Source organism: Reella acinonychis (assembly GCF_052828705.1).
The window spans coordinates 57672-115342 of record NZ_CM128256.1 but is presented as its reverse complement, the minus strand read 5'-3'; the positions used below and the strand labels follow the sequence as shown (position 1 = coordinate 115342).

Genomic DNA, 57671 nt, shown 5'->3' with positions numbered 1-57671 from the left:
ACCTTAAAACGATTAGATAACGGTAAACTCTATGCAGATAATACCGATGGCGTAGGCTTGGTTACCGATTTAACGAGATTAGGTTGGTTGAAACCTAATAATAAAATCTTAATTTTAGGCGCGGGTGGTGCGACAAAAGGTGTTTTACTGCCTTTATTACAAGCGCAGCAAAACATCCTCATTTCTAACCGCACTTTAGCCAAGGCACAAGGGTTAGCAGATAAATTCGCGGCTTATGGCAATATTCAAGCTGTCGAATTAAGCCAAATTCCAATGCAGCATTTTGATCTCGTGATCAACGCTACTTCATTAGGTTTACAAGGCGCAACTGTCGATATTCAACCTGAACTGTTGCGTCATGCGGGCGCGGTTTATGATATGCAATACGCCAAAGATACCGATACGCCTTTTATTGCTTGGGCGAAATCTTTAGGGGTAAAAACAATGAGTGATGGTTTTGGTATGCTCGTGGGGCAAGCGGCTCATTCCTTTAAATTATGGCGTGGTGTGATGCCAGAAGTGGATTATTTAATAAAAAGTGCGGTAATAAAATGATAAATTTTCAAACATTAGTTGATTCGGCAATTCATTCTTCTCATTTTCTTATTCTTGCGAAGATCTGCGTTGCTATGTGCCTTGGTGGCATTATTGGTTTAGAACGGGAGCTAAAGCGTAAACCTGTTGGGGTAAAAACCTGCGTTATTATTGCGATTACCACCTGTATTCTTACCATTGTATCTATTCAATCAGCAGAATATTATGCAGAAGTGTCGGAGAATATTCGTACGGACCCAATGCGTTTAGCTGCACAGGTTATCAGCGGTATTGGTTTCTTGGGCGCTGGTGTGATTCTACGTAAAAGTAATGATGCTATTTCTGGTTTAACAACTGCGGCAATTATTTGGTCTGCCGCAGGGATTGGTATTGCTTCTGGCGCAGGTTTCTTCTTTGATGCCATTATTGCGACTATGATGATCTTTGTAGCGATCCGTTTGAGCCCGATTGTGCAACGCTATGTTCAGCGTCGTCGCCCAAAAGAAAATATCAAAGCAACGATGAATATTCATTTGAATGATGTGCAAGGCATTAGTCAAGTACAGACGTTATTTGAACAATTTGATAGTGATATTTTAAATACCAATATTAAAGATTTGTCACAAGGCGAAATCAAGCTTATTTTGCGGGTGGAGTTAGCGAATCAAGATGTGTTGCAGCAGCTCTATACGCATATTAGAGCGTTGCCAGAAGTTTTAGCAGTGGATTTAGAAAGTAAATAAAGTGCGGTGATTTCTTTTGTAGATTTTGCGTAACTCATTTACAATGTCGATATCTTGAACTCAATCAGGAAATATTATGAAAAAAATTCTTTTTAGCACCGCACTTTTAAGTACCGTTGTGCTTACAGGTTGCAGTAGCACACTTGACCCAGTAACTGGGGAACGAAATGATCCCTTACAAAGTTTCAACCGTACCATGTGGGATTTCAACTACAAAGTGTTAGACCCTTATGTGTTAAAACCATTAGCAAAAGGCTGGGATGCTTTACCAACGCCATTAACTAAAGGTTTATCAAATGTGGCGAATAACTTAGATGAGCCAGTCAGTATGATTAACCGCTTACTAGAGGGCGAGGGTAAAAAAGCGATGACGCATTTTAATCGCTTCTTTATTAACTCGACCTTTGGTTTAGGCGGATTAATTGATTTAGCAAGCCATAGCGAACCGCTTAAAGTGGATTATCCACGTACATTTGGTGAAACCTTGGGGAGTTATGGCGTAGATCCAGGTGCTTATATCGTATTGCCGGTTTATAATGCCACCACACCAAGAGAAATCACAGGGGCGGTTGTTGACACTGCTTACACCTATCCATTCTGGAATTGGGTGGGTGGCCCTTGGTCTTTAGTGAAAATGGGCGTACAAAAAGTGGATCAGCGTGCGAAAGCAATGGATAAGGAAGCTTTTTTGGAGCAATCACATGATCCATATATTACGTTCCGCGAAGCCTATTACCAGCATCTTGAATTCCGTACCAAAGATGGTAATGTGCAGCCGAAAGAAACTGGACTTTCAGCAGATGATTTAAAAAGTATTGATTAAGGGATAATATTATGGAAATGACATCAACTCAGCGTTTGATTTTAACAAACCAATATAAATTAATGGGGTTATTAGACCCTGCGAATGCGGCAACATACGCGCGTTTGGAAGCCATTGTCAAAGGTGGATTTGCACTTGAATTAAGAGAACTGGATCGTGAATTTACTGATATCAAAGTGGAAGAATGTCAAACGATCTTAGATACGTTAGAAATGTATAAAGCTCTTCATGTTTCATACAATAATTTAGCGGATAAATCAGGCGTAACTCCACATCGTTTACAATTTGTTGGCTATTGTGCGGTGCGTGAGAAGAAATATTTAAGCTATCTGCGTTTTATTACGGGCGTAGAGGGCAAATATCAAGAATTTATGAAATGCGAACATGGCTGTGATTCGCAAACACCAATGTGGGATAAATACAGTAAAATGCTTGATGTTTGGCGTGCTTGCCCACATGGTTATCATTTAAGTATGCAAGAGATCTTGAACATCTTAAACGCATAATAAAACCTTATAAAAATCAACCGCACTTTTAAAGTGCGGTTTGTTTTTCGCCTATTCTAACGGAAATCTGTTACACTATGGCACCTGATTAATTTAATGAAATGAGCACTATGAGTTTATTAAATGTTTTAATTTATCCTGACGAGCAATTGCGTACCATTGCTCAACCTGTTACTGAATTTAACCCAGAATTACAAGATTTTATTGATAATATGTTTGAAACCATGTACGAAAATGAAGGCATTGGTTTAGCCGCCACTCAAGTGAATGTACACAAACGTGTTATTACCATGGATATTGAAGGTAACAAAGAAAATCAAATCGTATTGATTAACCCTGAAATTATTGAAAGTTCAGGTGAAACAGGGATTGAAGAGGGTTGTTTGTCTGTGCCTGGTTTTCGTGGTTTAGTGCCACGTAAAGAAAAAGTAACGGTAAAAGCACTTAATCGTCAGGGCGAAGAATTTACTTTATCAGCAGATGGTTTATTGGCAATTTGTATTCAACATGAAATTGATCACTTGAACGGTGTGATGTTTGTTGATTATTTATCGCCATTAAAACGCAACCGTATTAAAGAGAAATTAGTGAAATTACAAAAACAAATTGCGCGCAGCAAATAAGTTGAGAACAGCTTTCTCTTTTTCTATTTATGATTATCCGTAGCACTTTATGATGAAAAAACTCAATATTATTTTTGCGGGAACGCCTGATTTCGCCGCTCAACATTTACAAGCATTATTGAATTCACAACACAATGTTATTGCTGTTTATACCCAGCCTGATAAGCCTGCTGGTCGTGGAAAAAAATTACAAGCCAGTCCAGTAAAACAATTGGCAGAGCAGCATAATATTCCTGTTTATCAACCTAAATCCTTACGTAAACCTGAAGCTCAGCAAGAATTAGCAGCATTGCAAGCGGATGTTATGGTTGTGGTGGCTTATGGTTTAATTTTGCCTCAAGCGGTATTAGATGCACCTCGTTTAGGCTGTTTAAATGTGCATGGCTCAATTTTACCACGTTGGCGTGGGGCAGCACCGATTCAACGTGCAATTTGGGCAGGCGATAAACAAACTGGCGTGACCATTATGCAAATGAATGCAGGGTTGGATACGGGCGATATGTTGCATAAAGTCTATTGTGATATTGAAGAGAAAGAAACGTCTGCAACGCTATATCATAAGCTTGCGCAGCTTGCACCACCGGCCTTGATTGAGGTGTTGGATCATTTGGATGAAGGCCGTTTTATCCCTGAAGCGCAAGAGGATAGTCAAAGTAATTACGCAGATAAACTAAGTAAAGAAGAAGCACTATTGGATTGGAATTTGTCCGCAGTTCAATTGGAACGTAATATTCGTGCTTTTAATCCTGCGCCTATTGCATTTTTGACCTTGTGTGTTGATGGTAACGAAGAACGAGTTAAAGTGTACCAAGCAGATGTATTGCCTCATCAAAATAAACTGCAAGGGACAATTTTAGCTTGTGATAAAACAGGATTAAAAATTGCTACAGCGGATGGCGTGCTGAATATTACACAATTACAACCTGCAGGCAAGAAGCCAATGTCTATTCAAGATTTCCTTAATGGACGTGCAGATTGGTTTATGGTAGGAACCCAGCTATGAGAACGGAAAAAACAGCACAAAAAAAGACCGCACTTAAGCATAAGTCTGAATCCGTACGCGTTGTAGCTGCACAAGTTATTTTACAGGTGTTAGATCAGGGAAAATCGCTATCCAGTTTAATCCCTGAATTTCAGTCTCAAGTCAAAGCACAGGACCTTCCCTTATTACAAGAAATCTGTTTTGGTGTGTGCCGCGTATTACCAAGGCTTGAATGGATTATTCGTTTGTTAGTTGATAAACCTTTAAAAGGCAAAACACGAATTGTGCATTGCTTATTATTGGTGGGGTTGTATCAACTTCTTTATACGCGCGTACCTGAACATGCTGCCATTAATGAAGCAGTGAATGCGACAAAATCCCTGAAAGTCGAGCAATTTCGGGGCTTAGTCAATGGTGTATTACGTCGCTTTTTACGTGAGCAAGCAGAAATATTGGCAGTGGTGGATAAACATTGGCAAACCTATCATCCTGAATGGCTTGTGAATAAATTGAAAAAAGCCTATCCCAATTGGCGTGAGGTCATTGAAGCGAATAATCAGAAACCACCAATGTGGTTGCGTGTGAATGTTCGTCATTCCAGCAAAGATGATTACCAACAATTATTAGCACAGCAAGAATTAGTGTCTCATTCAACAGAACATCCTCAAGCATTGCGCTTAGCAGCGGCAACAGCGGTGCAAAATTTACCTTATTTTGCGCAAGGTTGGAGTTCGGTGCAAGATATCAGTGCACAATGGGCAGCGTTACTACTAGAAGCAAAAAATGGTGAATTAATCCTCGATGCTTGTGCGGCACCAGGGGGAAAAACCACGCATATTTTAGAACTTGCACCGCAAGCTAAAGTGGTTGCGCTAGACATTGAAGAGGGGAGATTAAAGCGCGTCAGTGAAAATCTTGCTCGGTTACAGCAGAAAGCAACGGTTATTTGTGGTGACGCTTCTCAACCGCAACAATGGCTTCCTCAAGCTGCGGAAGCTATTGTGGGCAAAAAAAGTGCGGTGCAATTTGACAGAATTTTATTAGATGCACCTTGTTCAGCAACAGGCGTGATTCGCCGTCATCCTGATATTAAATGGTTGCGTCAAGAAAGTGATATTCAGCCTTTAGTGAAATTACAGCGAGAAATTCTTGATGCCCTTTGGGCAACATTAAAGCCGAATGGTATTTTGGTTTATGCGACTTGTTCATTGTTACCTGAAGAAAATTGCGAGCAAATCCGCCAATTCTTAGCCGATACACCAAATGCACAATTAGAAAGATTATCTTTTGCGCAGGATGAAAGTGCAGTGGGTTTTCAATTTATTCCACAAACAGAAGGTGGTGATGGTTTTTACTACGCCAAATTAAAGAAATTGGCTTAATACCGATAATAAAAAACGCCATGTGGAATACATGGCGTTTTTTTATGTAATTGAATGGGATTATTTTTTCAATAAATCACGAATTTCAGATAATAATTCTTCTGAAGTTGGACCTTTTGGTGCTTCTTCAACTGGTTTTTTCATTTTGTTAATGCCTTTTACCATTAAGAAAATAGCAAATGCAATAATGATGAAGTCAAAAATATTTTGAATAAATACACCGTAGTTTAAGGTTACTGCAGGTGTTTCACCTACTTTTTCTGCTAGAACGATTTTTAAATCTTTAAAGTCAACGCCGCCAGTTAAAATACCTAATACAGGCATAACTACATCAGCAACGAGTGAACTAACGATTTTACCAAATGCACCACCGATGATCACACCGACTGCCATATCAACAACATTGCCGCGCATTGCAAATTCGCGAAATTCTTTCATAAAGCTCATAATTTTTTCCTTTTATATAAATGGAAGTTAGGGAGTGCGTATTATATAAATTTTGTTCAATTTGTATAGCTTTTTTATTCCTTTTAGATAAAAAAGACGTTTGGTTGAAACAATTTCTCTATTTCAGGGACGTATTTTTTATCGGCTAAGTAAATAATGACATGATCTTCTTCTTGTAGTACCACATCTTTTTTAGCAATGAGCACCTCATTATCACGTAAAATAGCACCAATTAATGCTGTATTTGGCAATTTTAATTCGCTTACTTTGCGTCCAATAACATTTGAATTAGTTGGATCTCCATGTAAAACGATTTCTAAAGCTTCCGCTATACCATGACGTAGTGAGGCCACATTGGTGATATCGCCTTTACGAACATGGCTTAATAATGCAGAAATCGTGGCCTGTTGTGGTGAAATAGCAATATCAATAGATCCACCTTGCAATAGATTAATGTATGCCATACGTTGAATCAACACCATCACTTTTTTTGCACCAGATCGTTTTGCTAACATCGCTGACATAATGTTGGCTTCATCATCACTTGTTAAAGAAATAAACAAATCAATACTTTCAATTTGCTCTTCAAATAAGAAGTTTTGATCTGAAGCATCAGCATTAAATACCAAGGTTTTTGATAGTTTTTCTGCTAATTTGGTAGCGCGCGATGCATCTCGTTCGACTAATTTAATGGTGCAACTATTTTCTAAATAGCGGGCAACATTTGCACCAATATTACCACCACCAACAATCATAATGCGTTTATAAGGACGTTCTAAACGTTGTAGCTCTGACATGACTGCACGAATATGCTCAGTTGCACAGATAAATGTGACTTCATCTCCCGCTTCAATAATGGTAGAAGCTTGTGGGCGAATGGTTTTATCTTGGCGTAAAATCGATACAATACGACAATCAATATGGGGTAAATGTTCTCGTAAGGCTGAAATCGCATAGCCAACTAAAGGCCCACCATAATAGGCTTTGCATACAGCAATACTAATTTTTTCATCAGCAAAATGAGCGATTTGCAAGGCACCTGGATAGTTAATTAAGCGTACGATATCATCTGTAACCAGATTCTCTGGAGAAATAATATGATCAACAGGAATGACGTCAGGTTGAAATAATTTCTCTTTTTCGCGGATGTATTCACTATTACGAATTCGTGCAATTTTAGTTGGAGTATGGAATAGCGTATAGGCAATTTGACTGGCAACCATGTTGACTTCATCGGAACTGGTTACAGCCACTAATAAATCAGCGTCCATCAAGCCTGCTTCACGTAAAACAAATGGGGAAGAGGCGGAGCCTGTGACTACGCGTAAGTCATGCTTATCTTGAAGATTTTCTAAACGTGCTTCTTGATTATCAACAAGCGTAATATCATTATCTTCACTGACCAAATTTTCTGCCAGGGTTCTACCAACCTGACCCGCACCAAGAATCACTATTTTCACGTAATGTCCTATTCTCTTTCCAATATTAACGGATGAATACCAATATTAACCGAATTTAGACCGCACTTTAAGCGTTCTATTTGCTGACAAATATTTTCTGTTATCGCATTTGCCTGTGCAACATCGGTTTCTGTAATTTGTTCAACATGTTGTTGAAATAAAATCGCATTTAATAAACGCTCGGCGTGCATACCTGATCGACAATAATGCAATACACCTGGTTCTTCTTTTAAGGTGACTACCATGCCTATTTTCGTTGTGGCAATGCCGAGAGCACCGTCTTCACCACCAAAACGTCTAAATAATTCATTTTGTGGAAATCCACCACAAGCGAGGAAAAAGGAACGACGAAAAACCATATTGCCTGCAACGGTCATTAATACGTGTTGCCAAGCGAATTCAATATTTTCGTGTTCGGCAAAGTGCGGTGCTAAATCAACAGGTTTTAAGGCTAAACGAATGAGGGATACTTCAGGTTTAAAATGAAAAATCGCACTGGCAGAGGTTAATGCATCCGCTTCATAGGCATCATCCGCGTCTAAAAAAGCGATAAATTCTGCACTGCTTTGTAATGCCCCCCAATTGCGTGCTTTTGCAGGTCCTCCATTACGTGGCATTGCTTCAAATTTGATTTTATCGGGATATTGCTTTGCCAGTTCAGCGGCTAATTGTGCCGTATTGTCTGTGGAACAATCATCAACGAGCCATAGGCATCCTAAGTGCGGTTGATTTAGTACCGATGTTACCGCACGAATGAGGGTATTTTCTGCATTGTAGCAAGGAATAATTACATCTATTTTGGCGAAGTTCATTATTTAAACCTAAGAAAAAACGCTCTCAACTGAGAGCGTTTTATTATATTACTTTTTCGCTTTTAATACACGTAATGCAAAAATCGTTATACCAGCTGCGAATATCATCAAGCCAAGAACTTCTGCTGTACTTCCCCAGTTTTCTAAATTCAATGCAAGAGGTGCATCTGAACCACCTGAAGTCACAGAGCCGGCGATAATAAAGGCGAGTAATACGCCGATTAAGCTTTCACCCACGATTAAACCCGCAGCGAATAAAGTACCAAAGCGTTCTGCTTTTTTCTTCACTTCTGCAAGATCTTTACCTGTACGTTTTGCAAAGCTTTCTAAATGACGGTTGATTAACCACGCTAAGAATGCACCAACAATGATAGGCGCATTGATTGATGGTGGTAAGTAGATACCCATACCAACAGCTAATGCAGGTAAAGCAAAACGGTTGTTGGATGATTTTTTCAATAAAGTATCAATCACAATTAATACTGCACCAAATCCGATACCTGCAAAAATATAGCTCCATTCAAGATTGTGCGAGAAGATACCATTAGCGATGGTCATCATTAATGTCGCTTGAGGTGCAGATAATGCTTGTGCAGGATCCATTGTTTCACGTGGCATTGCACCAGCAAAACCATAAGCGTGATAAAGGATTTCAAGCACTGGTGCGATAACTAAAGCACCCACGATAACACCGATAATTAACGCAAATTGTTGGCGCCAAGGTGTTGCTTCAACTAATTGACCAGTTTTTAAGTCTTGTAAGTTATCGTTAGAAATCGCTGCGATACATACCACAATTGAGCCTGTGAATAAGGTAAGTGCGGTTAAGAATTTTTGACCTTCAGCAGTATCTAATAAACCTGTTGCAGAACCGATTAACATTAATACTAATGAGGTGGTTACCACAGAGATGATACCGATACCTGAAATTGGGCTTGAAGATGAACCTACTAAACCCGCCATGTATCCGCAAGCTGCTGCAACGAAGAAACCGATAACAAAGGCTAATAAAGTACAAACAACGATTAAAATAATTGCAGTGCTTGGCTCAATGCCGACAGGCTCTAGGAAGCTGTAAAGCGCTAAAACAATTAAAGCAACACTCACAAGTGTTGTGTAAATCATTGTTTTTGGTGATAAATCTTGTGAAGTGCGGTCATTATTTTGTGCGTTTGGATCTTTGAATGCGCGGATAGATTGTGACATACCCTCCATCATTGGTTTCATGAGCATTAATAATGTCCAAATTGCCGCAATACCGATAGTACCTACACCAATAAAGCGTACTTTGCTTTTCCAAATACTCATCGCATAACCGATCATATCAGCGCCTTCAGGCATTGGTGCGCTTGCAGTGAAATAAGGTACTGCAACACCCCAAGCGGCAAAAATACCTAATAAGATAGCGATACCGCCCACAATACCCACTAAGTAACCTGCGCCAAGTAAGGCTAATGAAAAGCCCATTGGTACTTGGAAAATCGCATTACCACCTTTAAACCAAAGGCTAGCGCCATCAGCAACAACACGTAAACCGTTTGTGACAAAGCCGACAACTGCAGCAACGATACCACCAGTTGCAATTTCTTTAATACCACTTTCATTTGAGTTGTCATGGCCTGCTTTTAAGATTTCCGCAGCCGCAACGCCTTCAGGGTAAGGTAAATCGCTTTTTACCACCATCGCATTACGCAATGGAACAGTGAAGATAACCCCAAGGATACCCCCCGAAATACAGATTAATAATGTTTGCCAGAATGGGAAACCTTGCCAGTATCCCATCATAAGCATCGCTGGGATCACGAAAATCACAGAAGAAAGCGTACCCGCAGAAGATGCTTGGGTTTGCACCATGTTGTTCTCAAGAATATTTGAGCCATGGAAGAATTTGAGTACTGCCATTGAAATAACGGCAGCAGGGATTGAAGATGCGAAAGTAAGACCTACTTTTAATCCCAAATAAACGTTGGAAGCGGTAAAGATTACCGTAATCAACGCCCCTAATAACATTCCTCGGAATGTTAATTCTTTTAATGATTGTTGATGTGTTGACATTAATAATTCCTTAAGTTTAAAAAAACGTTCGCATATTACCTTGATTAGAGGCTCAGGGAAAGTAGTTATTTATATATTTATGCAAATTTTATTGAAATTTATGCAAACGCAATCGATTTAGCTCGATTTTTTTAAATAATCACGCAATGCATAGAGTGCAACAAGATTACGTGCTTCATAAAAATTCTCATCATTTAATAAATGCTCTAAGTTAGCGAGAGGCATTCTTAAAATTTCCAAAGGTTCAGGTTCATCACCTTCTAATTGAGAGGGATAAAAATCCTGTGCAATTAAAATATGCATAGGACTATTCATATAAGTAAGATTGGAATTAATGGTGCGTAAATGTACAAACTCTTTCGCACCGATGCCCAATTCTTCTTGCATTTCTCGATTGGCACTTTGTTCTGGCGTTTCACCAAATTCCATCAAGCCTTTACAGAAACCCAGTTCATATTTTTCTGTGCCTACTGCATATTCTTTGACCATAATTAATTCATCATTTTCGATAGGAAGCACCATAACTGCAGCCCGACTTGCCGGTTTTAGTCGCTCATAGGTGCGTAAATTGCCATTGGAAAATTTAAGGTCTATGGATTGGATTTTAAAAATCTTAGATTGTGCTTTAGTAGAAATATTTAGAATTTCAGGGAGTTGCTTCATAACATCATCTCTTATTTTACAAAATTTAGGAATAACGATACCATAAACCAAAATAGCTGTTAAAGGATAATTTATGGCGAAACAAGCGCAAAATAAGCAAGAGGAAAAGGACGATGGTGTACGTTTGGACAAGTGGCTTTGGGCTGCTCGCTTTTATAAAACCCGTACCATTGCAAAAGAAATGATTGATGGTGGTAAAGTGCATTATAATGGGCAACGTACCAAGCCAAATAAAAGCGTAGAAGTGGGTGCAAAAATTCGTTTACGTCAAGGAAATGAAGAAAAAGAAGTCAAAGTCACCGCACTTTCAGACCAGCGAAGAGGTGCACCGCAAGCGCAATTATTGTATGAAGAAACGGCGGAAAGTATTGTACAACGTGAAAAAATGACCTTGGCGCGTAAAATGAATGCGATGCCACATCCTGATCGTCGACCAAATAAGAAAGAGCGTCGGGATTTAATTCGTTTTAAACAACAAGATGAAGGCTTGTAAAAGCAGGAAATAGCCCCATATAGCAAGCAATGTTCTCAAAGTGCGGTGTAATTTTAAGACGTTTTAGGTAGTTATAACGCACAGAAAAATCTAAGGAAATCTATGAATTATCAACAAGACAACGACAAATTATATCGTTATTTATTCCAAAATCGTGCTGTTCGTGGCGAATGGGTGCGTGTCAATAAAACTTTTGTAGATACACTAAACACACATCATTATCCAAAAGAAGTGCAAAATTTATTGGGTGAAATGATGGTGGCAACTAGTTTGCTCACAGCGACTTTAAAATTTGACGGTGATATTACGGTGCAAATTCAAGGTGATGGCCCGTTAAAATTGGCATTGGTTAATGGTTCTTATCAACAAAAAATGCGTGCTTTAGCACGTTTGCAAGATGATATTCCTGCACAAGCCAGTTTGCATGAAATGGTAGGGAAAGGTGTGTTAGTCATTACTATCACACCAACTGAAGGTGAACGTTATCAGGGCGTCATTGCATTAGATAAACCAACCATTACCGAATGTTTAGAAGATTATTTTGTGCGTTCTGAGCAATTACAAACGCAATTAATTATTCGTAGTGGTGAATTTAATGGTGAAGCGGTAGCGGCAGGCATGTTGCTACAAATTATGCCAGATGGTCAAGGTTCAGCAGAAGATTTTGAACATTTAGCCACGCTGACAGCCACAGTAAAAGACGACGAATTATTTGGTTTAAGCGCGGAAGAATTGTTGTATCGCCTTTACCATGAAGAAACGGTGGAAATTTACGAGCCACAGAATGTGCAATTCTTCTGTGGTTGTTCTGCAGATCGTTCTGGTGCAGCGTTATTATTGGTGCCTGAGCAGGAAATTGATGAAATTCTTGAAGAACATAATGGCAGCATTGATATGCAATGCGAATGTTGTGGTACACATTATTTCTTTAATAAACAAGCGATTGAAAAATTAAAAGAAAAATCGGCTTAATCATTTTATAGTTCATTTATAGCCGCTCAAAAGCGGCTTTTTTATCCCTGTAATTTCAGTAATAAGCGATCCATGGTGCGATAGCTTAAGGCTTCTGCTAAATGGGTTTGATTAATTTGTTCTGTTTCTGCTAAGTCAGCAATAGTACGAGCAACTTTTAAAATACGATGATAAGCTCGTACGGATAAACCCAGTTTGGTTAAGGCATTTTCTAAAAATTCGGCGTCTTTATTTTTTATCACACAGAATTTTTCAATTTCTTTTGCAGTTAAATGTGCATTGACTTTACCTTGGCGATGAAATTGTATTTCTCGAATCTTTAATATTTTTGACCGCACTTTTTCACTGCTCTCTCCACGATCAGAATTGGATTGCAAAGTACCTTTAGGTAATAAAGGTACCTCAATGGATAAATCAAAACGATCTAAAAAAGGACCAGATAACCGATTAAGATAACGCATAATTTGTTGTGGTGATGTGCGATTATGCGTGCCCTGATAATGTCCTGTTGGGCTTGGGTTCATGGCGGCGATTAATTGGAATTTGGCAGGAAAACAGATTTTTGCATTGGCTCTGGAAATAATGATTTCGCCACTTTCTAAAGGTTGGCGCAACGCATCCAAGACTTTTCGGTCAAATTCAGGTAGCTCATCTAAGAAAAGTACGCCGTTATGGGCTAATGAAATTTCACCTGGTTTTGGGATCGTACCACCACCCACTAATGCTGGCAAAGAAGCACTGTGGTGTGGAGATCTGAAAGGTCGGCGTTTCCAATTTGAAAAATTCAGTTCATTTTGGATCAAACTTGTTATTGAAGCGGTTTCAATGGCTTCTTGGTCTGTCATTTCTGGCAATAAATCAGTAAGCCGACTTGCAAGCATAGTTTTGCCTGTACCGGGTGGACCCAAAAGTAACAAATTGTGTTGTCCTGCTGCAGCAATGGTTAACGCGCGCTTTGCATGATGTTGCCCAATGATATCCGTTAAATCTCGCGAAACTTGCTGATTTTTCACCGCACTTTGTGGCGGAATTTCACTGGCTACGGGGAGGGTAAGTTGATTATTCAGAAATTGTACCGTTTCTAATAAAGTTGTTGCATAAAAGCTATCAAAATCAGAAATCAATGCGGCTTCATGCGCATTTTGCGCAGCAATTATCATATGTCGTTTAGCCTGTTGTGCAGCTAAAATCGCGGGGATGACACCAGGAACTGCTCGTAAATTTCCCGTCAATGCCAGCTCGCCCAAAAATTCAAAACGGCGTAATTGTTCTGCCTCAATTTGTCCTGATGCAGCTAATATGCCCAAAGCAATTGGCAAATCAAAACGTCCCCCTTCTTTTGGCAGATCGGCAGGTGCTAAATTAACAGTAATTCGCTTTGGTGGGTATTTAAATTGAGCGTTAATAAGTGCACTACGTACTCTATCCTGAGCTTCTTTTACCGTTTTCTCAGGTAATCCCACCAAGGTAAATCCGGGTTTCCCATTGCTAATATGGACTTCAATTGTAACCAAAGGCGCTTGTACACCAATGGAAGCTCGGCTATAAACAACAGCTAATGACATAAAAATTCCTCTTATCATAGATAAGAGGAACTATAAATGCAAAGCCAATGTGTTCACGAAAAGTGCGGTATAAATTTGGAATGAAAATCACAAAATTAGGCAGTTTGTGAGCTAAACCAACTATCTAATTTAGCGGCTAAACGATCTACCCCGACTTTATTCAATGCAGAAAACGGTTCGACTTGGATATCACCTTGGAAAGGTAAAATCGCTTCGCGTACCATTTTTACCGTTTTACTTCTTGCACTCTGGCTGAGTTTATCCGCTTTGGTTAATAGCAATAAAATAGGGAGATTTGAAGCAACGGCCCATTCAATCATCTGTTGATCTAAATCTTTTAATGGATGACGAATATCCATTAATATCACAACGCCTTGTAAACATTGACGTTTTTGTAAGTATTCACCAAGTGATTTCTGCCATTGTAACTTCATTTGTTCTGGTACAGCAGCATAACCATAGCCAGGCAAGTCCACTAATTTGAATTGGGGTTCTATCTCAAATAAATTAATCAATTGTGTTCGACCTGGTGTTTTTGAAGTGCGCGCCAAGTTTTTTTGATTCGTTAATGTGTTAAGTGCGGTGGATTTTCCCGCATTTGAGCGCCCAGCAAATGCAATCTCAATTCCTGTATCTTCAGGAAGTTGGTTTATATTTGCTGCACTAGTGAGAAAATGGGTTTTATGGTAGTTAAGTTTTATTTCTGACATAAAATTTCCTTTGTTATTTCGCATAAGGATACCCGATAAATGTGCGGAGGACGATAAAAAATACAAAAATAAATGAAATAATGTAGAATAGTGCAACAAAATTTGGAGAGACTATGACAAAAATATCATACCAATGGCCTGATGCAAACCAAGTTTATCCGGATCGCAATGGCAAATCTTATCGTTTAAAGCGCTTGCGTTATCGTCTACGCTTAATGCTACATGTTGGACTGGTGAAAAAATTTGAAGCATTTGTAAATCAACATAATGAGTTGGTGGAAGTGTTAAATCAGCGTACTGATTTTTCTTATCCATTAGTACATCGTTTTCTTGATAAACGTTTTTCTGCACAGCAACGTTTGGAATTAATGAAGGATAATTTACTGTTTTTACCCCAAAAATTAACCGCACTTTCTCAGAATATATGGAAAGAAACGATTAATTTAGGCGAAATTATTGAAGGTTTTGACATTATTTTGACGATTAATGAACATCAACCAATGGAAGGTTTTTGGGCGCTAGAATTGTATGAAAAAGAAACACAGCGTTTAATTTATATTTTAACTTTTGGTAAATTGGCTGATGCTTTATTAATTGCTGTAATTCAAGGTCCTAATTATGAAGATGCGAAGCAAATTGTTAAAACGCTGACCAAAAAATGCCATGGTCTTCGTCCGGCTTACTTAATGGTCGAAGTGATGAAATTATTGACGCAACATTTAGGTTTTTCTCAATTATTAGGCATACCTCAAAAATATCAAAATAAATAGCGAATTGTTCGTAGTAAACGTTATATGGTGGATTATGATGCGATTTTTTCTGAAAGTGGCGGTACGTTAGAAGAATATTGGTTATTGCCCTTGAACGTTGAAATGAAAAACTTAGAGCAAATTGAAAGCAAAAAACGTTCAATGTATCGTAAACGCTATGCAATGCTGGAATCATTCGCAAAACGTATTGCAGAAAATATTAAATTAACATAAGAGAGTTTAGGCTCTCTTTTTTATTAGATTTGCACGAATATTGTCATATAACCAATTGAAAATAAAGGTATAAACTAAAATAAGTAGGGTTAAGCCTATGTCCATAATGAATGCTGCTAAGTAATTGATTTGTAATACATAAGCGACCACCGGTAAGGTGAAAAGTAATAATCCACCTTCAAATGCGAAAGTATGGAAAAGGCGTAATTTGAAGGAACGTTTTTCTCGTGCACCGGTAAAAAAGAGATCAAAGATCCAATTAAATATCATATTCCAAATCACCGCGATGACTGAAATGAGCACCACCACGATTGTGGTTTCTGTTGTAGGGTGATGAGAAAAAAGTTTGATTGCGATAATTGAAATAAAAATAGCGAGTATTTCAAATAAAACAGCGTGAAAAAAGCGTTCTATTGGGGACATGATTTTTTTAGTTACGCCCTAAAAATTGAATTTAGGGCGTTTGAGATTAACTGTAAGCTACATCATTCCAACGTAATTCATTTTTTAATATAGGTAACGTTGTTTCTTCATTGATATGGATAAATTCTATATCAAAATATTCCGCAAAAATTCTCAACATTTCAGCATTAATATCAAGGCTGAATACACTGTGATGAGCTCCTCCCGCAATGACCCATGACTGTGTCCCTATATCAAAATTGGGTTTTAGTTTCCAGAAAGCATGACCTACTGGTAAATTAGGCATTGCTTTGGGTTTATCAACACTTTCTAAATCAGCGACTATCATTCTGAATCGGTTCCCCATATCGACAATGGTAGCATTAATTGCCTTTCCTGTTTTGGCTGTAAAAATTAATCTTGTGGGATCTGATTTGCCTCCGATACCTAAAGGTTTTATATCTAATGTCGGTTTATGCGCGGCAATCGAAGGGCAAATTTCAAGCATGTGTGCACCAAGGACTAGTTCATTGTTTTCATCAAGATTATAAGTGTAATCTTCCATGAAAGATGTTCCTTTTGTTAATCCATAACTCATTACTTTTAGTGCTCGCACTAATGCAGCTGTTTTCCAGTCACCTTCTGCTCCAAATCCATAACCTTGGGCCATTAGCCTTTGTACTGGTAACCCAGGTAATTGGTTTAGTCCATTTAGATTTTCAAACGTATCCGTAAATGCATGGAATCCACCTTTATCTAAAAATGATTTTAAGCCAAGCTCTATCCTAGCACTATCTAATAGCGACTCGCGTTTTTCTCCTTCTTCAGTAAGTGAGGGTAGGATAGTGTATTCTTGTTCGTATTCTCTAACTAGTTTTTTGACATCATTTTCGTTAACCTTGTTAATTTCTTCCACTAATTGGTAAACTCCGTAGCCATTGACGCTATAACCAAATTTGATTTGTGCTTCAACTTTATCTCCTTCAGTTACCGCAACTTGACGCATATTGTCACCAAAACGCGCAATTTTTAATTGTTTTTGATCATAGATTGCCGCGCATACACGCATCCATTGTTCAAGTTTTAGTTTAACATCTTCGGTTTTCCAATGTCCTGCAATAATAGTTCTTGGTTTACGTAAACGGGAAAGTAAAAATCCAAATTCTCTATCTCCATGAGCAGTTTGATGAAGATTCATGTAATCCATATCAATGCTATCCCAAGGAATATTTTTATTGAACTGTGTATGAAATTGTACTAATGGTTTATTCAGTTGTGTTAAGCCTGCAATCCACATTTTCGCTGGAGAAAATGTATGCATCCAAGCAATAATTCCAACACAACTATCTTGATTATTGGCTTTCTGACAAATAGATAAAATATCTTCAGAAGTAGTTGCTAGATCTTTTAATTTAATAGAAATAAAAGGGTTTTGCTGATTTAAATAGTTAACTATTTCCAGAGCATTATTTTTAACATGATTTAGCGATTCATCACCATATAAGTGTTGGCTACCTACAACGAACCAAACTTCAAGTTTTTTTAAAAATTCCATTGTGTTCTCCTAATGTATTTGAGTTGCAGCAGTTTGAGCGATATCAATACCAGATTGGTAATGTTGAATAAATTGTTCATAACCTTCTACAAGAGATGGTTCTGGTTTAATAATGTTAGTATATGTATTAGAAAAAATAATATTTTGTAAATATTCGTTTAACGACATTTTATTCCCAAGATAATTAGCTAATAATGCAATACCCCAAGCTCCACCTTCCCCTGCTGTTTCCATTGTTGCAATAGGAATATTTAAAGCAGAAGATAATATTTTTTGAGCAACGCCTGGGGTCTTGAAAATTCCACCATGTCCTACAATTCTATTAATTTTAACTTGTTCTTGTTTTAGTAGAATATCTACACCTAATTTCATTACTGCGAAAGCAGAATATAAATGTGTAAGGATAAAATTTGGCAAGTTAAATTGTGCATTTGATGGATGGATAAATATAGGACAACCTTTAGTTAGATTTAACAGATGTTCACCAGTATAAAACCCATAAGATAGTAAACCTCCACCATTTGGATCAGCTTTTAGTGCTAAGTTAAATAGAGTTTCATATAAGGTGTTTTTAGGTATATTTAGCTCAAAGGCATTAAGAGTTTCATGAAATATATTTATCCAAGAATTAATATTTGATGTACAATTATTAGCATGAGCCATAGCAACAAGTTTACCTTCAGGGGTTGTTACTAAATCTAGTTTCTCATAGACTCTAGAAAGTCCTTTTTCTAAGACAATCATAGCAAATGCAGATGTTCCAGCCGATATATTTCCTGTGCCTTCTAAGATGCTATTTGTCGCAATCATACCTGTCCCGGCATCTCCTTCCGGCGGGCAAAAAGGGATATTAGGTTGAAGATTTCCTGTTGGATCAAGTAATTTCGCACCTTCTTCTGTTAAAAATCCAGCATTTTCTCCTGCAACTAGAATCTTAGGGAGAATTTCTTCTAGACCCCAAGAGTATGAATGTTTTGATATTAAATCGTTAAATTGTAATAGCATAGATTTATCATAATCAGCATATTCTGTATTAACAGGGAACATTCCTGAAGCATCGCCAATGCCCAAAACTTTTTTGTCAGTTAATTTCCAATGAACATAGCCAGCTAGAGTTGTGAAGAAATGGATTTGAGATAGATGTTCCTCTTTATTGAGAACTGCTTGATATAAGTGTGAAATACTCCATCTTTGAGGAATATTATAGTTAAATAATGTAGTTAATTGTTTAGAGGATTCTGATGTAATATTGTTTTGCCAAGTTCTAAATGGAACTAGCAATTCTCCATTTTGATTAAAAGGTAAATAGCCATGCATCATAGCGCTAATACCAATAGCTGATAGTTTTTTTAATGTAATTTGGTATTGATTTTTTATTTTTTGAGATAAATTTGTATAAACAGTTTGTAATCCATTTAAAATATCATTTTGAGAGTAAGTCCATATTCCGTTATCTAGCTTACTTTCCCAATTTACTTCACTACTTTCAAGAATATTGCCTTCTTGATTTATTAAGACAGCTTTGATACGAGTAGAACCAAATTCAATTCCTAATACAGCCTGCCCAGAATTAATATAGGTTGCTATATTTTCCATATATAACTCCTTACTATTTAATATTGAGTAACAGGTAATAGGATATATCTAAATTTTATAGAAAATAAGAATAAAAGATGCTAATAATATGGATAATATAGCTATTAAATGTGAAGTGATAAATAGATCACATATTTCAAATATTATGAATTAACGAGAACTTCTATATTCAGAAGGATTTAGTCCAGTATATCTTTTGAATAAACGAGAAAAGTAAAGAGGATCATCATATCCCAATTGCCTAGAAATAGTATAAATAGGGGCATTAGAGGTATGTAATAAATATTGTGCTTTAATCATCCGCTGTTCTTCTCGCCATTTAACAATACTTGTTCCTACTTGTTGTACAAAAAGATGGGATAACCGAGAGGCTGATATATGTACTTGTTCAGCTATTTCAGATATACTATGATTTTTATCAATATTATTAGTAATAAATTGACAAATAGATAAAATCCTGCAATCGAGCATTAGTTGTTTATTGCTTGGATCTAAACGAAAACATTTAATGAGTAATTGTTCCAATAAACTCATTGACATCTCTTGTGAGAATAATAAGCCATTCTTATATTCAGTTGCTATATTTTTGAATAATAGGATGAGCTCTTTGTAAATATCTGTATTTGGAGTAGTTAGCTTTTTGACATTATGTATAGTTTTACTCCAATCTAGCCAACTCTTCCATATTGTTCTGGGGTGAAAATATATCCACTGGTGTTCCCATGTATCTGAGATTGTTGCTCTATGATAGTAATGAGGAATTCCAGGTGGAAACAATAAAATATCACCGACAGAGCAATTAAAGGCACTGTTACCATGAAATATGGTTCCAGTACCTTTTGTCGTTAAATTGATAATGTAGCCTTTCATTCCATTAGGGCGGTCTATAACAAAATCTAGTTCATTCCCTTTTTCAATGTAAGTACATCCAGCGACTAAGTATGCACTAAAATTATATCCTGGTAATAAAGGGTTGGTCTGAATATTTTTTTCTTCCATAATTAAGCTTTGATAAATTTTTGTTTATATTTATCAAAGATTACAGCAATTAACAGAATTAGTCCACGTACAACGTACTGTGCGAATGGGGAAATGTTAAGTAAGTTCATAGCATTTTCAATTGTTCCTAAAATAAGTACCCCTGCAATAATAAAGGAAATTTTAGCTATTCCTCCGTTTAGAGATACTCCACCTAAAACACAAGCAGAAATTGCTACTAATTCAAATCCAATTGAAGTCATTGGCTGTCCACTTGTCATCCTTGCAGCAAGGATTATACCTGCCAATGCAGAAACTAAGCCTGACAGAATGAAAATAATAAATTTTGTTCTAGCTACATTTATACCAGCTAATCGGGATGCTTCTTCATTACCTCCAATAGCAAGGGTATTACGTCCATAAGTTGTTCTACTTAACAAAAATCCGAAAATAGCAATGCATACAATAGTGAACCAGATTGGTAGAGGAAGTTCTAAGAAACTTTTATATCCTAGATCAAAAAAATCTTCCTGTGTGATACCAACAGCTTTACCGTCAGAAATGATATAGCCTAATCCTCTAGCAATCTGCATAGTTGCTAATGTAGTGATAAGTGAGTTAATTTTTAGTTTAGCAATGACAAAACCATTAATGGAACCAATTAGCAGACCTAATCCTAAACCAGCAGCAATTCCTATTGTAATACTTTGTGTTGTATTCATAACTACAGCTGTAACAACACCTGAGCAAGCTATGATGGATGCTACAGAAAGATCTATTTCACCTGCTGCTAAGCAAAATAACATACCACAAGCAACCATACCACTCATAGAAATTGCTAAACCAAGGCCTTTCATGTTAATAATTGTCGCAAAATTAGGAATAAAGAAACAGGATGCAATAAAAATAACAAAGAAAATTAATAACATTCCGTAGGAATTCCATATTTTACCGAATATATTTGTATTGTTTGTTAATGAGTTATTCATCTTTTTTCTCCAGAATTAATGTGTTTCAAGCATTGCTAATTTTAAGATTTTTTCTTCTGTAGCTTCAGAACGTTTAACTACACCCGTTATTTTTTGCTCTCGCATAACCATTATACGATCAGATAAACCGATTACTTCTGGTAAATCGCTTGATACAACGATAATTGCTAATTTCTCTTCTGCTAATTTGAATATGAGATCATAGATTTCTGATTTTGCACCAATATCAATACCTCTTGTAGGCTCATCAAGTAATAACACTTTAATATCTTCAGATAACCAACGACCTAGAATTACTTTTTGTTGATTTCCACCTGAAAGATTAATGATCAGTTGTTTAATTGATGGTGTTTTTACATTCATTTGAATGCATTGGTTTTCTGCGTTTTCTTTTTCCCATTTATTATTAATAATGAACTGAAAGAAATTTTGAGAACGTCTCGCGCTAATATTAATGTTTTCTTCAACGGTGGCAGTTGGTATAATGCCCTCTTTTTTACGATCTTCTGGGCAAAGAACAATACCTTTTTCTATTGCATCTCGGGGGTTGTAAATTTTGCACTGTTGTTCATCTAATTCAATTGCACCTTCTGTCATTGGATCCGCGCCAAAAATGACTTTTAGTAATTCTGAACGACCTGCACCAACTAATCCAAATAAACCTAAGACTTCTCCAGATTTAACTTCTAAATTAAAGTTGCCTTTTAACTTAGTTCCTGAAAGTGCGGTAACTTTTAAGCGAGTTTTTCCTATATTTCTAGGACGATAATGATAAATATCACCTAAATTTCTACCTACCATGCTTTTAACTAAAGTATCATTCGTTATTTGGCTTAAGTCTGAAAATGTTTCAACAAATTTTCCATCCTTCAATACTGTGATTGCATCACTAATACGGAAAATTTCCTCCATCCTATGGGAAACATATAAAATAACTTTCCCTTCTTCTTTTAATTCATTAATTACTTGAAATAATTTCTCTATTTCTGGTGCTGATAAACTGCTTGTAGGTTCATCAAATGCAATAATTTTAGCTCCTCTACTTAATGCTTTAGCTATTTCCACCATTTGCCATTGACCAATAGAAAGTTCTTTCAATGGAGTGTTTGGTGAAATATGTAGGTCAAGTTTATCTAAATATTTTTGTGTACGAGATATTAATTCGCTTTTATTTACTAAACCAAATGAATGTGGTAATTGTCCTAAACATAAGTTTTCAGCAACAGTCATTTCTGGGACAATATTCAATTCCTGATAAATAATTGCTACTCCGGCTAGTAATGCTTGCTTAATGTTATGGAAAACCATCGTTTTACCACCAATATGTAGCTTTCCCGTGGTTGGTAAATAATTACCACTTAATATTTTTAATAAAGTTGATTTTCCAGCACCATTTTCTCCCATAATGGCATGTACTTTACCTTCATGACATTTAAAAGAAACATTTTGTAAGGCTTTTACACCAGGGAAACTTTTACTGATATTATCAAATTCTAAATAAGGAATTTCCATCGTAAGTTCTCCTTATAACCTTGTATTATTGGATATTAGGATTGGTATTTATAAAATACCAATCCTTTCATGTGAAAATTAAAGACCTTTTTTCAATAATTCTTCTTTGAAATTTTCGCGTGTAAGTAGAACAGGGTTACCAATAGGGGTATATTTAGGTGGCTCAACTCCTTCTTTTATCCATTTATACAACATCTCAACACTTTTATATCCATGTACATCAGGGCTAGGTAGCAAGGAACCTACGAAACCTGTTGGGTTAGGTTTTGATAATTCATTGACGGCATCTGTTCCATTAATGCCAATGCCAATCACATTTTCAGCTTTAAATCCTTGTCCTTCTGTTGCTCGAATTCCACCAAGAACAGTATTATCATTCATCCCCACAATAAGCCAGTTTTTTACCTCAGGGTGTTGAACTAACATTGAATTTGCTGCATCTAGAGCCCCTGGAATATCATTACTTTTAGTTGGTGATTTATAAATTTGTTTTTCAGGAAATCCTAGTCTTACTAGTGCAGACAATGAACCATCAGTTCTGCGACGAGCAGTATCTAGTTCATCAGCTGTAATAGCCAGTACCGCAGTATCTTTATAGTCCCATTTTCGTTTTTGAATTTCTTTATAAAGCTCTTCCCCTTGTCGTTCACCAATTTCGGTTGCTGCCATCATGATTAGTGGTACCTGTGTCATTGGTTCTCCAGCAGCATTAAGAAATTGGTCATCAACTGCAAGCACTTTTAAATCATATGCTCGAGCTTTAGCCATAATTGCTGGTCCAAGTTTAGGGTCAGGGGTACAAATAACAAATCCTTTAGCTCCATTTGCTGCTAAATTATCAATAGCATTTAGTGTCTTTTCCCATCTGGAACAGCCATTTTTATAATTTGAACATTTCCCAAATCTTTTGCTGCTTTATCAGCAAACATCCATTCAGTTTGAAACCAAGGTTCTTCAGGTTGTTTAACTAAGAAGCCTAACTTCATTGGAGTGGAAGAGCTAGAATATACAGGGGGAGAGCTTAATCCTACCACAGCGAATAAAGAAACAGCCATTAACGATTTAAGAAAAGTTCTTTTGCTTGCTTTCATACTTAGTACTCCTATTTTAGGATTGTTGATATTTATCAATGAGATATGAACTTATTGGATAAGGTTATCTTTATTTGAAGAATATGTTACAGAATTGAAATAAATAGAAAAGAGATCTAGATCACATTTTAAATTTACAGCAGAAAAGTCCATTTTTTGAGCAAGAAAAACTATAATCTGTGGGATGATAGTAACGTTCAATATGGATTAGATAATAATTAATATCGCTCAAGGAAATTAATTATTTGCCTTTTTTAACCCAATATTTATAAGGCAGTTCAGCGATTTCACTTTGTAGCAGTTGATGATCCATAAATTGACAAAAGCTTGGAATATCACGAGTCGTTGCAGGATCATCAGCGATAATGAGCAAAATTTCACCTGTTTGCATGTGGCGGATTTGTTTGCGAACAAGCATAACGGGTTCTGGGCAGCGTAAACCTTGTGCATCTAACGTGTAATTTATCGTAATATCATTCATATTATTTATATTGCTTTTTACTTTCATTTTTAATGGGTTGTCGTTATGATAGCGTGCGAAGCAAGTGCGGTCAAAATTTAAGAAGATTTTATGCAATATTTAGTGCCTAAAAGTGCGGTGGTTTTTGAAGAAGAAATTAAGAAAAGTCGTTTTATTACCTATTTGAGCCGTACTGAAGGTCTGGAACAAGCAAAAGCCTTTTGGCAAGAGATAAAAGCGTTACATCCATCTGCTCGTCATCATTGCTGGGCAACTGTCGCTGAAGCACCTTGTAACTCTCAAACGCTTGGTTTTTCTGATGATGGTGAGCCTGCAGGAACGGGGGGGGAACCGATGTTGGCTGCATTACAAGGAAGCCAGATTGGTGAAATTACCGCAGTCGTTGTGCGTTATTATGGTGGCATTTTATTAGGTACTGGTGGTTTGGTGCGTGCTTATGGTGGTGGCGTACAACAAGCACTAAAATTATTAGAAACTACGTTAAAAATTGAGCGAAAATCTTACCAAGTGTGCTGTGATTATCATCAAATTAATTTGTTACAATTGTTGTGTGAACAATTTGATATCCTGATTCTAAGTACAGATTTTCAAGCGGATGTAAAATTTATATTAGGTGTAAGTGAAGATAAACTTGAACCCTTTGAGTCAGCATTAACCGAACGTTTTTCAGGTCAACTGAGTTTATCAGAATTAGAATAAGAGAGTGGATAATGCATATTTTAGCAATTATTCGGATTGTCGGTATTTTGGTAATGTGTTTTTCATTATCAATGTTAGTGCCTGCTTTTGTCGCTTTGATTTATGGCGATGGTGGTGGTAAAGCTTTCGTGTTGTCGTTTTTTTATAATTTTTCTGCTGGTATGCTACTTTGGTGGTTTTGCCGCTCTCATAAAGAAAGTTTACGGTCGCGCGAAGGATTTTTAATCGTAGCTATGTTTTGGGTGCTGCTGAGTTTATTAGCGGTTATTCCCTTCACATTATTCGATGAACTCAGCCTCAATTTTGCAGATGCAGTCTTTGAATCTTTCTCAGCACTTACAACAACAGGTGCAACCGTTATTTCGGGATTAGATTATCTGCCTAAATCGATTTTATTTTATCGTCAATTTTTGCAATGGATTGGTGGTATGGGGTTAATCGTGCTCGTGGTGGCAGTTATTCCTCTATTAGGTATTGGTAGTAGCCACTTGTACAGAGCTGAGTCCTCAGGACCAATGAAAGATCAAAAAACATTGCCAAGAATCGGTGAAGTTGCCAAATTATTATGGTTACTTTATTGTGGATTAACTGTTCTCTGTGCATTGGCTTACTGGTTTGCTGGTATGTCAACTTTTGATGCCATATCACATAGCTTTTCTACTGTGGCCAATGGCGGTATGTCTACACATGATGAAAGCTTAGGTTACTTCAAAAATCCAGCGGTTTATTTTATTGGTGCAGGATTTATGTTGATTGCTGGCTGTAATTTTGGTTTGCATATCCGCGCATTAACTCATTGGAAATATCAATCTGTTTGGAAAATCTACACTAAAGATGCTGAGTTTCGCTTTTTTTGCCTGATGCAAGCAACCTTTATTGCACTGATGTCCATCGGTTTATATTTAACTTATGATGATTATTCTGTGTTAGATGCAGTTTCTCAAGGTGCGCTACAATCGGTTTCAATGGCAATGACATCGGGTTATAGCTTATTTGATTTAAACCAACTTCCTTCATTTCTTGGTATGTTGTTAGTTTTTGCCGCGCTCATTGGTGGTTGTGCAGGCTCAACGTCTGGTGGTTTAAAAACCATTCGTGTGCTAGTGATTTGGTTGCAAGTAAAACGTGAATTTAAACATTTAGTCCATCCTAATTTGGTTATCCCTGTAAAATTAGATGATACTCTGCTTTCTCAACGAGTTATTGATGGTATTTGGGGATTCCTTGTTGCCTTTTTCTTAACTTACTGGGGGTGTGTATTTGCGGTTATTTTGTGTGGAATGAGTGCACAAGACGCATTATTATCAGTTTTTGCTACATTGACGAACGTTGGACCTGGGCTCGGTTTAATTAGCCAAAGCTTCGCGGAAGTACCTGATAGTGCGAAATATGTTTTTTCTTTTGCTATGACAGCGGGACGTTTAGAAATCTTTTCATTGTTAATTTTATTTAGTCCAACTTTCTGGAAAACTTAATGAAGACAGTTATTTTATATTCAAGCCATGATGGGCAAACGAAAAAGATCGCCCATTTTTTAGCGCAGCATTTAATTGGTCATACAGAAGTGCGGTCAATTTCTGACAGGTTTTCAATTGAAGCGGATCGTATCATTATTGGTGCTTCTATTCGCTATGGGCATTTTGATAAAGCTTTGTATAAATTTATCCAAAAAAACACCGCACTTTTAAATAGCAAGCAAACGGGGTTTTTTGGAGTGAATTTAACGGCGAGAAAAGCGGGCAAAGATAGTCCTGAAACCAATGTCTATGTAAGAAAATTTTTGCAACGTATTGAATGGAAACCAACGATCTCAGCAGTGTTTGCAGGCGCGTTGTTTTATCCTCGTTATAATTGGTTTGATCGTTTTATGATCAGATTGATTATGAAAATTACAGGAGGCGAAACTGATACATCTAAAGAGGTGGAATATACTGATTGGAATAAAGTGCAAGCTTTTGCTGAAGAGTGTGACAAGATGAATTAATAAGCATTGTGAGTATAAAATCATCTTAGTGATGTATAATTTGGTTAAGAAAAAAGCAGTTAATAAATTTGTGAAAAAAAACACTTGCAAGGAATAAAAATATTCCTATAATGCACCTCCGCAACGCAAGGTAAGCAATGTTGAAAATTAAGTGAAAAAAAAAGCTTAATTTTTTCTTGACGAGAAAATCTGAAAAAGATATTATTTCAAGCCTTGCTAAATGCAATTGTTCTTTAAAAAGATATCAGACAATCTGTGTGGGCACTTGTTGAAGATTTGTTTAGAAAATTAAATAAAGACTGAATAAGTGCTTAAACTAGAAATTCATTATAGTTTTGATGTGATAAATATTATGTTGAAACGAATGTAAACTAAGCTAAGCAGTTTATTGAGCGATTAAACTTTTTAAATTGAAGAGTTTGATCATGGCTCAGATTGAACGCTGGCGGCAGGCTTAACACATGCAAGTCGGACGGTAACAGGAGAAAGCTTGCTTTCTTGCTGACGAGTGGCGGACGGGTGAGTAATGCTTGGGAATCTGGCTTATGGAGGGGGATAACTACGGGAAACTGTAGCTAATACCGCGTAATGTCTAAAGACTAAAGACTGGGAACTTCGGTCCAGTTGCCATAAGATGAGCCCAAGTGGGATTAGGTAGTTGGTAAGGTAACGGCTTACCAAGCCCGCGATCTCTAGCTGGTCTGAGAGGATGACCAGCCACACTGGGACTGAGACACGGCCCAGACTCCTACGGGAGGCAGCAGTGGGGAATATTGCGCAATGGGGGGAACCCTGACGCAGCCATGCCGCGTGAATGAAGAAGGCCTTCGGGTTGTAAAGTTCTTTCGGTAGCGAGGAAGGCGAGTTTGTTAATAGCAAGCTTGATTGACGTTAACTACAGAAGAAGCACCGGCTAACTCCGTGCCAGCAGCCGCGGTAATACGGAGGGTGCGAGCGTTAATCGGAATAACTGGGCGTAAAGGGCACGCAGGCGGTGATTTAAGTGAGATGTGAAATCCCTGGGCTTAACCTAGGAATTGCATTTCAGACTGGGTCGCTAGAGTACTTTAGGGAGGGGTAGAATTCCACGTGTAGCGGTGAAATGCGTAGAGATGTGGAGGAATACCGAAGGCGAAGGCAGCCCCTTGGGAATGTACTGACGCTCATGTGCGAAAGCGTGGGGAGCAAACAGGATTAGATACCCTGGTAGTCCACGCTGTAAACGCTGTCGATTTGGGGATTGGACTTTAAGTTTGGTGCCCGAAGCTAACGTGATAAATCGACCGCCTGGGGAGTACGGCCGCAAGGTTAAAACTCAAATGAATTGACGGGGGCCCGCACAAGCGGTGGAGCATGTGGTTTAATTCGATGCAACGCGAAGAACCTTACCTACTCTTGACATCCAGAGAAGCTTGCAGAGATGCGAGTGTGCCTTCGGGAGCTCTGAGACAGGTGCTGCATGGCTGTCGTCAGCTCGTGTTGTGAAATGTTGGGTTAAGTCCCGCAACGAGCGCAACCCTTATCCTTTGTTGCCAGCGATTCGGTCGGGAACTCAAAGGAGACTGCCAGTGATAAACTGGAGGAAGGTGGGGATGACGTCAAGTCATCATGGCCCTTACGAGTAGGGCTACACACGTGCTACAATGGTGCATACAGAGGGCGGCGAAAGGGCGACCTGGAGCGAATCTCAGAAAGTGCATCGTAGTCCGGATTGGAGTCTGCAACTCGACTCCATGAAGTCGGAATCGCTAGTAATCGCAAATCAGAATGTTGCGGTGAATACGTTCCCGGGCCTTGTACACACCGCCCGTCACACCATGGGAGTGGGTTGTACCAGAAGTAGATAGCTTAACCTTCGGGGGGGCGTTTACCACGGTATGATTCATGACTGGGGTGAAGTCGTAACAAGGTAACCGTAGGGGAACCTGCGGTTGGATCACCTCCTTACACAAAGACAAGCTTAATAAGTGCTCACACAGATTGTTTGATATGAAATAGAAGAGACAGAAGAACATCTTTATATGCTGTCCCCATCGTCTAGAGGCCTAGGACATCGCCCTTTCACGGCGGTAACCGGGGTTCGAATCCCCGTGGGGACGCCATTTAAAGATGTTTTTATTGAAGTGCTTATAAAAATAAGCATTCAGGTCATCTTATTGTTCTTTAAAAACCAGGAAACAAGCTGAAAAACTGAGAGATTTTCGAAAGAAAGTCTGAGTAGAGAAAAAATCTTAGCTGAGAAAGGCAGCTAAGTGTTTAGTGATGAGACGTCTCAAGAATAATTGAGGTTGTATAGTTAAGTGACTAAGCGTACAAGGTGGATGCCTTGGCAATCAGAGGCGAAGAAGGACGTGCTAATCTGCGAAAAGCTTGGATGAGTCGATAAGAGGCGTTTAATCCGAGATATCCGAATGGGGAAACCCAGTAGATGAAGAATCTACTATCATTAACTGAATCCATAGGTTAATGAGGCAAACCGGGAGAACTGAAACATCTAAGTACCCCGAGGAAAAGAAATCAACCGAGATTCTGTGAGTAGCGGCGAGCGAAAGTGGAAGAGCCAGTAAGTGATATCAGCGATGACAGAGGAATGTGCTGGGAAGCACAATCACAGAGGGTGATAATCCCGTACTCGAAGTCATGGTTGAAGTACTAAGCTTACGATAAGTAGGGCGGGACACGTGATATCCTGTTTGAAGATGGGGGGACCATCCTCCAAGGCTAAATACTCCTGATTGACCGATAGTGAACCAGTACTGTGAAGGAAAGGCGAAAAGAACCCCGGTGAGGGGAGTGAAATAGAACCTGAAACCTTGTACGTACAAGCAGTGGGAGCCCTTATGGGTGACTGCGTACCTTTTGTATAATGGGTCAGCGACTTATATTTTGTAGCGAGGTTAACTGAATAAGGGAGCCGAAGGGAAACCGAGTCTTAACTGGGCGATTAGTTGCAAGGTATAGACCCGAAACCCGGTGATCTAGCCATGGGCAGGTTGAAGATTGGGTAACACTAATTGGAGGACCGAACCGACTAATGTTGAAAAATTAGCGGATGACTTGTGGCTGGGGGTGAAAGGCCAATCAAACCGGGAGATAGCTGGTTCTCCCCGAAATCTATTTAGGTAGAGCCTTATGTGAATACCTTCGGGGGTAGAGCACTGTTTCGGCTAGGGGTCCATCCCGGATTACCAACCCGATGCAAACTGCGAATACCGAAGAGTAATGCATAGGAGACACACGGTGGGTGCTAACGTTCATCGTGGAGAGGGAAACAACCCAGACCGCCAGCTAAGGTCCCAAAGTACTAGTTAAGTGGGAAACGAAGTGGGAAGGCTTAGACAGCTAGGATGTTGGCTTAGAAGCAGCCATCATTTAAAGAAAGCGTAATAGCTCACTAGTCGAGTCGGCCTGCGCGGAAGATGTAACGGGGCTAAATTAGTCACCGAAGCTGCGGCATCAATGGAAACATTGTTGGGTAGGGGAGCGTTGTGTAAGCGGAAGAAGGTGAATCGAGAGGTTTGCTGGACGTATCACAAGTGCGAATGCTGACATAAGTAACGACAAAACGAGTGAAAAACTCGTTCGCCGGAAGACCAAGGGTTCCTGTCCAACGTTAATCGGGGCAGGGTGAGTCGGCCCCTAAGGCGAGGCTGAAAAGCGTAGTCGATGGGAAACGGGTTAATATTCCCGTACTTGGATAAACTGCGATGTGGGGACGGAGAAGGTTAGGTTAGCAGACTGTTGGATGTCTGTTTAAGGCGGTAGGTGGAGAGTTTAGGCAAATCCGGACTCTCTTAACACCGAGAACTGATGACGAGGTGCTACGGCACTGAAGTAACTGATACCACGCTTCCAGGAAAAGCCACTAAGCTTCAGGTTTATCTAAACCGTACTGAAAACCGACACAGGTGGTCAGGTAGAGAATACTCAGGCGCTTGAGAGAACTCGGGTGAAGGAACTAGGCAAAATAGCACCGTAACTTCGGGAGAAGGTGCGCCGGCGTAGCTTGTAGTCCCTTGCGGACGAAGGGTGAACCGGTCGAAGATACCAGCTGGCTGCAACTGTTTATTAAAAACACAGCACTCTGCAAACACGAAAGTGGACGTATAGGGTGTGATGCCTGCCCGGTGCTGGAAGGTTAATTGATGGTGTTATCGAAAGAGAAGCTCCTGATCGAAGCCCCAGTAAACGGCGGCCGTAACTATAACGGTCCTAAGGTAGCGAAATTCCTTGTCGGGTAAGTTCCGACCTGCACGAATGGCATAATGATGGCCAGGCTGTCTCCACCCGAGACTCAGTGAAATTGAAATCGCCGTGAAGATGCGGTGTACCCGCGGCTAGACGGAAAGACCCCGTGAACCTTTACTATAGCTTGACACTGAACATTGAATTTTGATGTGTAGGATAGGTGGGAGCCTAAGAAGCAGTCACGCCAGTGATTGTGGAGGCGTCCTTGAAATACCACCCTTTAACGTTTGATGTTCTAACGAAGGACGTGGAACGCGTTCTCGGACAGTGTCTGGTGGGTAGTTTGACTGGGGCGGTCTCCTCCCAAAGAGTAACGGAGGAGCACGAAGGTTTGCTAATGACGGTCGGACATCGTCAGGTTAGTGCAATGGTATAAGCAAGCTTAACTGCGAGACAGACAAGTCGAGCAGGTGCGAAAGCAGGTCATAGTGATCCGGTGGTTCTGAATGGAAGGGCCATCGCTCAACGGATAAAAGGTACTCCGGGGATAACAGGCTGATACCGCCCAAGAGTTCATATCGACGGCGGTGTTTGGCACCTCGATGTCGGCTCATCACATCCTGGGGCTGAAGTAGGTCCCAAGGGTATGGCTGTTCGCCATTTAAAGTGGTACGCGAGCTGGGTTTAGAACGTCGTGAGACAGTTCGGTCCCTATCTGCCGTGGGCGTTGGATGATTGAGAGGGGCTGCTCCTAGTACGAGAGGACCGGAGTGGACGCATCACTGGTGTTCCAGTTGTCTCGCCAGAGGCATTGCTGGGTAGCTAAATGCGGAAGAGATAAGTGCTGAAAGCATCTAAGCACGAAACTTGCCTCAAGATGAGTCATCCCCGACTTTAAGTTGGTAAGGGTTGTTGTAGACTACGACGTAGATAGGTGGGATGTGTAAGCGTTGCGAGACGTTGAGCTAACCCATACTAATTGCCCGAGAGGCTTAACTATACAACCTGAATTGTTTTTGGGTTGGACTTAGACGAGAGAGAAGAGATTGAAAGTTTGAGGCTTGTTTTTGGTTTTTGATAAAGAGTGATAGAAAAGAACGATAAATAGATAGATAAAGACATCGAAGGAATAATCTTGGCGGCGATAGTGCAGTGGACCCACCTAATCCATGCCGAACTTAGAAGTGAAACGCTGTAACGCCGATGGTAGTGTGGGGTTTCCCCATGTGAGAGTAGGACACCGCCAGGTTTTGAATAAGAGAGAAAGAGAATCCCAGTCAGAGATGGCTGGGATTTTTGTTTTTTGAAAAAAGAGAAAGCAGAAACAAAAAACAGAAAAAAGTGCGGTGGGAAAATGCGAAGTTTTAGTGGTCATGCTTTCTGAAGATTTTTAACTTATTCCTATTGGTTGTTATTTAAATAACTAAAAATCTGCTTCACAATAGAAAGTCATTTTCTCTTTTGTGATTGGATGAGCAATTGTTAGGCTTTCTGCATGTAAGCAAAGGCGTGGAGACATGCTCTTTGCTTGCGGATGAGAATAAAATTTATCGCCTAATATAGGATGGCCTAATGCCAACATATGCAGGCGTAATTGATGAGAACGACCTGTTATTGGTGTGAGTTTTACTCTTGTGCTGTTATTGGGTAAACGTTCTAATACTTCAAATTCAGTAATAGCTTTCTTACCTAATACAAAATCAATACGTTGTCGCGGTCGGTTTTCCCAATCACAAATAAGAGGAAGATCAATGATGCCCTTATCTTGTTTAACATGGCCCCAAACTAGTGCTTGATAGTGTTTTTCTGTTTCTCTTTCACGAAATTGGCGTTTTAATTCGCTGTCAGCGGCTTTGCTCATGGCAAATAATAGAATACCGCTCGTTGCCATATCTAAACGATGAGCAGGTTCGCAAAAGCCATATTTCTCTTTCACTCGACTCATTGCACTATCATAATATTCGGGGCGATTCCCTGGTACAGATAATAACCCGCTTGCTTTATTTACAAGCAGGATATAATTGTCTCGGTAAATAATATCAAGCCAAGGTTCTGTTGGGGGATTGTAATCGATTAGCGCCATATTTGATTTCATCATACAAAAGTGCGGTGCATTTTAGCATAAATTTTGCTTTCTCTTTTAGTTATTTTTCCTCTATTATAGGGCTTTATGTTTATTGATATTGATGATGAATACTGTTGAAATTCAACATCTTGACTTTGCGTTTAGTCAACAACGTATTTTTCAAGATTTTAGTTTTAGTTTACCTCAGCAGAAATGGATCGCTTTGCTCGGAGCTTCTGGCATTGGGAAATCAACTTTGCTACGTCTGATTTCTGGATTGGAAACTAATTTTACTCAAGGAACCGTTACTGTTGCAGAGGGAATTAAACTGGCTTGGTTAGCACAACAAGATAGTTTGTTTCCTTGGTTGTCAGTGTTAGACAATGTGCAATTAGAAGCACATTTGCAATCAAAAACGAATGAGAATACCAAGCAGAAAGCAGAAGAATTGTTGGCTGCAGTAAAAATGGCGGAGCATAAAAATAAACCTTGTTATCAATTATCTGGCGGTCAGAGGCAACGCGTTGCTTTGGCTCGCACCTTAATGTTGGAAGCTGATTTAATCTTAATGGATGAGCCTTTTTCTGCTTTGGATGCGGTAACACGTTTGCAATTACAGAAGTTATCTCGAGAATTATTAAAAGATAAAACGGTTTTATTAATCACTCATGATCCGCAAGAAGCATTACGATTAGCGGATCAGGTCTTCGTTTTGAAAAATCAACCCGCACAACTTTCGCAAGCGATTATTCCCTCCACTAAAGCCCCTCGTTTTGAGCAAAATGAAGAATTATGGTTGCTTGAAAATCGCTTATTTAGTGAATTAACTGAGAATTATTGATGAAGACTTTTTTTAAATCCATTTTATTGTGCGTAAGCTTAATTCTGTTATGGCAAAGTGCGGTCTTTTTTTTCGATCTTCCTCATTATTTGTTACCAACTCCAAAGCAAGTTGGCATGGAATTAATGGACCGCTCTGCTTTATTGTGGGAGCATACTCAAGTTACAGCCATCGAAATTTTTATTGGTTTGTTATTAGGCTTTTTACTTGGTTTGATTTCTGCTTTATTACTTTCTTTATCGGAATGGCTGACTTCATTGCTGTTGCCTCTACTAGTGATTTCTCAGGCAATTCCCGTATTTGCCATTGCTCCATTGCTGGTTTTATGGTTTGGTTATGGTATGGCATCTAAAATTGCCATGACGGTATTAATTATTTATTTCCCTGTGACAGCTGCCTGTTATGACGGGCTGCGAAATACGCCAAAAGCTTGGTTAGAATTGGCTAAAACGCTCAACATCTCCGCTTGGGCAATGCTTTTTAAAGTGCGTTTGCCTGCAGCAATGCCTTCTTTAGCATCAGGTCTAAGGATTGCGGTATCTATTGCGCCTATTGGTGCCATTGTGGGAGAATGGGTCGGCTCATCACAGGGATTGGGTTACTTAATGTTACATGCAAATGCGCGTATGCAGATTGATCTGATGTTTGCTGCATTATTTATTCTATTATTAATTGCACTGTGCTTGTATTTTGCTACAGATAAAATTCTCACACATTATTTACCTTGGGTAAGGCATTTGCGCTAACGATGATTTATTTAGGAGGTTTTATGCAAAAAATTCTTTCATTTTTCACCGCACTTTTGGCGTCTTTGTTGCTCATATTGCCAGCACAAGCTGCTGAAAAGTTCACCGTATTAATTGACTGGTTTACCAATCCTGTACATGCCAGCATGGTGATTGCTAAACAGCAAGGCTTTTTTGAACAACAGGGATTAGACGTTGAATTAGTGGAACCCACTGATCCTTCAATGCCGCCAAAATTAGTGGCAGCGGGACAAGCTGATTTAGCTATGGACTACCAACCGCAATTATATATGCAAGTGGAACAAGGCTTACCCTTAGTTCGAGTTGGTACCTTAGTTTCTACTCCTTTTAATTCATTAGCCTTATTAAAAGAGAGTGGTATTAAAAGCTTAGCTGATTTGAAAGGTAAAAAAATCGGTTTTTCTGTTGGTGGTTTTGAAGATTCATTATTAAAAGCAATGTTGACTTCAGCTGGTTTAACGCTAAAAGATGTTGAGTTAGTCAATATTAACTGGGCATTATCACAATCTTTATTAACTAAGCGCGTTGATGCGGTGATCGGTGCTTATCGTAATTTTGAATTGCATGAACTACGTTTAGAAGGAAAAGAAGGTGTAACCTATTTCCCAGAAAATTATGGCGTACCTTCTTATGAAGAATTAATTTTAGTGGCACATAAAGATCGTGTAAATGATCCAAAAATTTCTGCTTTTTTAACCGCAGTTGAGCAAGCAACCACCTATATTAAACAAAACCCAGAAAAAGCCTGGCAAGAGTTTAAGGCTTATAAACCAAAAGAACTCGATAATGAACTAAATCGTCTTGCTTGGAATGATACTTATCCAAAATTTGCAGATAATCCTCGTACTTTAGATAAAGAACGTTATCATAAAGTCGCTGATTTTATGTTACAGCAAGGCTTGATTAAGTCGATACCCGAATTGAATGATTATGCTGTGGAACTAGTAAAATAAAATGAAAATAAAAGGCAGATTATTGAAATCTGCCTTTTTTGTTATTGTTGTTTCACACATTCTTCCGCGAGAATTTGTCCAACGCTATTAAGTAAGGTGTTACTATTATCTGATTTCTCAAACCAGTGCCAATGAATATTAGTATAGGATTTACCTGTTTGAGATAAAGTGGCGTTGAGTTTACCTGTCACGCCTTCAAAAGTAAGATTAATAGAATCTGCTTTTATTTTCTTTGATTTCTTACCACTTTGTGTGAGACGTACAACTTTTACATCTTTTCCATTTTTACAATGATAAAGATCTGTTGTCCCTTTTTGTGCCATTTTATCTAATGTTGTAGGCTTGCTTTTTGCCTTAGGCACTTCTATTGGCTCGATGTGGATGGTACAAGCGCTCAGTCCAACTGCCAGAAGTAATAAAAGTGGTTTCAATGTTAATTTCCTTATTTATGATATTTATAAGAGCCATCTGATTGGCGAGTGAAAGTACCACCATTTGATAAGCGTAATGTATTCACGCGTCCTTCACTATTCACAGAAACTTGAATTTTATCATTGGCTTTAAAGCTACTGAGTACATTATTCGCACCATTTGCTTTTGTCATTGCATTGGCATCACGAATATCTAAACCATTTGTACGGAATACCTGGAATAATGAAACTCCTGCAGGAACAGTTAAGGTTTTGTTGGTACCGTTGCTTGCTACTTTAGCTGGAGTAGCGGCTGTTGTGCTTGGTTTAGCTTCTACTACTGGCGCTTTGGTTTTCGCTTGTTCAGCTGCTGCTTTTGCTTTTTTCTCAGTAGCAATTTTGGCTTGTTCTTTTGCTTTCGCTTCTGCTAATTTTGCTTTTTCTGCTGCAATTCTTGCTTGTTCAGATACTTTTGCTTTTTCTGCTGCAATTCTTGCCTGTTCAACCGCTTTTGCTTTTTCCGCAGCGATTCTTGCTTGTTCTTCCGCTTTTTCTTTCTCTACTGCAACTTTGGTTTGATCTGGCTGTTGCATTGTTTCATTTGTTTGAACCGCTTGCTGAGGGAGTGCTTCCGTTGCAACTGGTTTTTGCTCAGTTGTTACAGACTCGTTGCTTACACTTGGTTGATTATTGGTTGCTGTAGATTCAAGAACAGCAGTTTCGTTTTTATTGTTTTCTTCAACTGCTTTATTTGGATCTAAAGATTGAAATTCTATTGGCATATTGTTGCTATTATTAGCTTGAATTTCTTCAACGGTATCATTGCTTGGTTTTAACCAAATAAGCGCCAATAAAACAGCGATAGCACCAGTAATTGCAATAAATAAACGGCGATGTTTAGTTGGTAATTTTTGCATAATCGCCCAATTCTCAGGGTTTTTACGATTTGGTTTTTCTTGTTGCGGAACGATAGCTTCAACCGGCGTTTCTACGTTTTCTGTTTCTTCCACAACAACATTCTCAGTTGCTACGCTTTCAATGGGTGTTTCTACCATAGTTGCAGATGCATCTACTTCGTTTTCTTCTACAGAGGTGCTCTGAGCCAATGTTGGATTGCCAACTAGGTTTACAGATGGATTGCTCGGGTTTTGTACCGCACTTTGCATACTCTGTGGTGTCACAATATTGGTCGTAGCAGGGCCAAAAGTTGGTTCTTTACGCACAGCAAATTGCGTATGTGATGTATCTTTTTTACCAAATAACCCTGTCATTTTGTATAAGATAGACTGTTCTGCTTTTGGTGCAGGGCTTTGATTTGAGTCGAAATCCAATTCGCTTTGATTGGATGGTTTGTTGTTTTGTTCCACGATAAACCTCAATAAATGCTAAAAATACGCAAAATAACCGCTAAAATTCGCAGCTAAAGTGCGGTCAAAAATTGGCTACATTTTAAAGGATCTTTAGTTATTTGCCTAGTATAAGTTCATTTGAATATAAGGTTTTGTTCGGCTCTTGAGCAATTTCACGTGCAAGTTTTGGCACCAGATAACCAGATGTTAATGTTTGTAGTTTCTGGTAAATTTCTGCTGCCTTCTTATCATCAATATGAAAATGGCTTGCTCCTTCAACTTTATCTAATAAATGCAAGTAATAGGGTAAAATTCGTGCTGCAAAAAGTTTCTCACTTAATGTTTTTAGAGTATGTGGGTTGTCATTCACTTGTTTTAATAACACTGATTGATTCAATAATACCACGCCACTTTGAGCCAATTTAGCCATGGCTGAGCAGAGCTGTTCGTCAATTTCATTAGGATGATTAATATGAGTGACCATAATGGTCGCAAAGCGAGAATTGGCGAGCAGTTGGCAAAGTTCATCGGTAATGCGTTGAGGAATAACGACTGGCAAACGCGTGTGAATACGTAAACGCTGTAAGTGCGGTATATTTTCCAATTGTTTTACCAACCATTCGAGTTCATGGTCTTTCGCCATTAATGGATCGCCACCAGAAAAAATAACTTCATCAATTTCAGTATGTGCAGCAATATAGTCCAATGCTTTTTGCCAATTGGCTTTATTGCCTTTGTTATCTTCATAAGGAAAATGGCGACGGAAGCAATAGCGACAGTTAATGGCGCAGCCACCTTTTACCATAAGCAAGAGGCGATTATGGTATTTATGTAAAATATTTGGCGCAGCGGTTTGTTGCTCTTGCAAAGGATCTTGGATAAATCCTTCCATTTGTTGAAATTCTTTCACATCCGTCATTACTTGCAGAAATAAGGGATCCAGAGGATTACCTTTTTCCATTTTATCTACAAAAGGCTGAGGAACGCGCATAGCAAATAAACGGCGAGCAGCAATATCTTTTTCAAATTTATCAAGGGGCAAATTTAATTGTTGAACTAATTCTTTCGGATCGGAAATGGAATTTGCCAGAATTTCCAACCAATTTGTTGTTTTTTCTTCTCTAATGGAGATATTTTGGGTTAAAATACGCACTTTAATAAAACTAGCTCTATCAAATTGAGGATAATATGGCTACATATACTACCACTGACTTCAAACCAGGTCTAAAATTTATGCAAGATGGCGAACCTTGTGTCATCGTTGAAAATGAATTTGTAAAACCGGGTAAAGGTCAAGCGTTCACTCGTACACGTATTCGTAAATTAATTTCAGGCAAAGTATTAGATGTTAACTTTAAATCAGGCACTTCTGTTGAAGCAGCAGATGTAATGGATTTAAACTTAACCTACTCATACAAAGATGATGCATTCTGGTATTTCATGCACCCAGAAACATTTGAACAATATTCAGCTGATGCAAAAGCAGTTGGTGATGCAGAAAAATGGTTATTAGATCAGGCGGATTGTATTATTACTTTATGGAATGGCTCACCAATTTCTGTTACTCCACCAAACTTTGTGGAATTAGAAATTGTTGATACCGATCCAGGTCTCAAAGGCGATACTGCAGGTACAGGTGGTAAACCAGCAACTTTAAGCACAGGTGCGGTAGTAAAAGTGCCATTATTCGTTCAAATCGGCGAAGTGATCAAAGTGGATACTCGTTCAGGTGAATATGTTTCACGTGTGAAATAAGCGTTGAGCAATGAAAAAGGGCGTATGTAAAAATACGCCCTTTTTGTTTATATTTGATATTTCGTTTTGTCGCCAATATCAAAATGTAATGGCATTCGCCATTTTTGAATAGCGAGAACCGCAAATAGCAATGCGCAAATCAGGCTTATAATGATCAATAAACCGTTAAATTTAGCCACATAACTTAACCATAATAAAGCCACAAGCACTGGCATAGCGTTTAATGCGAAAATACGAAAACAAAAATATTCTTTAAAACACAGCCCACCTAATGTGACCAATACCGCGCCAAGTGCTAATGTCGGTTGGTTAATCATATATAAAAACATGCCTATCCAAGTAGCAAATTGCAATAATAAGCGAAAAGATTTCAAATAAATATGTAACGAAGAGGCGCAGAGAATTGCCGCGGCAAAAAGACCTAATAAAGCGAATTCATAATAGGGTAAAAGTGCGGTGAAAATCGCAGCAAAAATAAAACCAGTTCGATATAAGCAAACGGTGAGTTTATCTAAAAAATCCATTGGAGATTGAATATGTGGATCTGCCATTGTTCTGTCCTTTAATGTTTAGAAAATGATTTTGTGATTTCGCTCGCAAAATCACCACAAGAAAATGTATTTAATCTGTTTTCTGTGTAAGCCTACCATAAAGTGCGGTGCAAAAAGGAATAATTATGAATTTTTGGCGATTTTGTTGTGTTCATTGTCATCGGAAATTAAAAATTGGTTCGCATGGACTTTGCAGTATTTGTAATCGACAAATTCGGCGTTTCAGCTATTGTGGTTGCTGCGGCACAGAATTGGTAAAAAATGAGCAGCATTGCGGGCAATGTTTACGTAATGAGCCGAGTTGGCAGCAAATGGTGATTGTTGGGCATTATAAAGAACCGCTGTCTATCTTAATTCATCGTTTCAAGTTTCAAGGACAATATTGGTTAGATCGTACTTTGGCACGCTTGCTTTATTTAGCTATTCGAGAAGCAAGACGAACTCATTATCTTGATTTGCCTGAAGTTATTTTGCCTGTTCCATTACACCATAAACGCCAATGGAAAAGAGGTTACAATCAGACGGCGTTATTGGCGAAATGGTTATCCAGATGGCTGAATATTCCAGTCAGAGAAGATTTATTGCGACGAGTAAAACATACGCCAAGTCAACGTGGGTTAACGGCAAAATCCAGGCGAGCCAATTTGAAAAATGCTTTTGAAGTTACGCCTGAATTTAAAAAGTGCGGTTATAAATCTGTTTGTTTATTAGATGACGTGATTACGACGGGTTCCACATTAAATGAAATATCAAAGCAGTTACATAAAGTGGGCATCGAGCATATTCAAGTTTGGGGACTGGCGCGTACATAATATTTGCATAAATAGCGATCTAAGCGTATTATGCCCGACATATAAAGTCAGATTATTAAGGGTATCCTATGCAACAAATTAAAATTTCAGCAGCAGCACAGGCGCATTTCCGTAAATTATTGGATCAACAAGAAGAAGGTACCAATATTCGTGTATTTGTGGTTAATCCCGGCTCACCTAATGCCGAATGTGGCGTGTCTTATTGCCCACCTAATGCAGTAGAAGAAGCGGATACCGAAATGAAATATGAAAGTTTTTCTGCATTTGTTGATGAGATCAGCTTGCCTTTCCTTGAAGATGCAGAAATTGATTACGTGACCGAAGAATTAGGCGCGCAACTGACATTAAAAGCACCTAATGCCAAAATGCGTAAAGTTGCCGATGATGCACCATTAATTGAGCGTGTGGATTATGTTATTCAGACACAAATTAACCCACAATTAGCCAGCCATGGTGGACGTATTACTTTAATTGAAATTACTGATGACGGCTATGCTGTATTGCAATTCGGTGGTGGTTGTAATGGTTGCTCAATGGTTGATGTCACTTTAAAAGATGGCGTTGAAAAACAGTTAATTGAAAGCTTCCCAAATGAATTAAAAGGCGCGCGAGATGTAACGGAACATCAACGTGGTGAACATTCATATTATTAAAAAATCTGCCGAAAGGCAGATTTTTTCTTTTAGCTTAATGAATAAAATGCAGTTTGCGTAATTGCACTAACACATCTTCCACTTGAATGTCTGCCATCAGTTGTTTGCCTTTTAATTTGGTTGCCCAAGGCAATTGATGAGAAGGTTTCCCATATTCTTTTTGCACATTCTTTTCGTAAACAGAAACCACATTATCTAAATGATGATAAGGGCCTGTGCGCCAAGGATTATGATAAGCATAAAGACCAACAACAGTTGTTCCCACCATAGTTGCAATGTGCGTGGGGCCACTATCTGGTGCGATGACTAAGTCTGCTTGTTGAATTAATGCGGTAAGTTCTGCAAGATTGGTTTTGCCACAAGCGTTAGTAATGGGAAAATCACAAAGTGCGGTGATTTTTTCACAAGTTTCCATCTCACGTTTGGCAGGCGAACCACATAAAATGACATGAATATTTTGTTGGTGAGCAATTTTCGCCACTTCCGCATAGCGTTCAGTTATCCAATCTTTTTCTACTTTGCTGGAACAAGGCGCAATCACTAAGTTTCGTTTATCTGTGGCAAGGAATTGTTTGGTTTTTTCCTTGCTTTCGGCGGGAATTTGCAAATGCCAATGGGGTTGAAATTCAGGTACGCCAATTTTGTAAGCAAATGCTTTGAAACCTTCTAGCACATGGGGATTTTCAGGATCATTAACACGTTGATTCACAAAAAAATGTTGTCCTTCTCGGCTACGTTTTTGCCCAAAACCAATTTTATATTTGGCTTTAATGCCAAGAGATAAAATAGATGCGCGAATAGCTGTCTGCATATTTAATAACGCATCAAATTGTTGATTCTTAAGTTGTTTCCATAATGCTATTAGTCCTTTCCAACCTGTTTTTTTGTCGTACACAACTAAATTTAAATCAGTGAGAGATGACAATAGCGCATATTCGGCCTTGCCTACAATCCAAGTGATTTTGCATTCAGGATAAAAACGAGCAATTTCCTGTACCACAGCTAAAGCATGGGTTACGTCACCAATGGCGGATAAGCGTAAAATACAGAGAGATTTTGGTGGTTGCTGTGCGCTAAAAAGTGACATAAAAAAGCTCCTTAAATTTTGGAAACCTCAATATTTTAAAGTAGAATAATGCCGTATGCTAGAAGGATCATTAAAATGATTGAATTACAACATAAAAATGCATTTTTTCTCTTTTCTGAACCCCATTATGCAACGGGGGATTATGCACAATTTTTTAATCCAGATTATTGGCAGCAACAAGCGAGAATTTTAGGATCGGCTCGAGGGCGTGGTGTGACTTGGTTTTTACACACACAAGATGTATTTGGGATTAATACGGCATTACGTCATTATTACCGCGGTGGTTTGTGGGGAAAACTGGTAAAAGATCGTTATCGTTTTAGCACCATTGAGCAAACGCGTAGTTTTATGGAATTTAAGTTGCTCCATAAGCTATATCACTCTGGTTTACCAGTGCCGAAACCCATTGCCGCACGTGTTGAAAAAGGTTTGTTCAGCTATCGCGCTGACATTATCATGGAAAAAATTGAAAATGCGCAAGATTTAACCGCACTTTTGCAACAACAAACGCTACCTTCAGCGGCTTGGCAACAAATTGGTGCGCTCGTACGTCAATTACATGATTTGCAAATTTGTCATACTGATTTGAATGCGCATAATATTTTGCTGCAACAAATTGACGCTCAACAAAAATGCTGGCTGTTGGATTTTGATAAGTGCGGTGAAAAATCTGGTGATTTTTGGAAAGCAGATAATTTGGCGCGTTTGCTCAGATCCTTTAACAAAGAAGTCAAACGAATGAATATTCAATTTGAGCCACAAAATTGGCAAGATTTGCTTTCTGGTTATCACAACGCATCAATTTAATGATAAACTAGCGCCATTTTTTGAAAAGATACAACAATTAGGAATAACAATGCGTACAAGTCAATATTTATTTTCAACTTTAAAAGAAACACCGAATGATGCGCAAGTGGTCAGCCACCAATTAATGTTGCGTGCAGGCATGATTCGTGCGATGGCATCGGGTTTATATAACTGGTTGCCAACGGGCATTCGTGTATTAAAGAAAGTCGAAAATATTATTCGTGAAGAAATGAATAAAGGTGGTGCGATCGAAGTGCTTATGCCAGTGGTTCAGCCTGCAGAATTATGGCAAGAATCTGCACGTTGGGAGCAATATGGTCCAGAATTACTACGCTTTAAAGATCGTGGTGAACGTGATTTTGTGTTAGGACCTACTCACGAAGAAGTGATTACTGATCTTGTGCGTCGTGAGGTGACTTCATACCGCCAATTACCACTAAACTTATATCAAATTCAAACAAAATTCCGAGATGAAGTGCGTCCTCGTTTTGGTGTAATGCGTTCTCGTGAATTTGTGATGAAAGATGCCTATTCATTCCATACGACACGCGACAGTTTGCAAGAAACCTATGATGTGATGTATCAAACTTATAGCAATATCTTTAGTCGCTTAGGTTTAGATTTCCGCGCAGTACAGGCGGATACGGGTTCTATTGGTGGTTCAGCATCGCATGAATTCCAAGTGTTAGCAGCTAGTGGTGAAGATGATGTAGTGTTCTCTAGTGAAAGTGATTTTGCAGCGAATATTGAGTTAGCTGAAGCTATTGCCATTGGAGAACGTCAAGCACCAACAGCTGATTTACAATTAGTGGATACACCAAATGCGAAAACTATTGCTGAATTAGTGGAACAGTTCAATCTACCAATTGAAAAAACGGTTAAAACGCTGGTGGTAAAAGGTGCAACTGAAGAACAACCTCTGGTTGCGCTTATTATTCGTGGTGATCATGAATTAAATGAAGTGAAAGCACAAAAACATCCACTGGTGGCGGATCCATTAGAATTTGCTGATGAGGCGGATATTAAAGCAAAAATTGGTGCAGGTGTCGGCTCATTAGGGCCAGTGAACTTAGCTATTCCGGCAATTGTTGATCGAACTGTGGCTTTAATGTCTGATTTTTCAGCAGGTGCGAATATTGATGGTAAGCATTATTTTAATGTGAACTGGGAACGTGATGTGGCATTACCTGAAATTGCTGATTTGCGTAATGTGGTGGAAGGCGATCCAAGCCCAGATGGCAAAGGCACATTACAAATTAAGCGTGGTATTGAGGTGGGGCATATTTTCCAATTAGGTACGAAATATTCAGAAGCGATGAAAGCCACTGTTCAAGGTGAAGATGGCCGCCCACAAACCATGATTATGGGTTGTTATGGCATTGGTGTTACACGAGTTGTGGCAGCAGCAATTGAGCAACATCATGATGAACGCGGTATTATTTGGCCAAGCGATGAAATTGCGCCATTTACTGTGGCGATCGTGCCAATGAATATGCATAAATCGGAAAGTGTGCAACAATTCTCGCAAGATTTATACCGCACTTTAATGGCGAAAGGCGTAGATGTAATTTTTGATGACCGTAAAGAGCGTCCAGGTGTTATGTTCGCTGATATGGAATTAATTGGTGTGCCTCACATGCTTGTTATTGGTGAGAAAAATTTAGCAAATGGCGAAATTGAATATAAAAATCGTCGTACTGGCGAGAAGCAAATGATTGCAAAAGATCAATTGTTGGATTTCTTAGCACAGCAAGTGAAAGCTTAAACTGTAACGAAGAAAAAAGTCATCTAATTTTCACCGCACTTTATGAAAAGTGCGGTGATTTTTTTTGGTTATTTTAGGCAATTCGCCACTTGTCAAATTGGGCACTGTTTACGACCGTATCCACCTTGTCGTAAGCAATAACTTGACCATTATCCAGTAGAATCACTTGATCTGCCAATGTGGTTAATTCATCCACACTGTGGGTTACATAGAGAATAGGGATCTCTATTTCATTGGAGAGCGAATCTAAATATGCCATAAGCTCTTGCTTACGAGGGAGATCCAAAGCAGACAATGGTTCATCCATGAGTAGCATTTCTGGTTGCGTGAGTAAGGCGCGCCCAATGGCGACACGTTGTTTTTCTCCGCCAGATAAACTTAATGGATAACGATTGAGCAGAGGTTCCAAAGAAAGTAAATTAATAATTCGTTCAAATTCCACCGCACTTTTCTTCTTCATGCCATAGCAGAGATTGCCTTTCACCGAATAATGTGGAAATAAGCGACCATCCTGAAAAACATATCCCATATGGCGTTTGTGAGCAGGCAAGTAAATATTCTTTTCTGTGTCTACTAAGGTGTTATTATTGAGGCGAATGTAGCCTTGATCTGGTTTGGTTAGCCCACTAATTAAGTTAATCAATGAGGATTTACCTGAACCTGACACACCAAAAATTGCGGTAATATTCGGCTGTGGAATGGTTAAGTTTACGGCGAGATCGAGTTTGCCTAGTTTCTGTTTTACATTAATCTCTAGCATCAATTTGTCCCAATTTTTTCTGTGTTCGTTTTGCTAGCCATTCTGATGCAAGCAAAGAAATTAACGAAATAATGATAGCGATAATACATAGCCTTGCAGCTGCGCTTTCTGCGTTAGGGGTTTCAATAAAAGAATACATCGCAAGAGGCAAGGTTTGAGTGACTTTCGGAATATTGGAGACAAACGTAATGGTGGCACCAAATTCACCGAGGGAGCGGGCAAATCCCAAGATCATACCCGCAAGAATGCCTGGGAAAGCGAGAGGCAATGTGATGGTATAAAAAATACGCCAAGGTGAAGAACCTAGGGTTTGAGCAGCTTGTTCTAGGCGTAAATCAATGCTTTCAATGGCAAGGCGAATGGAGCGAACAACCAAAGGAAAAGCAACCACTGCGGAAGCTAAAATTGCACCATTTAAATTAAAACCAAAGGTAAAACCAAACCATTTGCTCAGATATTGACCGATAAAACCATTGCGTCCCATTGATATGAGTAATAAGTAACCAATGACAACAGGTGGGAGAACGAGAGGTAAATGAATGATGCCATTGATTAATGATTTTCCCCAAAATTGTTTACGCGCAAGTAACCAAGCAATAGCAATCGCTGGTGGCAATAACCAAATATTTGCCCAAAATGCGACTTTTAAACTCAGTATAATTGCATTAATTTCGGAGGGAGAAAGTTTTATATAATCCATCATATAACGAAAATAGCGTTAAAAAATACGAGCATTGCCCGCATTTTTCATTAAATAATTACTTACGTGAAATAGGTGGTACAAAACCTAAACCTAAATCCCAAGGTTGTTCAATCCATGTATTTTGTGGAATATCAATAACATATTTATCCACTAATGATGCCCCTGCTGGTTTTGCAAATACAGTAACAAATTTTGCTTTTGGATAAAGACGACGAATTTCACGTGCAGTATTGCCCGTATCCACTAAATCATCAACTACAATAAAACCTTCGCCATCCATATCTGGTGCATGTAAGACTTTTAAATCACCTTGTTGATCATGATCATAGCTTGCGATACAAAGGGTTTCTACATAACGAATGCCTAATTCGCGAGCTAAAACTGCTGCAGGAAATAACCCGCCACGACTTACAGCAATAATCCCTTTCCACTGTGAAGCTGGAAGTAAATGTTCAGCTAATTTGCGGGCATGCATATGGAACATATCCCAAGTAACAATATATTTTTCGCTCATAGAAGTACCTTTCGTTCGATAAATTTAAAAATTGCGTTAGGATACCATTTAATTTTGCCCAATTGCTAGAATTTTTCTTTTTTTCACCGCACTTTTGTATAAAAAGTTGACGAAAATCGCGGAATCAGTTCGTTAAACTAGAAATTTACAGTAAAAAGGTCCATAATCAAGCCACTTTGTAAGGAGATCTTAAAATGTCAGAAATTCAATTATTACAACCTACATTACTTTGGAAATGGTTTGATCAAATTTGCGCAATTCCTCATCCCTCTCATCATGAAGAAGCCATTGCGACTTTTATTGTGAATTGGGCGCAGCAAAAAGGCTTATTCGTTGAACGAGATGAGGTGGGCAATGTGCTCATCAGAAAACCAGCAACAGCTGGTATGGAAAACCGTCAAGGCGTGACATTACAAGCCCACTTGGATATGGTGCCACAAGCAAATGAAGATACAAAACATGATTTCTTAACAGATCCAATTTTACCTTATGTGGATGGCGATTGGGTCAAAGCGAAAGGCACCACATTAGGTTCAGATAATGGTATTGGTATGGCGTCAGCTTTGGCGTTGTTAGATAGTGATGATATTGCTCATCCTGAATTAGAAGTCTTGCTTACCATGACGGAAGAAGCAGGTATGGATGGCGCAGTTGGTTTACGTCCAAATTGGTTGAAATCTGATATTATGATTAATACTGATACGGAAGAAAATGGTGAGATCTATATTGGTTGTGCTGGTGGTGAAGATGCGGAGTTAGTATTACCAATTGAGTGGGAAGCGAATAAATTTACTCACAGTTATCAGCTTTCATTTAAAGGATTACGTGGAGGTCACTCAGGTGGCGATATCCATAAAGGTCGCGTAAATGCGATTAAATTACTTGCACGTTTCCTTGCTAATTTCCAACAACATCATGATTTTGCATTTAGTTTAGCGGAAATTCGAGGTGGCTCAATTCGTAATGCTATCCCGAGAGAAGCTTTTGCAACTCTTTGTTTTAATGGCGAACCGGCAGTATTGCAAAGTGCGGTGCAAAAATTTGCAGATTTAATGAAACAAGAATTAGCTATTGCTGAGCCTTCACTGGTAATTAGCTTACAAGCGGTAGAAAAAACAGCACAAGTATTTGATGCAACTTCAAGTCTTAAAGCTATTCATTTCTTAAATGCGTTACCAAATGGTGTGTTACGTAATAGTGATGCGGTAGAGGGGGTTGTAGAAACCTCAAGTAGCGTTGGTGTATTAAGTACCACTGAACAAGGTGTGAAAGCAATTATATTAATGCGTTCATTAATTGAAAGCGGAAAAGAATATATGGAAAATCTGCTTTATTCTTTAACCGCACTTTGTGGCGCAAAAGTGACCTTTGCTAATAGTTATCCAGGTTGGGCTCCGCAGCCAAACACAGAAATCTTAAATTTAACGCAAAAATTATATGCGGAAGTTTTAGGTTATGAACCTGTGGTAAAAGTGATTCATGCAGGCTTAGAATGTGGCTTAATTAAGAAAATTTATCCTAATATGGATATGGTTTCAGTTGGACCTACTATTCGTAATGCTCATTCACCTGATGAAAAAGTTCATATTCCAGCGGTGCAAACTTATTGGCAATTGATGACTAAACTTTTAGCAAATATGCCTGTGAAAAAATAAGCGGAAAATTCGGGAAAAATTAATATGAAAATGAAAAAGAAAGTGCTACAATCGCACGTTCTAAAATTATGTCCCGAATTTATATTTCATCGATAGGTTAATTTATGGCTCTTGAAATCGAGAAGAAAAAACGTGCACCTGAAGAAACAACAGGGCAGAAATCAGTTGGTTTAAACCGTCTTTTATGGTTATTAGTTGCTATTTTAGTTGTAGCAGCTGCAGTAGGAAATATCTATTTAGCTGATCAGTATTCAACACCAATTCGTGTTGTGGGTATGGCTGTATTACTTGCCATTGCCTTCGTATTAGCAGCAATTACTAATCAAGGTGCAAAAGCACGTGCATTTTTCAAAGAAGCGCGTGTTGAATTAAGACGTATTGTATGGCCAACTCGTCCAGAAGCAATGCAAACAACATTTATTGTGATGGCAGTCACTGTTGTTATGTCATTAATTTTATGGGCATTTGATAGCATTATTGTTTCAGTACTTAACTTTTTAACTGATTTGAGATTCTAATATGACAGAAACAACAGTAGCAAAAAAACGTTGGTATGTATTGCAAGCGTTTTCCGGTTTTGAAGGTCGTGTAGCAGCAACGTTGCGTGAATATATCAAATTAAACCAAATGGAAGATCAATTTGGTGAAGTGTTAGTACCAACAGAAGAAGTGGTTGAAAACGTTGCAGGTAAACGTCGCAAAAGTGAGCGTAAATTCTTTCCTGGCTATGTATTAGTTCAAATGGAAATGAATGATTATACTTGGCAGCTTGTGCGTAGTGTACCTCGCGTAATGGGTTTTATTGGTGGCACTCCTGATAAACCATTACCAATTAGTCAACGTGAAGCAGATATCATTTTAAACCGCGTTGAGCAAAATGCCGATAAACCACGTCCGAAAAATGTGTTCCAGCCTGGTGAAGAAGTTCGTGTTACTGAAGGTCCATTTGCTGACTTCAACGGAACAGTGGAAGAAGTGGATTACGAAAAAGGCCGTTTAAAAGTATCTGTTTCTATCTTTGGTCGTGCAACTCCAGTTGAACTTGAGTTTGGTCAAGTGGAAAAAGCGAACGGTTAATTAAGCAAACTATTTAAAAACACGCTTTGTTGATAAAGCGTGTTTTTTTATTTTTTATCATTAAAACTGCTTGAAAATCCACCGCACTTTGATTATAATCCGCATCCTATTTTACGAGTAGCCTCGTCTGCTCGTATTTTTATGTATGGCACTTTGGTGCTGAATATCATCGGGGAGCTAGTAATAGCGTTATCACCCATTTTAGAGGAAGCTAAAAATGGCAAAAAAAGTACAAGCCTACGTTAAGTTGCAAGTTGCAGCAGGTATGGCTAACCCTTCACCACCAGTTGGTCCTGCATTAGGTCAACAAGGTGTGAACATCATGGAATTCTGTAAAGCATTCAACGCTCGTACTGAGAGCTTAGAAAAAGGTTTACCAATTCCTGTGGTTATCACTGTTTACGCAGACCGTTCTTTCACTTTCGTTACCAAAACTCCACCAGCAGCAGTTTTATTGAAAAAAGCAGCAGGTATCAAATCTGGTTCTGGTAAACCAAACAAAGACAAAGTGGGTAAAGTGACTTTAGATCAAATCCGTCAAATCGCTGAAACTAAAGCAGCAGATATGACTGGTGCGACTATCGAAACCAAAATGAAATCAATCGCTGGTACTGCTCGTTCAATGGGCTTAGTGGTGGAGGAATAATACGATGGCTAAATTGACTAAAAAAATGAAAGCAATCAAAGCTGGCGTAGACTCTACAAAAGCATACGAAATCAACGAAGCAATCGCAGTATTAAAACAATTCGCAACAGCGAAATTTGTTGAAAGCGTTGATGTTGCAGTTAACTTAGGTATTGATCCTCGTAAATCAGACCAAAACGTACGTGGTGCAACTGTATTACCACATGGTACTGGTCGTTCTGTACGCGTTGCTGTGTTCACTCAAGGTGCTAACGCAGATGCAGCTAAAGAAGCAGGTGCTGATTTAGTAGGTATGGAAGATTTAGCAGAGCAAATCAAAAAAGGCGAAATGAACTTTGACGTTGTTATCGCTTCTCCTGATGCAATGCGTGTTGTAGGTCAATTAGGTCAAGTTTTAGGTCCACGTGGCTTAATGCCAAACCCGAAAGTGGGTACAGTGACTCCAAACGTAGCTGAAGCAGTTAAAAATGCAAAATCTGGTCAGATCCGTTACCGTAACGACAAAAATGGTATTATCCATACCACAATCGGTAAAGCTGACTTTGCGCCAGAGCAATTAAAAGAAAACTTACAAGCATTATTAGCAGCGTTAACAAAAGCAAAACCAAGCACAGCAAAAGGTATTTTCATTAAGAAAGTTAGCCTTTCAACTACAATGGGTGCTGGTGTTGCAATTGATCAAAGCAGCTTATAATTAATATTTGAAAGCCATATTTAATATGGCTTTTATTTTTTAATTCAGTAGAGCAAATTATGAAAGAACGTTATTCTATTTTCTTATCAGTTGTCATAAATTTACATCAATCAATCAATCAATCAATCAATCAATCAATCAATCACATCTCGACTTACTCAAATCACAGAATTATTATCAGACTTAGTGAGTGATTATGAACTTATTATTGTTGATAATGGTTCAATGAATGATGACGTTTTATCAGAGCTAAAGAAACTAACCGCCATTGATGGTTTGCCAAATTTACAGGTATATAGCCTTTCCAAAGAAATTGATTCCGATACGTTGGCTTGGTTAGGTTTGGAGAATGCTTTAGGCGATTATGTGACGATTTTAGACGTTGATGATATAGATAGTTTTAATATTTTGCCTGAGATGTTGGAAGAGGCAACAAATGGTCATGATGTTGTTTTCGCAAGAAATACTTTACAACATAAAAATGAATCTATTTCTTATCGAGTTGCAAATAGTATCTTTAATTCCTTATACCGAATTTTTAATAAAGGGTTAAATTTAAACAAAGAAGCACCTAGATATCGTTTATTAAATAAGCGTGTTGTAAATTTTATTTTGCAGCATAATCGCCCAGCTATTGCTTTACGTTATCTACCTGTAATTAGTGGTTTTTCAAAAACTTATGTGGAATATAAATTAGAATGCCAATCTACTTTGAATAATAAGAATTTATTTCAAAGTATTGCTCGAGGATTAAAGTTATTGGTTTCTTCCACAAGCAGTCCTATGCGCTTAGTTACTTTACTTTCTTTATTTGGGGCTGGTGCAAACTTCCTTTATTCTATTTATGTTCTATTGATATATTGGTTTGGAACTGATGTCTCTGAAGGCTGGACAAGTATGTCATTGCAAATTTCAGGCATGTTTTTCCTTATTTCATTAGTGCTTTTTGTATTGGGAGAGTATATTCTCTATTTAGTTGAGCAGCGTGATGAAACCCCTAAATATTATATTGCCCAAGAATTGACTAGTGCGCGTATTTTACGTCATGAAAAACTTAATATAGAAGAGGAAAAATAATATGATTCAGGCTCAAGCTGTCATTATCGGTGGCGGATTTTATGGTGTAAATATAGCTTTATATTTAATTAAGCATAAAGGTTTTTCTGATGTTATTTTAATTGAACAAGAAGACCGATTGTTACAGAGAGCCTCATATACTAATCAAGCGCGGGTGCATAATGGTTATCATTATCCGCGTAGTTTTATAACGGCTTATCGTAGCCGAGTTAATTTTCCTCGTTTTGTACAAGATTGGCAAGCAGCCGTGAAAAGTGATTTTACTAAAATTTATGCTATTGCTCGCCAAAATTCCAAAGTGACTGCAAAACAATTTTATAAATTTTGTAAAGAAATTGGTGCAGAGATTGAAAAAACAGACCAAAAAGTTACCGCACTTTTTAATACTCGTTTAATTGAAGAGAGCTTTTTAGTTAAAGAATATGCTTTTGACTCCACTATTTTAGAACAGTGGGCTTTAGAGTCTTTGGCTGCTGAACCCATTTCTGTTATGTATAAGCATAAAGTGAAAGAAATTAATAAGCAAGCCAATGGACTTGAGGTGGTGATGGAAAACCAATTAGGTCAATGCGAAAAGATAGTGGCTAAATATGTATTTAATTGTACTTATAGCGGACTAAATCAATACGGGGGTGATTTTTCTCAAACAGGCTTACAAACAAAACTGAAGCACGAAATTACAGAAATGGCTTTAATGGAAATGCCTACTTCATTAAAGAATATTGGAATTACTGTGATGGATGGGCCATTTTTTTCAGCTATGCCTTTTCCTGCTAGGAATTTACATAGTTTATCACACGTTCGTTACACTCCGCATTTTAGCTGGACTGATGAATTGGGAAAGGAAGTTTATCAAGAATTAGACAAATACGATAAACAAACTAGAGTCGATCGAATGGTAAGAGATGTTGAACGTTATATTCCATCAATTTGCGATGCTGTTTACAAGGATTCCTTATTTGAAATAAAAACTGTTCTAGTAAAAAATGAAGGAGATGACGGTCGTCCTATTCTATTTGAAAAAAGTGTTGCTTTACCAGGTTTATATTCAGTGTTAGGCGGAAAAATTGATAATATTTATGATATTTTTGAGAGATTAGAGAATGAGTTTTAATAGAAAATACGTTTTATTTTTAGCCTCTTTTATTTTATTTGTATTGGTTTTTCAATTTAACTTCTTTAAGACTGTATCCAGAGATTGGTTTAATTATCATCAACGGGACTCAGAAGCGTTGGTTATCTCTAAGATATTAGAATCTGAAAGAAATGGGCTTTTTTCTCATATGGGATTTATGGGGAATTATACTGAAGGACCGAAAAATATTGGCTATATTGATAACGCACCATACAACATTCCAATAAATGGAAAATATGGGGTTTATTCCTCTAGTTTTGGCTTACAAGGTATTTTCTATTCGTTACTTGATCAGACTCAACAAAAATTAGGTGTAGAATCCCCTGAACTTAGGTTATTTTATAATAAACTATTTACTTCAATTTTATCTGCCTTATTATTTTCTATAATTGCTCTCTTTTTTTACCAGTATTTCGGAATAATTTCATCTTTAACCTACCTAGTTACAATGATCTTTTCAGGCTGGTTAATTGTTTTTGCCAATAATCTTTATTGGATGTTATTTTTAATCTATTTACCTTGCATAGTTACTGCCTATTTTTCTGTAAGAGAAGATAAAACAGGAAAATGGAATACATACACAGTATGTGGTTTTACTTTTTTAGCAGTGTTTATTAAATGCTTAGCTGGGTATGAATATATCTCCACAATACTGATTACAATGTTAATTCCTTTAGTTTTTTTCTCTATTAAGAACAGTCTAAGATTAAATGAATTTATTAGTCGTTCTTTAAAGATTTCATTTGCTGGTGTTATTGGTTTTTTATTTGCATTAGCAATTCATTTTACTCAGTTAATGTATTATTCTGGTGGATTTAAAAATGCGAAAGCAGTTCTTATGAGTATTATTTTGAAAAGGACACATGGTAATCCTGATGATTTTACTTATAATGCGACATTGGCATATTCATTAAAAACCGATCTTTTTTCAGTGTTAGTTCTTTATATTAAGAAACAGCTAGTTTTTGGGGTTAGTGCGGGAAGTATTATTTTAGGTGTGCTGATAATTTCTTTATTAAATGTAGTATTAATGAGAACTCATCCGCTGAAAAAAAATAATTATGCTTTTCTTGCTAGTTTGTGGTTATCCTTACTTGCACCATTGTCTTGGTATATTCTAGCGAAAGGTCATTCTCATATTCATCATCATATAAACTACTTACTTTGGTATGTTCCATTTTTATTGCTTGTTTCTGCTTATATAGGATATTCTTTTCAGTTTTATTGGGGATTTGTTCAGAAAAGACCAAAGCTCTTCATTACTATTATAGTATCGATTTTATTATTCGCAATACCAGTATATATCTATAAATTGTATAATTTTAAAAAAGACTTAATTACTCAATCTACTCATTTAGTATCTGTTCCAGAAAGGGATTTGGATATTTATATATCAGAAAACAAATTACTTTATGTTTCTAGAACCTGTGATTCGAATATCGAGGATAGGTTTTTTTTACATATATCTCCAGTAGATAATACTTATCTTGATAAAATGCAGATAAAGCGTGGAGCAACATTTAATAACTTTGATTTTAATTGGTATCAAGCTGAAAAAATAAAAGCAGATCCATTGTTAAAATCATTATTTTCACAAACGATTTTTTTAAAAAATAACGTTTGTATTGCAGTTAAAGATCTTCCATTTTATCCTATAAAATCCATTAAAACAGGGCAGTATGCACAGTATAAGGGGGGGCTGATATATTGGGATAGAGATATAAATATATCAAAATTCTTACTTATTCCTGAAATAGAACTGATTGATTTAAGTGATTCCAATTGGGAAAAATCAGTCCATAGAGTTGATAACGCATTTTTTATAAAAAATACTTTTGATGTAAGAAATGCTATAAAAGTCAATACTGTTTTAAAATTTAATGATGATGAGGAAAGAATGGTCACTCACCTAAAATATAGCAAAAATTATATTAATATTTATGTAAATGGAACTAAGTTAAACCCTCATTTAACAGGTTACCCTAATAAAGTAAAAATCGTAAGGTAAATATATGAATGCACTTATTGGTTATACAGGATTTGTTGGAAATACAATCCTAAAACAAAAAAAATTTGAATGTTTATTTAATTCTAAAAATATTGCAGAAATAGATAATCAAGAATTTGAACTTGTCGTTTGTTCTGCCGCACCAGCACAAAAATGGTTAGCGAATAAAGAGCCAGACAATGATTTAAAAATAATTAATGGGTTAATTGAACATTTAAAAACAATTAAATGTAATACATTTATTTTAATTAGCACGGTAGATGTATTTAAAGATCCGATTGATGTGGATGAGGACACTGCAATTAATGAAGAAAATTTACAGCCTTATGGCTTACATCGTCGTTATTTAGAAAAGTTTGTTGAATCACATTTTGAGAATTATCTTATTGTTCGCTTGCCTGGGCTTGTAGGTCCTGGCTTAAAGAAAAATATTATTTTTGATTTTCTAAATAATAACAATCTAAATATGATTGATAGTCGTGGTATTTTTCAGTTTTATCCAATGGTAAATTTATGGTCTGATATTCAGGTTGCATTGGAGAATAAACTTCACTTAATCCATTTAACGTCAGAACCGATTTCAGTAGAAGAAGTTGCAAAGAATGGATTTGGATTTAAATTTGAACAATCATTAATAAACCCGCCTGCAAAATATGATATGCAGAGCAAATTTGCTGTCCTTTATGGTGCGGAAAAATACCAATACTCTAAAAAAGAAACATTATTAGCAATTCGAGCTTATGCTCAATCAGAAAATACAAGGTAGTTAAATAGGTTAGCAGAATGAATAACATTTCCATTTCTAATATTGCTTGGGAAGTTAGTGAGGATTCTCAAGTAATAGATTTGCTTAATCAATATCAAATAAATAAAATTGATATCGCTCCAAGTAAATATTTTTCTGATTTTAGTTCAGTTTCTGAGGAAGATATCTTACGCATCAAAGATTTCTGGAATAAAAACGGTTTTGAGTTGATAGGAATGCAAGCTTTATTGTTCGGTACAAAGGGATTGAATATTTTTGCATCTGATGAAATTCAAACAAAAATGCTTGATCATTTAAATAATGTTTGCCGTATTGGCAGATTATTAGGAGCAAATAAATTGGTATTTGGTTCTCCTAAAAACCGAGATATAACAGGATTCTCTGATGAGAAAGTGCGGTCAATTTCAAAGGTGTTTTTTAATCGCCTAGGGGATATAGCTGAGAAAAATCAATGTATTATTTGTTTGGAGCCAAACCCTGTCTGTTATGGTGCCAATTTTATGACCAATAGTTTAGAAACACTGGATATTGTGAAAATGGTTGAGCACCCAGCAATTAAAATGCAACTTGATTTAGGGGCGGTAACTATCAATCAAGAAGATATTGAGCAAGTATTAAAATCTACTTCCTCCTATATTGGACATATTCATATTAGTGAGCCAGAATTAGATATTATTGGCAGTTCTAAAATTAATCATCGTGAATATGCGAAAGCAATATCAGCCTATATTCCAAATCAAGTATTAACAATTGAAATGCGTTCAAATAATGTTAGATCTAATTTAGAGCGTATTGAACAGGCATTAAAATGTGTTGCTGAGAGTTATCAATAATGAACTGGATCATATTATTACTCGGTGTTTTAAGTAATGCCGCTGCGAGTATTTTAATTAAAATTGCTGTTATCCCACCTCGAAAATTTCCATCTTTAAATGAACCTTGGGAAGCATTAACAAATATCCCTTTTTGGTTAGGATTGTTTTGTTATGGACTCGCATTCTTATTATATGTAATGGCATTAGCCCGTTTTCCATTAAATATTGCACATCCTGTGTTGACATCAGGTGCTATTGCGACGGTTGCATTAGCCTCTATGTTGTTTTTTAAAGAGCAATTTTATTGGACAACATTATTAGGAATTGTATTCATTATATTAGGTGTAATTCTAATTGCATCAAAAATAAATTAAGGTGATTAAAATGGAAAATATCAACAAATGGCAAATACCAACATATGATGAATTATTTTGGCTAGGGAAAATAAAAAAATATTGTGTTGTTATCCCCGTCATCAATGAAGGAATGCGGATTATTAATCTGCTTGACAAAATGAAAGCAAATAATATCTCAAACATTGCGGATATTATTATTATTGATGGTGGTAGTACGGATGATTCTTTAGAAATAACCCGATTGCAAGATTTAAATGTGAAAGCCCTGCTATTAAAAACTGGGGCTGGAAAATTAAGTGCTCAATTACGTTGTGCTTATTCTTTTGCATTAAAACAGGGATATTTAGGTATTATTACTATTGACGGCAATGATAAAGATGATCCTGCGGCTATTTCTCAATTTGTAGATTCGTTGGAAGATG

Annotated in this window: 56 protein-coding genes, 1 tRNA gene, 3 rRNA genes and 2 pseudogenes (2 of these 62 cut by a window edge); 37 read left to right on the top strand and 25 right to left on the bottom strand. The window is 37.8% G+C overall.

Annotation, left to right across the window (positions count from 1 at the left end; genetic code table 11):
- From aroE to rsmB, 7 genes are all read left to right on the top strand, one after another.
- A protein-coding gene (gene aroE / locus ACUXZ4_RS00580; protein ID WP_464973142.1) for a shikimate dehydrogenase crosses the window boundary here: on the top strand, positions 1 to 555 show its 3' portion. The gene continues 258 nt to the left of window position 1, outside the view; 555 of the gene's 813 nt are visible here — the last part of the coding sequence; its start codon lies off the left edge, out of view; the stop codon is at positions 553 to 555.
- Entirely contained in the window at positions 552 to 1277 is a 726-nt protein-coding gene (locus ACUXZ4_RS00575; RefSeq protein WP_464973141.1) for an MgtC/SapB family protein, read from the top strand. The genes aroE and ACUXZ4_RS00575 overlap by 4 nt, the downstream gene beginning before the upstream one ends.
- Before the next feature lie 76 nt (positions 1278 to 1353).
- Positions 1354 to 2100: an MlaA family lipoprotein gene (locus ACUXZ4_RS00570; protein ID WP_464973140.1), complete on the top strand. Its 747-nt coding sequence runs from the start codon at positions 1354 to 1356 to the stop codon at positions 2098 to 2100.
- Between the two features lie 11 nt (positions 2101 to 2111).
- Positions 2112 to 2606 (top strand): YfbU family protein, encoded by a 495-nt coding sequence (locus tag ACUXZ4_RS00565; protein ID WP_464973139.1) that lies wholly within the window; start codon positions 2112 to 2114, stop codon positions 2604 to 2606.
- A gap of 110 nt (positions 2607 to 2716) precedes the next feature.
- A complete protein-coding gene (gene def, locus ACUXZ4_RS00560) occupies positions 2717 to 3229 on the top strand; it encodes a peptide deformylase (protein WP_464973138.1) in 513 nt (170 codons plus the stop codon).
- Between the two features lie 52 nt (positions 3230 to 3281).
- A complete protein-coding gene (gene fmt, locus ACUXZ4_RS00555) occupies positions 3282 to 4232 on the top strand; it encodes a methionyl-tRNA formyltransferase (protein ID WP_464973961.1) in 951 nt (316 codons plus the stop codon).
- Positions 4229 to 5593 (top strand): 16S rRNA (cytosine(967)-C(5))-methyltransferase RsmB, encoded by a 1365-nt coding sequence (gene rsmB / locus ACUXZ4_RS00550; protein ID WP_464973137.1) that lies wholly within the window; start codon positions 4229 to 4231, stop codon positions 5591 to 5593. The genes fmt and rsmB overlap by 4 nt, the downstream gene beginning before the upstream one ends.
- Positions 5594 to 5653: 60 nt before the next feature.
- Here the strand turns inward: rsmB and mscL are convergent, their stop codons facing one another.
- From mscL to nudE, 5 genes are all read right to left on the bottom strand, one after another.
- Positions 5654 to 6040, bottom strand: a complete 387-nt coding sequence (mscL, locus tag ACUXZ4_RS00545; protein ID WP_464973136.1) for a large-conductance mechanosensitive channel protein MscL — start codon at positions 6038 to 6040, stop codon at positions 5654 to 5656.
- A gap of 83 nt (positions 6041 to 6123) precedes the next feature.
- Positions 6124 to 7500, bottom strand: a complete 1377-nt coding sequence (trkA, locus tag ACUXZ4_RS00540) for a Trk system potassium transporter TrkA (protein WP_464973135.1) — start codon at positions 7498 to 7500, stop codon at positions 6124 to 6126.
- 8 nt (positions 7501 to 7508) lie between these two features.
- Entirely contained in the window at positions 7509 to 8312 is an 804-nt protein-coding gene (locus ACUXZ4_RS00535) for a glycosyltransferase family 2 protein (RefSeq protein ID WP_464973134.1), read from the bottom strand.
- Between the two features lie 48 nt (positions 8313 to 8360).
- Positions 8361 to 10367 (bottom strand): OPT family oligopeptide transporter, encoded by a 2007-nt coding sequence (locus ACUXZ4_RS00530; protein ID WP_464973133.1) that lies wholly within the window; start codon positions 10365 to 10367, stop codon positions 8361 to 8363.
- 117 nt (positions 10368 to 10484) lie between these two features.
- The gene (gene nudE, locus ACUXZ4_RS00525) at positions 10485 to 11030 is read right to left on the bottom strand and encodes an ADP compounds hydrolase NudE (protein WP_464973132.1); all 546 of its coding nucleotides are present in this window, start codon (positions 11028 to 11030) and stop codon (positions 10485 to 10487) included.
- Between the two features lie 73 nt (positions 11031 to 11103).
- Here nudE and hslR point away from each other — a divergent pair, with 73 nt between their 5' ends.
- Together hslR and hslO are read left to right on the top strand one after the other, a co-directional pair.
- Positions 11104 to 11523 (top strand): ribosome-associated heat shock protein Hsp15, encoded by a 420-nt coding sequence (gene hslR, locus ACUXZ4_RS00520; RefSeq protein ID WP_464973131.1) that lies wholly within the window; start codon positions 11104 to 11106, stop codon positions 11521 to 11523.
- A 102-nt stretch (positions 11524 to 11625) separates the two neighbouring features.
- Positions 11626 to 12495, top strand: a complete 870-nt coding sequence (gene hslO, locus ACUXZ4_RS00515; RefSeq protein WP_464973130.1) for an Hsp33 family molecular chaperone HslO — start codon at positions 11626 to 11628, stop codon at positions 12493 to 12495.
- Positions 12496 to 12536: 41 nt separating this feature from the next.
- Here the strand turns inward: hslO and ACUXZ4_RS00510 are convergent, their stop codons facing one another.
- Together ACUXZ4_RS00510 and yihA are read right to left on the bottom strand one after the other, a co-directional pair.
- The gene (locus ACUXZ4_RS00510; protein WP_464973129.1) at positions 12537 to 14060 is read right to left on the bottom strand and encodes a YifB family Mg chelatase-like AAA ATPase; all 1524 of its coding nucleotides are present in this window, start codon (positions 14058 to 14060) and stop codon (positions 12537 to 12539) included.
- 95 nt (positions 14061 to 14155) lie between these two features.
- A complete protein-coding gene (gene yihA, locus ACUXZ4_RS00505) occupies positions 14156 to 14770 on the bottom strand; it encodes a ribosome biogenesis GTP-binding protein YihA/YsxC (protein WP_464973128.1) in 615 nt (204 codons plus the stop codon).
- A 113-nt stretch (positions 14771 to 14883) separates the two neighbouring features.
- Between yihA and ACUXZ4_RS00500 the strand changes: the two are divergent.
- Positions 14884 to 15753: pseudogene (locus tag ACUXZ4_RS00500) on the top strand (VirK/YbjX family protein).
- Between the two features lie 6 nt (positions 15754 to 15759).
- On the opposite strand, the gene ACUXZ4_RS00495 reads toward ACUXZ4_RS00500, so the two are convergent.
- The 9 genes from ACUXZ4_RS00495 to tusA all read right to left on the bottom strand — a co-directional run bounded on the left by ACUXZ4_RS00495 (position 15760) and on the right by tusA (position 24357).
- Complete coding sequence (locus ACUXZ4_RS00495) at positions 15760 to 16176, bottom strand: PACE efflux transporter (protein WP_464973127.1); 417 nt, start codon at positions 16174 to 16176, stop codon at positions 15760 to 15762.
- 46 nt (positions 16177 to 16222) lie between these two features.
- Entirely contained in the window at positions 16223 to 17710 is a 1488-nt protein-coding gene (gene araA / locus ACUXZ4_RS00490; protein WP_464973126.1) for an L-arabinose isomerase, read from the bottom strand.
- 9 nt (positions 17711 to 17719) lie between these two features.
- Positions 17720 to 19306: a xylulokinase gene (locus ACUXZ4_RS00485; RefSeq protein ID WP_464973125.1), complete on the bottom strand. Its 1587-nt coding sequence runs from the start codon at positions 19304 to 19306 to the stop codon at positions 17720 to 17722.
- A gap of 150 nt (positions 19307 to 19456) precedes the next feature.
- Positions 19457 to 20305, bottom strand: coding sequence for an arabinose operon transcriptional regulator AraC (gene araC, locus ACUXZ4_RS00480; protein WP_464973124.1), 849 nt, complete (start codon positions 20303 to 20305; stop codon positions 19457 to 19459).
- Between the two features lie 2 nt (positions 20306 to 20307).
- On the bottom strand, positions 20308 to 21273 hold the full coding sequence (gene araH / locus ACUXZ4_RS00475) for an L-arabinose ABC transporter permease AraH (protein WP_464973123.1): 966 nt from the start codon (positions 21271 to 21273) through the stop codon (positions 20308 to 20310).
- Positions 21274 to 21288: 15 nt separating this feature from the next.
- Positions 21289 to 22785 carry an L-arabinose ABC transporter ATP-binding protein AraG gene (araG, locus tag ACUXZ4_RS00470; RefSeq protein ID WP_464973122.1) on the bottom strand — a complete coding sequence of 499 codons (1497 nt, stop codon included), beginning with the start codon at positions 22783 to 22785 and terminating at the stop codon, positions 21289 to 21291.
- Between the two features lie 78 nt (positions 22786 to 22863).
- Positions 22864 to 23628 carry a substrate-binding domain-containing protein gene (locus tag ACUXZ4_RS00465; RefSeq protein ID WP_464973960.1) on the bottom strand — a complete coding sequence of 255 codons (765 nt, stop codon included), beginning with the start codon at positions 23626 to 23628 and terminating at the stop codon, positions 22864 to 22866.
- Positions 23629 to 23633: 5 nt separating this feature from the next.
- Complete coding sequence (locus ACUXZ4_RS00460) at positions 23634 to 23876, bottom strand: hypothetical protein (RefSeq protein ID WP_464973121.1); 243 nt, start codon at positions 23874 to 23876, stop codon at positions 23634 to 23636.
- A 241-nt stretch (positions 23877 to 24117) separates the two neighbouring features.
- Entirely contained in the window at positions 24118 to 24357 is a 240-nt protein-coding gene (gene tusA, locus ACUXZ4_RS00455; RefSeq protein ID WP_464973959.1) for a sulfurtransferase TusA, read from the bottom strand.
- A 90-nt stretch (positions 24358 to 24447) separates the two neighbouring features.
- Between tusA and ACUXZ4_RS00450 the strand changes: the two genes are divergently transcribed.
- The 7 genes from ACUXZ4_RS00450 to rrf all read left to right on the top strand — a co-directional run bounded on the left by ACUXZ4_RS00450 (position 24448) and on the right by rrf (position 32477).
- The gene (locus tag ACUXZ4_RS00450) at positions 24448 to 25056 is read left to right on the top strand and encodes a YigZ family protein (RefSeq protein WP_464973120.1); all 609 of its coding nucleotides are present in this window, start codon (positions 24448 to 24450) and stop codon (positions 25054 to 25056) included.
- An 11-nt stretch (positions 25057 to 25067) separates the two neighbouring features.
- A complete protein-coding gene (locus ACUXZ4_RS00445; protein ID WP_464973119.1) occupies positions 25068 to 26531 on the top strand; it encodes a TrkH family potassium uptake protein in 1464 nt (487 codons plus the stop codon).
- Complete coding sequence (gene hemG / locus ACUXZ4_RS00440; RefSeq protein WP_464973118.1) at positions 26531 to 27040, top strand: menaquinone-dependent protoporphyrinogen IX dehydrogenase; 510 nt, start codon at positions 26531 to 26533, stop codon at positions 27038 to 27040. The genes ACUXZ4_RS00445 and hemG overlap by 1 nt, the downstream gene beginning before the upstream one ends.
- Before the next feature lie 407 nt (positions 27041 to 27447).
- A 16S ribosomal RNA gene (locus ACUXZ4_RS00435) occupies positions 27448 to 28987 on the top strand.
- A gap of 79 nt (positions 28988 to 29066) precedes the next feature.
- Positions 29067 to 29142 (top strand) — tRNA-Glu (locus ACUXZ4_RS00430).
- Between the two features lie 192 nt (positions 29143 to 29334).
- Positions 29335 to 32228: ribosomal RNA gene (locus ACUXZ4_RS00425) — 23S ribosomal RNA — on the top strand.
- A 134-nt stretch (positions 32229 to 32362) separates the two neighbouring features.
- Positions 32363 to 32477 (top strand): 5S ribosomal RNA (rrf, locus tag ACUXZ4_RS00420).
- Together the 16S, 23S and 5S rRNA genes with 1 tRNA gene alongside form the textbook arrangement of a ribosomal RNA operon.
- A gap of 174 nt (positions 32478 to 32651) precedes the next feature.
- Here rrf and rluA read toward each other — a convergent pair.
- Entirely contained in the window at positions 32652 to 33311 is a 660-nt protein-coding gene (rluA, locus tag ACUXZ4_RS00415) for a bifunctional tRNA pseudouridine(32) synthase/23S rRNA pseudouridine(746) synthase RluA (RefSeq protein WP_464973117.1), read from the bottom strand.
- A 106-nt stretch (positions 33312 to 33417) separates the two neighbouring features.
- Between rluA and ACUXZ4_RS00410 the strand changes: the two genes are divergently transcribed.
- From ACUXZ4_RS00410 to ACUXZ4_RS00400, 3 genes are read left to right on the top strand one after another with little or no spacing between them, the layout of a single operon-like run.
- The gene (locus ACUXZ4_RS00410) at positions 33418 to 34134 is read left to right on the top strand and encodes an ABC transporter ATP-binding protein (protein WP_464974036.1); all 717 of its coding nucleotides are present in this window, start codon (positions 33418 to 33420) and stop codon (positions 34132 to 34134) included.
- Positions 34134 to 34880 (top strand): ABC transporter permease, encoded by a 747-nt coding sequence (locus tag ACUXZ4_RS00405; RefSeq protein ID WP_464973116.1) that lies wholly within the window; start codon positions 34134 to 34136, stop codon positions 34878 to 34880. The genes ACUXZ4_RS00410 and ACUXZ4_RS00405 overlap by 1 nt, the downstream gene beginning before the upstream one ends.
- A gap of 23 nt (positions 34881 to 34903) precedes the next feature.
- On the top strand, positions 34904 to 35854 hold the full coding sequence (locus ACUXZ4_RS00400) for an ABC transporter substrate-binding protein (RefSeq protein ID WP_464973115.1): 951 nt from the start codon (positions 34904 to 34906) through the stop codon (positions 35852 to 35854).
- A gap of 41 nt (positions 35855 to 35895) precedes the next feature.
- Here ACUXZ4_RS00400 and ACUXZ4_RS00395 read toward each other — a convergent pair whose 3' ends face one another.
- The 3 genes from ACUXZ4_RS00395 to epmB all read right to left on the bottom strand — a co-directional run bounded on the left by ACUXZ4_RS00395 (position 35896) and on the right by epmB (position 38766).
- Positions 35896 to 36285 (bottom strand): MliC family protein, encoded by a 390-nt coding sequence (locus ACUXZ4_RS00395; RefSeq protein ID WP_464973114.1) that lies wholly within the window; start codon positions 36283 to 36285, stop codon positions 35896 to 35898.
- Between the two features lie 11 nt (positions 36286 to 36296).
- On the bottom strand, positions 36297 to 37631 hold the full coding sequence (locus tag ACUXZ4_RS00390) for a LysM-like peptidoglycan-binding domain-containing protein (protein ID WP_464973113.1): 1335 nt from the start codon (positions 37629 to 37631) through the stop codon (positions 36297 to 36299).
- Between the two features lie 97 nt (positions 37632 to 37728).
- Positions 37729 to 38766 carry an EF-P beta-lysylation protein EpmB gene (epmB, locus tag ACUXZ4_RS00385; protein ID WP_464973112.1) on the bottom strand — a complete coding sequence of 346 codons (1038 nt, stop codon included), beginning with the start codon at positions 38764 to 38766 and terminating at the stop codon, positions 37729 to 37731.
- 35 nt (positions 38767 to 38801) lie between these two features.
- On the opposite strand from epmB, the gene efp reads away from it, so the two are divergent.
- On the top strand, positions 38802 to 39368 hold the full coding sequence (gene efp, locus ACUXZ4_RS00380) for an elongation factor P (protein WP_464973111.1): 567 nt from the start codon (positions 38802 to 38804) through the stop codon (positions 39366 to 39368).
- A gap of 47 nt (positions 39369 to 39415) precedes the next feature.
- Here the strand turns inward: efp and ACUXZ4_RS00375 are convergent, their stop codons facing one another.
- Positions 39416 to 39919, bottom strand: a complete 504-nt coding sequence (locus ACUXZ4_RS00375) for a DUF2301 domain-containing membrane protein (RefSeq protein WP_464973110.1) — start codon at positions 39917 to 39919, stop codon at positions 39416 to 39418.
- A 125-nt stretch (positions 39920 to 40044) separates the two neighbouring features.
- On the opposite strand from ACUXZ4_RS00375, the gene ACUXZ4_RS00370 reads away from it, so the two are divergent.
- Complete coding sequence (locus ACUXZ4_RS00370; protein ID WP_464973109.1) at positions 40045 to 40731, top strand: amidophosphoribosyltransferase; 687 nt, start codon at positions 40045 to 40047, stop codon at positions 40729 to 40731.
- 68 nt (positions 40732 to 40799) lie between these two features.
- A complete protein-coding gene (nfuA, locus tag ACUXZ4_RS00365) occupies positions 40800 to 41384 on the top strand; it encodes a Fe-S biogenesis protein NfuA (protein ID WP_464973108.1) in 585 nt (194 codons plus the stop codon).
- Between the two features lie 34 nt (positions 41385 to 41418).
- On the opposite strand, the gene ACUXZ4_RS00360 is transcribed toward nfuA, so the two are convergent.
- Entirely contained in the window at positions 41419 to 42471 is a 1053-nt protein-coding gene (locus tag ACUXZ4_RS00360) for a glycosyltransferase family 9 protein (RefSeq protein ID WP_464973107.1), read from the bottom strand.
- Between the two features lie 75 nt (positions 42472 to 42546).
- Here ACUXZ4_RS00360 and ACUXZ4_RS00355 point away from each other — a divergent pair, with 75 nt between their 5' ends.
- Positions 42547 to 43278 carry a 3-deoxy-D-manno-octulosonic acid kinase gene (locus tag ACUXZ4_RS00355; RefSeq protein ID WP_464973106.1) on the top strand — a complete coding sequence of 244 codons (732 nt, stop codon included), beginning with the start codon at positions 42547 to 42549 and terminating at the stop codon, positions 43276 to 43278.
- A gap of 49 nt (positions 43279 to 43327) precedes the next feature.
- On the top strand, positions 43328 to 45043 hold the full coding sequence (gene proS / locus ACUXZ4_RS00350; RefSeq protein ID WP_464973105.1) for a proline--tRNA ligase: 1716 nt from the start codon (positions 43328 to 43330) through the stop codon (positions 45041 to 45043).
- Between the two features lie 82 nt (positions 45044 to 45125).
- On the opposite strand, the pseudogene modC reads toward proS, so the two are convergent.
- The 3 genes and pseudogenes from modC to gpt all read right to left on the bottom strand — a co-directional run.
- Positions 45126 to 45803: pseudogene (modC, locus tag ACUXZ4_RS00345) on the bottom strand (molybdenum ABC transporter ATP-binding protein); the annotation flags it as partial.
- A complete protein-coding gene (gene modB, locus ACUXZ4_RS00340; protein WP_464973104.1) occupies positions 45790 to 46506 on the bottom strand; it encodes a molybdate ABC transporter permease subunit in 717 nt (238 codons plus the stop codon). The gene modB and the pseudogene modC, both read right to left, overlap by 14 nt.
- 55 nt (positions 46507 to 46561) lie before the next feature.
- Complete coding sequence (gpt, locus tag ACUXZ4_RS00335) at positions 46562 to 47020, bottom strand: xanthine phosphoribosyltransferase (protein WP_464973103.1); 459 nt, start codon at positions 47018 to 47020, stop codon at positions 46562 to 46564.
- A 194-nt stretch (positions 47021 to 47214) separates the two neighbouring features.
- Here gpt and ACUXZ4_RS00330 point away from each other — a divergent pair, with 194 nt between their 5' ends.
- The 12 genes from ACUXZ4_RS00330 to ACUXZ4_RS00275 form a co-directional block, all read left to right on the top strand.
- Entirely contained in the window at positions 47215 to 48675 is a 1461-nt protein-coding gene (locus tag ACUXZ4_RS00330; RefSeq protein WP_464973102.1) for an aminoacyl-histidine dipeptidase, read from the top strand.
- A 104-nt stretch (positions 48676 to 48779) separates the two neighbouring features.
- A complete protein-coding gene (gene secE, locus ACUXZ4_RS00325; protein ID WP_464973101.1) occupies positions 48780 to 49193 on the top strand; it encodes a preprotein translocase subunit SecE in 414 nt (137 codons plus the stop codon).
- A gap of 1 nt (position 49194) precedes the next feature.
- The gene (gene nusG / locus ACUXZ4_RS00320) at positions 49195 to 49752 is read left to right on the top strand and encodes a transcription termination/antitermination protein NusG (RefSeq protein ID WP_464973100.1); all 558 of its coding nucleotides are present in this window, start codon (positions 49195 to 49197) and stop codon (positions 49750 to 49752) included.
- Positions 49753 to 49969: 217 nt separating this feature from the next.
- Positions 49970 to 50398 carry a 50S ribosomal protein L11 gene (gene rplK, locus ACUXZ4_RS00315; protein WP_005542594.1) on the top strand — a complete coding sequence of 143 codons (429 nt, stop codon included), beginning with the start codon at positions 49970 to 49972 and terminating at the stop codon, positions 50396 to 50398.
- 4 nt (positions 50399 to 50402) lie between these two features.
- Positions 50403 to 51092: a 50S ribosomal protein L1 gene (rplA, locus tag ACUXZ4_RS00310; RefSeq protein ID WP_464973099.1), complete on the top strand. Its 690-nt coding sequence runs from the start codon at positions 50403 to 50405 to the stop codon at positions 51090 to 51092.
- Between the two features lie 186 nt (positions 51093 to 51278).
- Positions 51279 to 52169, top strand: coding sequence for a glycosyltransferase (locus tag ACUXZ4_RS00305; RefSeq protein WP_464973098.1), 891 nt, complete (start codon positions 51279 to 51281; stop codon positions 52167 to 52169).
- 1 nt (position 52170) lies between these two features.
- Positions 52171 to 53283 (top strand): FAD-dependent oxidoreductase, encoded by a 1113-nt coding sequence (locus ACUXZ4_RS00300; RefSeq protein WP_464973097.1) that lies wholly within the window; start codon positions 52171 to 52173, stop codon positions 53281 to 53283.
- Positions 53273 to 55312: a hypothetical protein gene (locus ACUXZ4_RS00295; RefSeq protein ID WP_464973096.1), complete on the top strand. Its 2040-nt coding sequence runs from the start codon at positions 53273 to 53275 to the stop codon at positions 55310 to 55312. The genes ACUXZ4_RS00300 and ACUXZ4_RS00295 overlap by 11 nt, the downstream gene beginning before the upstream one ends.
- 4 nt (positions 55313 to 55316) lie before the next feature.
- Positions 55317 to 56078, top strand: a complete 762-nt coding sequence (locus tag ACUXZ4_RS00290; protein WP_464973095.1) for an NAD-dependent epimerase/dehydratase family protein — start codon at positions 55317 to 55319, stop codon at positions 56076 to 56078.
- A gap of 17 nt (positions 56079 to 56095) precedes the next feature.
- A complete protein-coding gene (locus ACUXZ4_RS00285) occupies positions 56096 to 56911 on the top strand; it encodes a sugar phosphate isomerase/epimerase family protein (protein WP_464973094.1) in 816 nt (271 codons plus the stop codon).
- Positions 56911 to 57267: a DMT family transporter gene (locus tag ACUXZ4_RS00280; RefSeq protein ID WP_464973093.1), complete on the top strand. Its 357-nt coding sequence runs from the start codon at positions 56911 to 56913 to the stop codon at positions 57265 to 57267. The genes ACUXZ4_RS00285 and ACUXZ4_RS00280 overlap by 1 nt, the downstream gene beginning before the upstream one ends.
- 10 nt (positions 57268 to 57277) lie before the next feature.
- Positions 57278 to 57671: the 5' portion of a glycosyltransferase family 2 protein gene (locus ACUXZ4_RS00275; protein ID WP_464973092.1), read on the top strand. It continues 398 nt past the right edge of the window; only the first 394 of its 792 coding nucleotides appear in the window; its start codon is at positions 57278 to 57280; its stop codon lies beyond the right edge, outside the window.

What these genes read in the sequence shown, in the direction of transcription:
- ACUXZ4_RS00445 (WP_464973119.1), top strand. Translation starts at nt 25,068, where the DNA reads ATGCATATTTTAGCAATTATTCGGATTGTCGGTATTTTGGTAATGTGT.
- ACUXZ4_RS00530 (WP_464973133.1), bottom strand. Translation starts at nt 10,367, where the DNA reads ATGTCAACACATCAACAATCATTAAAAGAATTAACATTCCGAGGAATG.
- secE (WP_464973101.1), top strand. Translation starts at nt 48,780, where the DNA reads ATGGCTCTTGAAATCGAGAAGAAAAAACGTGCACCTGAAGAAACAACA.
- tusA (WP_464973959.1), bottom strand. Translation starts at nt 24,357, where the DNA reads ATGAATGATATTACGATAAATTACACGTTAGATGCACAAGGTTTACGC.
- nudE (WP_464973132.1), bottom strand. Translation starts at nt 11,030, where the DNA reads ATGAAGCAACTCCCTGAAATTCTAAATATTTCTACTAAAGCACAATCT.
- ACUXZ4_RS00570 (WP_464973140.1), top strand. Translation starts at nt 1,354, where the DNA reads ATGAAAAAAATTCTTTTTAGCACCGCACTTTTAAGTACCGTTGTGCTT.
- ACUXZ4_RS00370 (WP_464973109.1), top strand. Translation starts at nt 40,045, where the DNA reads ATGAATTTTTGGCGATTTTGTTGTGTTCATTGTCATCGGAAATTAAAA.
- hemG (WP_464973118.1), top strand. Translation starts at nt 26,531, where the DNA reads ATGAAGACAGTTATTTTATATTCAAGCCATGATGGGCAAACGAAAAAG.
- modB (WP_464973104.1), bottom strand. Translation starts at nt 46,506, where the DNA reads ATGATGGATTATATAAAACTTTCTCCCTCCGAAATTAATGCAATTATA.
- ACUXZ4_RS00535 (WP_464973134.1), bottom strand. Translation starts at nt 8,312, where the DNA reads ATGAACTTCGCCAAAATAGATGTAATTATTCCTTGCTACAATGCAGAA.
- def (WP_464973138.1), top strand. Translation starts at nt 2,717, where the DNA reads ATGAGTTTATTAAATGTTTTAATTTATCCTGACGAGCAATTGCGTACC.
- araH (WP_464973123.1), bottom strand. Translation starts at nt 21,273, where the DNA reads ATGAATAACTCATTAACAAACAATACAAATATATTCGGTAAAATATGG.
- ACUXZ4_RS00460 (WP_464973121.1), bottom strand. Translation starts at nt 23,876, where the DNA reads ATGAAAGCAAGCAAAAGAACTTTTCTTAAATCGTTAATGGCTGTTTCT.
- fmt (WP_464973961.1), top strand. Translation starts at nt 3,282, where the DNA reads ATGAAAAAACTCAATATTATTTTTGCGGGAACGCCTGATTTCGCCGCT.
- ACUXZ4_RS00330 (WP_464973102.1), top strand. Translation starts at nt 47,215, where the DNA reads ATGTCAGAAATTCAATTATTACAACCTACATTACTTTGGAAATGGTTT.
- ACUXZ4_RS00360 (WP_464973107.1), bottom strand. Translation starts at nt 42,471, where the DNA reads ATGTCACTTTTTAGCGCACAGCAACCACCAAAATCTCTCTGTATTTTA.
- nfuA (WP_464973108.1), top strand. Translation starts at nt 40,800, where the DNA reads ATGCAACAAATTAAAATTTCAGCAGCAGCACAGGCGCATTTCCGTAAA.
- araC (WP_464973124.1), bottom strand. Translation starts at nt 20,305, where the DNA reads ATGGAAGAAAAAAATATTCAGACCAACCCTTTATTACCAGGATATAAT.
- efp (WP_464973111.1), top strand. Translation starts at nt 38,802, where the DNA reads ATGGCTACATATACTACCACTGACTTCAAACCAGGTCTAAAATTTATG.
- ACUXZ4_RS00300 (WP_464973097.1), top strand. Translation starts at nt 52,171, where the DNA reads ATGATTCAGGCTCAAGCTGTCATTATCGGTGGCGGATTTTATGGTGTA.
- rplA (WP_464973099.1), top strand. Translation starts at nt 50,403, where the DNA reads ATGGCTAAATTGACTAAAAAAATGAAAGCAATCAAAGCTGGCGTAGAC.
- ACUXZ4_RS00495 (WP_464973127.1), bottom strand. Translation starts at nt 16,176, where the DNA reads ATGTCCCCAATAGAACGCTTTTTTCACGCTGTTTTATTTGAAATACTC.
- hslR (WP_464973131.1), top strand. Translation starts at nt 11,104, where the DNA reads ATGGCGAAACAAGCGCAAAATAAGCAAGAGGAAAAGGACGATGGTGTA.
- hslO (WP_464973130.1), top strand. Translation starts at nt 11,626, where the DNA reads ATGAATTATCAACAAGACAACGACAAATTATATCGTTATTTATTCCAA.
- ACUXZ4_RS00290 (WP_464973095.1), top strand. Translation starts at nt 55,317, where the DNA reads ATGAATGCACTTATTGGTTATACAGGATTTGTTGGAAATACAATCCTA.
- proS (WP_464973105.1), top strand. Translation starts at nt 43,328, where the DNA reads ATGCGTACAAGTCAATATTTATTTTCAACTTTAAAAGAAACACCGAAT.
- araA (WP_464973126.1), bottom strand. Translation starts at nt 17,710, where the DNA reads ATGGAATTTTTAAAAAAACTTGAAGTTTGGTTCGTTGTAGGTAGCCAA.
- rluA (WP_464973117.1), bottom strand. Translation starts at nt 33,311, where the DNA reads ATGGCGCTAATCGATTACAATCCCCCAACAGAACCTTGGCTTGATATT.
- ACUXZ4_RS00295 (WP_464973096.1), top strand. Translation starts at nt 53,273, where the DNA reads ATGAGTTTTAATAGAAAATACGTTTTATTTTTAGCCTCTTTTATTTTA.
- gpt (WP_464973103.1), bottom strand. Translation starts at nt 47,020, where the DNA reads ATGAGCGAAAAATATATTGTTACTTGGGATATGTTCCATATGCATGCC.
- ACUXZ4_RS00450 (WP_464973120.1), top strand. Translation starts at nt 24,448, where the DNA reads ATGCAATATTTAGTGCCTAAAAGTGCGGTGGTTTTTGAAGAAGAAATT.
- ACUXZ4_RS00400 (WP_464973115.1), top strand. Translation starts at nt 34,904, where the DNA reads ATGCAAAAAATTCTTTCATTTTTCACCGCACTTTTGGCGTCTTTGTTG.
- ACUXZ4_RS00485 (WP_464973125.1), bottom strand. Translation starts at nt 19,306, where the DNA reads ATGGAAAATATAGCAACCTATATTAATTCTGGGCAGGCTGTATTAGGA.
- ACUXZ4_RS00355 (WP_464973106.1), top strand. Translation starts at nt 42,547, where the DNA reads ATGATTGAATTACAACATAAAAATGCATTTTTTCTCTTTTCTGAACCC.
- ACUXZ4_RS00405 (WP_464973116.1), top strand. Translation starts at nt 34,134, where the DNA reads ATGAAGACTTTTTTTAAATCCATTTTATTGTGCGTAAGCTTAATTCTG.
- ACUXZ4_RS00410 (WP_464974036.1), top strand. Translation starts at nt 33,418, where the DNA reads ATGAATACTGTTGAAATTCAACATCTTGACTTTGCGTTTAGTCAACAA.
- rplK (WP_005542594.1), top strand. Translation starts at nt 49,970, where the DNA reads ATGGCAAAAAAAGTACAAGCCTACGTTAAGTTGCAAGTTGCAGCAGGT.
- ACUXZ4_RS00280 (WP_464973093.1), top strand. Translation starts at nt 56,911, where the DNA reads ATGAACTGGATCATATTATTACTCGGTGTTTTAAGTAATGCCGCTGCG.
- yihA (WP_464973128.1), bottom strand. Translation starts at nt 14,770, where the DNA reads ATGTCAGAAATAAAACTTAACTACCATAAAACCCATTTTCTCACTAGT.
- nusG (WP_464973100.1), top strand. Translation starts at nt 49,195, where the DNA reads ATGACAGAAACAACAGTAGCAAAAAAACGTTGGTATGTATTGCAAGCG.
- mscL (WP_464973136.1), bottom strand. Translation starts at nt 6,040, where the DNA reads ATGAGCTTTATGAAAGAATTTCGCGAATTTGCAATGCGCGGCAATGTT.
- araG (WP_464973122.1), bottom strand. Translation starts at nt 22,785, where the DNA reads ATGGAAATTCCTTATTTAGAATTTGATAATATCAGTAAAAGTTTCCCT.
- ACUXZ4_RS00375 (WP_464973110.1), bottom strand. Translation starts at nt 39,919, where the DNA reads ATGGCAGATCCACATATTCAATCTCCAATGGATTTTTTAGATAAACTC.
- ACUXZ4_RS00285 (WP_464973094.1), top strand. Translation starts at nt 56,096, where the DNA reads ATGAATAACATTTCCATTTCTAATATTGCTTGGGAAGTTAGTGAGGAT.
- ACUXZ4_RS00575 (WP_464973141.1), top strand. Translation starts at nt 552, where the DNA reads ATGATAAATTTTCAAACATTAGTTGATTCGGCAATTCATTCTTCTCAT.
- rsmB (WP_464973137.1), top strand. Translation starts at nt 4,229, where the DNA reads ATGAGAACGGAAAAAACAGCACAAAAAAAGACCGCACTTAAGCATAAG.
- ACUXZ4_RS00565 (WP_464973139.1), top strand. Translation starts at nt 2,112, where the DNA reads ATGGAAATGACATCAACTCAGCGTTTGATTTTAACAAACCAATATAAA.
- ACUXZ4_RS00510 (WP_464973129.1), bottom strand. Translation starts at nt 14,060, where the DNA reads ATGTCATTAGCTGTTGTTTATAGCCGAGCTTCCATTGGTGTACAAGCG.